The 47424-nt window shown below is 61.3% G+C and carries 45 protein-coding genes and 4 pseudogenes; 10 read left to right on the plus strand and 39 right to left on the minus strand.

The genetic code is table 11. The annotated features are described in order from the left end of the window. Positions 1–359: 359 nt before the first annotated feature. The gene (locus XF30_RS31580) at positions 360–1145 is read right to left on the minus strand and encodes a Hachiman antiphage defense system protein HamA (protein ID WP_109144843.1); all 786 of its coding nucleotides are present in this window, start codon (positions 1143–1145) and stop codon (positions 360–362) included. 812 nt (positions 1146–1957) lie between these two features. Here XF30_RS31580 and XF30_RS31585 point away from each other — a divergent pair. The 3 genes from XF30_RS31585 (at position 1958) to XF30_RS31595 (ending at position 4850) form a co-directional block, all read left to right on the plus strand. Then, positions 1958–2344: a hypothetical protein gene (locus tag XF30_RS31585; RefSeq protein ID WP_081493711.1), complete on the plus strand. Its 387-nt coding sequence runs from the start codon at positions 1958–1960 to the stop codon at positions 2342–2344. A 509-nt stretch (positions 2345–2853) separates the two neighbouring features. Continuing rightward, positions 2854–3132: an FMN-binding negative transcriptional regulator gene (locus XF30_RS31590; RefSeq protein WP_244609115.1), complete on the plus strand. Its 279-nt coding sequence runs from the start codon at positions 2854–2856 to the stop codon at positions 3130–3132. An 812-nt stretch (positions 3133–3944) separates the two neighbouring features. Then, the gene (locus XF30_RS31595; protein WP_109144845.1) at positions 3945–4850 is read left to right on the plus strand and encodes a TauD/TfdA dioxygenase family protein; all 906 of its coding nucleotides are present in this window, start codon (positions 3945–3947) and stop codon (positions 4848–4850) included. Positions 4851–5037: 187 nt separating this feature from the next. Here the strand turns inward: XF30_RS31595 and XF30_RS31600 are convergent, their stop codons facing one another. From XF30_RS31600 to XF30_RS31760, 31 genes and pseudogenes are all read right to left on the minus strand, one after another. Next, positions 5038–5268 carry a DUF2274 domain-containing protein gene (locus XF30_RS31600; RefSeq protein WP_109144846.1) on the minus strand — a complete coding sequence of 77 codons (231 nt, stop codon included), beginning with the start codon at positions 5266–5268 and terminating at the stop codon, positions 5038–5040. A 4-nt stretch (positions 5269–5272) separates the two neighbouring features. Further along, positions 5273–6484: a TraB/TrbI/VirB10 family type IV secretion system protein gene (locus XF30_RS31605; protein ID WP_109144847.1), complete on the minus strand. Its 1212-nt coding sequence runs from the start codon at positions 6482–6484 to the stop codon at positions 5273–5275. After that, entirely contained in the window at positions 6481–7515 is a 1035-nt protein-coding gene (gene trbG / locus XF30_RS31610; RefSeq protein WP_192893309.1) for a P-type conjugative transfer protein TrbG, read from the minus strand. Before trbG ends, XF30_RS31605 begins: the two co-directional genes overlap by 4 nt. Next, positions 7512–8195, minus strand: coding sequence for a conjugal transfer protein TrbF (gene trbF, locus XF30_RS31615; RefSeq protein ID WP_109144849.1), 684 nt, complete (start codon positions 8193–8195; stop codon positions 7512–7514). The genes trbG and trbF overlap by 4 nt, the downstream gene beginning before the upstream one ends. 93 nt (positions 8196–8288) lie before the next feature. Continuing rightward, positions 8289–9515, minus strand: coding sequence for a P-type conjugative transfer protein TrbL (trbL, locus tag XF30_RS31620; RefSeq protein ID WP_109144850.1), 1227 nt, complete (start codon positions 9513–9515; stop codon positions 8289–8291). After that, entirely contained in the window at positions 9512–9880 is a 369-nt protein-coding gene (gene trbK-alt / locus XF30_RS31625) for a putative entry exclusion protein TrbK-alt (protein WP_109144851.1), read from the minus strand. The genes trbL and trbK-alt overlap by 4 nt, the downstream gene beginning before the upstream one ends. Continuing rightward, on the minus strand, positions 9880–10611 hold the full coding sequence (trbJ, locus tag XF30_RS31630) for a P-type conjugative transfer protein TrbJ (RefSeq protein ID WP_109144852.1): 732 nt from the start codon (positions 10609–10611) through the stop codon (positions 9880–9882). Before trbJ ends, trbK-alt begins: the two co-directional genes overlap by 1 nt. After that, positions 10608–13049 carry a conjugal transfer protein TrbE gene (trbE, locus tag XF30_RS31635; RefSeq protein ID WP_109144853.1) on the minus strand — a complete coding sequence of 814 codons (2442 nt, stop codon included), beginning with the start codon at positions 13047–13049 and terminating at the stop codon, positions 10608–10610. The genes trbJ and trbE overlap by 4 nt, the downstream gene beginning before the upstream one ends. Positions 13050–13059: 10 nt before the next feature. Further along, positions 13060–13323 (minus strand): VirB3 family type IV secretion system protein, encoded by a 264-nt coding sequence (locus tag XF30_RS31640; protein ID WP_109144854.1) that lies wholly within the window; start codon positions 13321–13323, stop codon positions 13060–13062. Then, the gene (locus tag XF30_RS31645; RefSeq protein ID WP_244609116.1) at positions 13323–13592 is read right to left on the minus strand and encodes a TrbC/VirB2 family type IV secretion system protein; all 270 of its coding nucleotides are present in this window, start codon (positions 13590–13592) and stop codon (positions 13323–13325) included. Before XF30_RS31645 ends, XF30_RS31640 begins: the two co-directional genes overlap by 1 nt. 55 nt (positions 13593–13647) lie before the next feature. Then, the gene (gene trbB, locus XF30_RS31650) at positions 13648–14562 is read right to left on the minus strand and encodes a P-type conjugative transfer ATPase TrbB (RefSeq protein ID WP_192893310.1); all 915 of its coding nucleotides are present in this window, start codon (positions 14560–14562) and stop codon (positions 13648–13650) included. A gap of 229 nt (positions 14563–14791) precedes the next feature. Next, positions 14792–16120, minus strand: coding sequence for an MFS transporter (locus XF30_RS31655; RefSeq protein ID WP_109144857.1), 1329 nt, complete (start codon positions 16118–16120; stop codon positions 14792–14794). Positions 16121–16254: 134 nt separating this feature from the next. Next, complete coding sequence (locus tag XF30_RS31660; protein ID WP_109144858.1) at positions 16255–16680, minus strand: ribbon-helix-helix domain-containing protein; 426 nt, start codon at positions 16678–16680, stop codon at positions 16255–16257. A 6-nt stretch (positions 16681–16686) separates the two neighbouring features. After that, the gene (locus XF30_RS31665; protein ID WP_109144859.1) at positions 16687–18675 is read right to left on the minus strand and encodes a conjugal transfer protein TraG; all 1989 of its coding nucleotides are present in this window, start codon (positions 18673–18675) and stop codon (positions 16687–16689) included. Positions 18676–18711: 36 nt separating this feature from the next. Beyond that, on the minus strand, positions 18712–20475 hold the full coding sequence (locus XF30_RS31670) for a relaxase/mobilization nuclease domain-containing protein (protein WP_109144860.1): 1764 nt from the start codon (positions 20473–20475) through the stop codon (positions 18712–18714). A gap of 418 nt (positions 20476–20893) precedes the next feature. After that, positions 20894–21724, minus strand: coding sequence for a lytic transglycosylase domain-containing protein (locus XF30_RS31675; RefSeq protein WP_109145928.1), 831 nt, complete (start codon positions 21722–21724; stop codon positions 20894–20896). Between the two features lie 2 nt (positions 21725–21726). Beyond that, a complete protein-coding gene (locus XF30_RS31680; RefSeq protein ID WP_109144861.1) occupies positions 21727–22239 on the minus strand; it encodes a S26 family signal peptidase in 513 nt (170 codons plus the stop codon). Further along, on the minus strand, positions 22236–22700 hold the full coding sequence (locus tag XF30_RS31685) for a DUF2840 domain-containing protein (RefSeq protein WP_109144862.1): 465 nt from the start codon (positions 22698–22700) through the stop codon (positions 22236–22238). The genes XF30_RS31680 and XF30_RS31685 overlap by 4 nt, the downstream gene beginning before the upstream one ends. 289 nt (positions 22701–22989) lie before the next feature. Beyond that, positions 22990–23871, minus strand: coding sequence for a replication initiator protein A (locus tag XF30_RS31690; protein WP_109144863.1), 882 nt, complete (start codon positions 23869–23871; stop codon positions 22990–22992). Positions 23872–23893: 22 nt separating this feature from the next. Then, positions 23894–24175, minus strand: a complete 282-nt coding sequence (locus XF30_RS31695; protein WP_109144864.1) for a helix-turn-helix transcriptional regulator — start codon at positions 24173–24175, stop codon at positions 23894–23896. 58 nt (positions 24176–24233) lie between these two features. Next, positions 24234–24530, minus strand: coding sequence for a DNA -binding domain-containing protein (locus tag XF30_RS31700; protein ID WP_244609049.1), 297 nt, complete (start codon positions 24528–24530; stop codon positions 24234–24236). A 3-nt stretch (positions 24531–24533) separates the two neighbouring features. After that, on the minus strand, positions 24534–24686 hold the full coding sequence (locus XF30_RS39605) for a hypothetical protein (RefSeq protein ID WP_244609050.1): 153 nt from the start codon (positions 24684–24686) through the stop codon (positions 24534–24536). Between the two features lie 157 nt (positions 24687–24843). After that, positions 24844–24948: a transcriptional regulator domain-containing protein gene (locus XF30_RS39610; protein WP_244609051.1), complete on the minus strand. Its 105-nt coding sequence runs from the start codon at positions 24946–24948 to the stop codon at positions 24844–24846. 699 nt (positions 24949–25647) lie between these two features. Further along, a pseudogene (locus XF30_RS39615) lies at positions 25648–25752 on the minus strand (DUF736 domain-containing protein); the annotation flags it as partial. 71 nt (positions 25753–25823) lie between these two features. Further along, entirely contained in the window at positions 25824–26144 is a 321-nt protein-coding gene (locus XF30_RS31715; RefSeq protein ID WP_036006807.1) for a DUF736 domain-containing protein, read from the minus strand. 191 nt (positions 26145–26335) lie between these two features. Further along, the gene (locus XF30_RS37910) at positions 26336–26629 is read right to left on the minus strand and encodes a hypothetical protein (protein ID WP_146207760.1); all 294 of its coding nucleotides are present in this window, start codon (positions 26627–26629) and stop codon (positions 26336–26338) included. 678 nt (positions 26630–27307) lie between these two features. Continuing rightward, the gene (locus tag XF30_RS31725; RefSeq protein ID WP_109144865.1) at positions 27308–28231 is read right to left on the minus strand and encodes a DUF2493 domain-containing protein; all 924 of its coding nucleotides are present in this window, start codon (positions 28229–28231) and stop codon (positions 27308–27310) included. A 327-nt stretch (positions 28232–28558) separates the two neighbouring features. After that, a complete protein-coding gene (locus tag XF30_RS31730) occupies positions 28559–29620 on the minus strand; it encodes a DUF7146 domain-containing protein (RefSeq protein ID WP_109144866.1) in 1062 nt (353 codons plus the stop codon). After that, complete coding sequence (locus XF30_RS31735) at positions 29620–33945, minus strand: strawberry notch-like NTP hydrolase domain-containing protein (RefSeq protein ID WP_109144867.1); 4326 nt, start codon at positions 33943–33945, stop codon at positions 29620–29622. Before XF30_RS31735 ends, XF30_RS31730 begins: the two co-directional genes overlap by 1 nt. Positions 33946–34128: 183 nt before the next feature. After that, positions 34129–36246, minus strand: coding sequence for a ParB/RepB/Spo0J family partition protein (locus XF30_RS38705; RefSeq protein ID WP_192893311.1), 2118 nt, complete (start codon positions 36244–36246; stop codon positions 34129–34131). A gap of 101 nt (positions 36247–36347) precedes the next feature. Beyond that, positions 36348–37310: an ArdC family protein gene (locus XF30_RS31760; RefSeq protein ID WP_109144869.1), complete on the minus strand. Its 963-nt coding sequence runs from the start codon at positions 37308–37310 to the stop codon at positions 36348–36350. A 1388-nt stretch (positions 37311–38698) separates the two neighbouring features. On the opposite strand from XF30_RS31760, the gene XF30_RS31765 reads away from it, so the two are divergent. Then, complete coding sequence (locus XF30_RS31765; RefSeq protein ID WP_109144870.1) at positions 38699–38977, plus strand: hypothetical protein; 279 nt, start codon at positions 38699–38701, stop codon at positions 38975–38977. A 25-nt stretch (positions 38978–39002) separates the two neighbouring features. Here the strand turns inward: XF30_RS31765 and XF30_RS31770 are convergent, their stop codons facing one another. Beyond that, positions 39003–39191: a DUF3606 domain-containing protein gene (locus XF30_RS31770; protein WP_109145929.1), complete on the minus strand. Its 189-nt coding sequence runs from the start codon at positions 39189–39191 to the stop codon at positions 39003–39005. A 105-nt stretch (positions 39192–39296) separates the two neighbouring features. On the opposite strand from XF30_RS31770, the gene ligD (XF30_RS31775) reads away from it, so the two are divergent. Then, positions 39297–40217: a non-homologous end-joining DNA ligase gene (gene ligD, locus XF30_RS31775; RefSeq protein ID WP_109144871.1), complete on the plus strand. Its 921-nt coding sequence runs from the start codon at positions 39297–39299 to the stop codon at positions 40215–40217. Next, on the plus strand, positions 40217–40384 hold the full coding sequence (locus XF30_RS38710) for a hypothetical protein (RefSeq protein ID WP_192893312.1): 168 nt from the start codon (positions 40217–40219) through the stop codon (positions 40382–40384). The genes ligD (XF30_RS31775) and XF30_RS38710 overlap by 1 nt, the downstream gene beginning before the upstream one ends. A gap of 59 nt (positions 40385–40443) precedes the next feature. Here XF30_RS38710 and XF30_RS31780 read toward each other — a convergent pair whose 3' ends face one another. Beyond that, entirely contained in the window at positions 40444–41061 is a 618-nt protein-coding gene (locus tag XF30_RS31780; RefSeq protein ID WP_109144872.1) for a cell envelope biogenesis protein TolA, read from the minus strand. A gap of 140 nt (positions 41062–41201) precedes the next feature. Between XF30_RS31780 and ligD (XF30_RS31785) the strand changes: the two are divergent. Then, positions 41202–42148 (plus strand): annotated as a pseudogene (gene ligD, locus XF30_RS31785) (non-homologous end-joining DNA ligase). A gap of 29 nt (positions 42149–42177) precedes the next feature. On the opposite strand, the gene rnhB reads toward ligD (XF30_RS31785), so the two are convergent. The 4 genes and pseudogenes from rnhB to ku form a co-directional block, all read right to left on the minus strand. Next, positions 42178–43002, minus strand: coding sequence for a ribonuclease HII (gene rnhB / locus XF30_RS31790; RefSeq protein ID WP_109144873.1), 825 nt, complete (start codon positions 43000–43002; stop codon positions 42178–42180). A 338-nt stretch (positions 43003–43340) separates the two neighbouring features. Continuing rightward, positions 43341–43757 carry a hypothetical protein gene (locus tag XF30_RS31795; protein WP_109145930.1) on the minus strand — a complete coding sequence of 139 codons (417 nt, stop codon included), beginning with the start codon at positions 43755–43757 and terminating at the stop codon, positions 43341–43343. Positions 43758–43771: 14 nt separating this feature from the next. Further along, positions 43772–43972, minus strand: a complete 201-nt coding sequence (locus XF30_RS31800) for a hypothetical protein (RefSeq protein ID WP_109144874.1) — start codon at positions 43970–43972, stop codon at positions 43772–43774. Positions 43973–44416: 444 nt separating this feature from the next. Next, positions 44417–45355, minus strand: a pseudogene (gene ku, locus XF30_RS31810) (non-homologous end joining protein Ku); the annotation flags it as partial. Positions 45356–45502: 147 nt separating this feature from the next. Here ku and XF30_RS39625 point away from each other — a divergent pair. The 3 genes and pseudogenes from XF30_RS39625 (at position 45503) to XF30_RS31825 (ending at position 47123) form a co-directional block, all read left to right on the plus strand. After that, positions 45503–45898 (plus strand): annotated as a pseudogene (locus XF30_RS39625) (hypothetical protein). 46 nt (positions 45899–45944) lie between these two features. Continuing rightward, positions 45945–46394 (plus strand): hypothetical protein, encoded by a 450-nt coding sequence (locus tag XF30_RS31820; RefSeq protein ID WP_109144877.1) that lies wholly within the window; start codon positions 45945–45947, stop codon positions 46392–46394. 3 nt (positions 46395–46397) lie between these two features. After that, positions 46398–47123 (plus strand): SOS response-associated peptidase, encoded by a 726-nt coding sequence (locus tag XF30_RS31825; protein ID WP_109144878.1) that lies wholly within the window; start codon positions 46398–46400, stop codon positions 47121–47123. 66 nt (positions 47124–47189) lie between these two features. Here XF30_RS31825 and XF30_RS39630 read toward each other — a convergent pair. Further along, positions 47190–47424: tetratricopeptide repeat protein (locus XF30_RS39630; protein WP_244609052.1), on the minus strand; the 235-nt coding region annotated here is incomplete at its 5' end.

Below are 47424 nucleotides of genomic sequence, written 5' to 3' on the forward strand. Positions count from 1 at the left end.
TCAAGACGACGACGTGATCGCCCCTCAGGATGAGCCGGGATGCGTGGGGGTATACGACATTTCCGAAATTCGGTAAAGGTGAATATTTTTGTGGGGAGGGGTTGACGAGATGCGGGTGTTTTGCCCGACGGCTCGCATCGGACAGCTGCGGGCCCAGACCGCAAAGTAAGGGGCGATTCGAAACAGCCATTTGCAAGGCGAGCAACTCGTCGGCGGACCGAAGAGGTTCATTGGAAGTCGCAACGTTCAACTCATACGAGCAGCGTCGGCGGCACTGAACGAGGCTAGGGACGGCAATCTAAAAGTCGCCATTCTACAAAAAAGAGATCAATAAGTAACACTATGACGTGATCCCTGGCTCACCTGAGAATGGATCGTCTGGCCCAAGATACGTCCAAGCGATACTTTTGCCCTTCTCTTTCACGGTCGCAAGCAAGAGACCCAACCGATCCGGGGCGAGAGCGGCCGATACTTCTCCAAGCAGCTCGTAGTCTGGCCCAAGAATCTGCCCTTTCGATCCATCGCTCGAACCCACGATGCGAAGTGCCGAATCGACGTCTAATTCCTTTCGATAGTTGAACTTCATCAACCTCATTTCCCAGATCGTGCTTGCCTTGCTCGTGCAGCCGGTCGGCGAGGAACGACAGTGCGTGAGGAGTTGGCCGGCCGTTGTTGTGCTTAAGGGCAGTACGTGCTTTGGTGACCGTAGCGGTCGAAAGCGAGGCGTTACTCTTGGACTCGCCTTTAAGAATTCTCAGCCCAGCGGCGGCATCCCATTGCACGGCGACAATGTCCTCGCCCCGCATGGCCATCTCGCGATGATCTTTCCAACGCAAGCGATTGATGCTGACTCCGAAAGGAGTGAACTCAGCGACATACAAAGTGGCTAGAATTTCCCCGAGGTCGCCAGATCTGCTGGTCGCAGCTGTGGGCAGCTTCTGTTCTATGTACGCGGCTGCCTTATCTTTGCCGAGCCGCTTGAGCAATCGCGCAACTCGCTTCGGCGAGGAATAGTGATTAGGTACCTCCTTCGCGAGGGCCTCGATGGCTACAGTTCGTTTTGCGGGATCGGCGCTGAGAACGGTCAGACGATTTGCCTTGATCTTCTGATCCACCGGATCGCACCAAGCTTTAAGTTGAGACATGGATGTCCGGGGCTCGTTGGTAAGGCGAAATGATTCAAGATAGTGTATTCTAGCAAGATCAACTAAAAATAGCGGCAACTATTCTAGGTGTTTCGCGGCTGGCTCGAAGCGCAATGCAGCCAGCTACGAAAACGTGAGATGCCCCGCACACCGGAACGGCCGTGCGTGCGCTCGGTCCATTTCCAAGGTAAGCGCAATAGCCACCTTTGCTTGTACGGAACTTGTAACAAGCCTTTCTGAGGATGAGGATGCAGAGAACACGGATCGCATCAAAATGGTAGCGGGGGAGCGCTACCGCCTACCCCCACACCGACCAAACCTACGATATCTTATCCAACCTTCCGCGTAAGACTTTTGCGGAGAGCTCCCAGCGCGGGCGTCGACGCCTCAACTGCGTTGTCACTCCGGCTCAGACCGGATGATCCGTGAATGATGGCTGAACGGGCCTGCCGCCGAATACCCCATGTCGCGGTGTCGCCTTCACACGACGCGGACGAGGTTCCGCCAACAGTGCGAAGACACCCCCAAGCCGGCTGTGCGAGGATCTCCGCCCTGGCACGCTGCGTGGCATTCATAAATGACGACGACGCTTGAAAGGCCAGTGATGTACGGCAAAACGATCGAGCAGGGCCGTTTTCCCGCGAGTAAGGCGCGCCCTCGTGAGCGAAACGTCTCGAACTCAAAATGGAGCCGTTGACCTCGCCTGAATGCCAAGGCGATCGAGCAGAAATACCGCAGATCGAGGACCCTCTACGCTGATTATCATCATGACTGCCATGCTAACGTAGCCCTGCTACTTGCTGGGGCCAACATTGTCATCGCAGGAAATTTCCTTCCAGTCGACTGCTGCAGCCGATCGGGATCTAATCTTCGTAATAATCGAGCGTCATCGCGAGCTGTTGGCGCATTACGATGCGGCCCTGTCCGTATCGGCGAAGCTCGATTCGGGACCCGAGTTTGATGCCGCCGAGGAAATCAGCTGTCAAAGGAACCATGCTCTCGCGGAGCATGGGAACGTGCTCATCCGTTCAACCCCAACCACGATCGCGGGCGTGATTGCTCTGACGCGTTACGTCGGCAGCCTACAAGAGTGGGATCTTCCCGACGATGACGCGTGGTATCGGACTTTCTTGGAAGCGCTGGCAGACGCGATCGATGGAATCACCATGGCGCAGCGGCTTGGGCAAGATGGCAATTAAAATGGCGCTCGCTTTCATCTTCCGCGGCATACTTTTCTGGGTGGCAATCGCTGCGCTTCTCTATTTCGTGTGGAAGTTGCCCTTCTGAAGTCTGACGATTGGGGGCTCGCCCGAGCCAGTATCGAGGCAAGGAGGAGGGGCGGCTCTTGAACCACGATACTCGCCGGATCCCTGGAAGGTGGGATGCGAATTCAGTTTCGTGGCCTTGCCCGAAGCTGATCCTTCTTAGAATCGTCGACCACGACGCCTTTGCCAGCGCTGCGCGGCAGGCGCGCCTGCTCCACTGCTGCAGAAGGGGCATCGCTTGAGAAAGATCAAGAGAACTGCGCCCAATTGAGGCAGCAATGTGCCAGGGGGCCGTGCCCATAGCCTCACGAATAGCTGCACGGTCGTTCCGCTAACAGCGCTGAAGTGCCCGAGAAAGCATCCGTTTCCTGGAAATTGGGATACTTCCGGACCTTGCGGAACAAACGACCACAGGAGCCGCTTTGGACCAGCCCCTACCGCCGGTGCTGCGACGTTCTGCACCATGGCGGCGGCTCAGTCTGTTGTCCAGTAGACAAAGACGCTGGGCAGGCCGCCGGCGAAGTGAACTTAGCAATGCGCCATCGCGCATCAATCGGACCGCTCTGCCGATCTTCACTGCCGCAGAGGCTTGCGAGACGTCATCCTGGTCTCCCAGCAAACCACAAGCCGAACATATGCTGCCGACATGGAATTACATCGCGGTCCACGCCCATGGGCGATTGAATTCTTCGAGTATCTCAATCGCCTGCTTCAGATCGTGACGCGATTGACGAATCTCCATGAGACGTGACGTGCGACGCCGTGGGCGGTCAGCGATGCTCCCGCGGATTTCATCCCGATCACCATGATCGGACATGAACCACCGCCCGCGCCTGATCGCATTGGTTTCGCCACCGGCCTAAGCGGCGAGCAAACTGGCACAGGACCAGTATATTGCAGCTTTATCCTACTTCAGGACGAGACGATAATGTGCATGACCGTCGCCAAGAACGCCGCTCGAGAGAATGATCGTACATCTGCAACTCTCACAGCTCTCCAGCGACGTAGGGAGATTAACCCGGGCCGTCAATTAACTCACGAATTTGCCAATGGAACAGTCAGCTTGAGCTTACTACACTATGTGGAGAGCTGTCGGTTTTCCGACAGGGGCCAAATCCCGTGTCAGGTCGAGTACAGCGGGCATAGTACGCGAACTCTCGAAAAGCCCATTCGCGTTGTGGCTTGCCCAGCGCTGCCTGGCATGGTCACTGCCTAAAACGAATCGATCAAGAAGCAGAGCCACAAAGCAGCAATGCTCACGCTTTCCACCGCATCTCACCCTCGAGGACCGGTCAGCTGATTCAGCTCACTTAACCGGACATTACCCGCTATAAGCATCCAAGACATGTAGACCAGCAAATACTCTCGAACCCGTTGATATGGCACGATGACGTTCGATGACTCGCAGCAAATACCACGATTCGTTCAGTGCCTATTGTCGAGGACATGTTGGTTTTTCGATTGGCACGATGCTTGCTGAAGATCATTCGCTCCAAGGGGGTGCGGGAGACCTGCCAGGGCCTGGAAAAGCGAGATCAGCGCAATGACTTTGATAGGTGGCGTCATTCCGAGCGCGGATATTGTGAAACGAGCAGCGCGCATCGGTGCCGAAGTCAAAAATATCAAGCTGTCAGGCGATCTACCGGATCACGCGATAGCTGCGATCAACAGCTTATTGCTAGAGCACAAGGTGATCTTCTTCCGCAATCAAGGACATCTCAATGACGCTGAGCAGGAGCGCTTTTCCGCTCGTCTGGGAAAGGTAGTGCCACATCCGATACTCGGCGCTACCAAGGGGGCGTCGCTCCTCGAACTGGACTCCACTCGCGGTGGCGGTCGCGCCGACGTTTGGCATGCGGATGGGACCTTTGCCGACGCCTATCCAAAGATCTTGGTCCTGCGGGCCGTGGTAATGCCAACGTTCGGAGGCGACACCGTGTGGTCTAACACAGCTGCCGCTTATCTTGGTTTGCCGTCGCCACTACAACGGCTCGCCGAGGGCCTATGGGCCGTTCACAGCAACGTTTTCGATTACGCCGGGATCGCGCGTCTCCGCGAGGTCGACAAGAAGCACTTTGACGAGGTGTTCACCAAAGCGGTTTTTGAGACGGAGCATCCCGTCGTGCGCGTCCACCCCGAAACAGGCGAGCGGACGCTAGTGCTCGGCGCCTTGGTGAAGCAGTTTGTTGATGTCCCCAAATACGACGGACAAAAGCTGTTCGACCTATTTCAATCTCACATCACCGCGCCCGAAAACACTGTGCGCTGGAACTGGTTAGAGGGGGATATTGCGATATGGGATAACCGCGCAACGCAGCATTACGCTGTCAACGATTACGGGGACCAGCATCGCGTCGTACGTCGGGCCACGATCGAGGGTGAGGTGCCTGTCAGCGTCGATGGCCGGAGCAGTGTAACGCGCCTGAAGGTGACCGAATGACTGCACGACGACGCGCAGCGCTCTCGGGCTGAAATCGAGAAAACCTGGCAATCTGACTTCTTTAAGGCAAACGCGAAAACACACTCTCCAACGCGATATCTCAGCTCTTAACGCCAACGCGGCAGCGGCTAGCTTGATGCACGCAAACTATTTAGCGTCGACCGACGGCTTCGAGGAAACTTGAGCATCACTGTCCTTCGCCAGCGGTTTCCCGTTTCAGCTTAGAAAATGCTCGATCAGTGGCCATAAAGCGCTCCAACATAGGGGCGATGAGTTTAGTCGGATCGACCACTTGACCACCCTGGCGCGTAAGGGCTTCTGCATATGCAATGAGATCACGATGCACCGCCGCAGGCAGCTCCACACTTACTTTGACCGGCTTGTCGTCTGGAAGCTCCCCTATTTTTAGTTTTGGCATGTTGTCACCCTCTATACAGTGTAAGTATGAGGTCATGATTGACAAGAACACGTATTGGGAAGCCAGGTCGCACGGTTAGAGTGGGCTGAAGGCTGAGGCTGCGGCGAACCACCTGCTGCCCCGTCTGGTTTAGTGAGTCCGACGCGCCGTGTCGCAATGCCTGGATGATTGCACTGTCGTTGCTATTGGAGTCCGAGCCGGCGCCCAATTCGGTCCCAATCGCCAGAAACGTCGATAGTGCCGCAGCATTGAACAACTCGCCCCAGTGATTGTCGACCTGATCTTCGAGACCTGCGTATCCGGCGGTGTCAGCGCCAGACTGCCGCTCGAGAACGATCGACCGTCCATTCGGCATGATCAGCCGTGTCCAGACGAGCAGGAAGCGGGACTGGCCGAAAGTGACCTGGCTATCGTATACCCCGATCAGGCGCGCGCCCTGCGGTACCAACAAGAACCGACCGGTGGGCGTATCGTATACGTTTTCCGTCACCTGCGCGGTGATTTGGCCTGGAAGATCTGATCTAATCCCTGTGATCAGCGCTCCCGGAATGACCGTCCCGGCCTGCACGATGTATGGTGAGGCAGGCCTGGTGACGCGGTCAGCGCTGACCGTACGGCGATCCACGGAGGCGTTCACGAAGGCAAGCTTTCGGTCCTGACCGCTTTGTGCAGATGCGTCATCCCCGGTCCCCGTTGGATTCGATGGCCCGACGCGATCGCTTCCAACAAGCGCCGCGGTGGGCGGACGTACTTCACGTCCGTTCGTCGAAGCGAATAGATGACTGATGCGGGCTGCCTCGGTCTCTTGATCCCGGCGCTGCTGGTCCGGATGAGCGCCAATCGCCGGCGACTGGCCTTGAGCGGCAAGGATCGGTCGACCGAGGTCCCCGGGGAGCGGCGGACCAAGCTGCGGGATTGGCTGGCGCGGAACGCCAGCATAATCCTTCGGCAGGGTCGTAATACCGTCGGCAACATTGTGGTGGTCTGTGCTATAAAGCTCCTCCGCCGCCTGATTTCGGGAGCGATTATGCTGCAGCGACCACAACACAGCCCCACCGATGACAAGCAGGACGACCGCGCTCCCACCGGCCAAGAGCTTCCGCGACAACCGCGTCACGCGCGGATGCTCTGCTCTCAAGCGGAAGCTTTCTGACCGCTCCACTTGTGTCTCCGGTGGAACTGTTTTCTCGTGATCGTTTCCATTGCGGGTGTTCATGACGACGGCCTCCCGTCGGTCCGGACAATACGGACCTTCTGCTGGTGCTCACCGCCGAGCCGGAGTTCGGCGGCTGCAAACAGCCGATCGACGATCAATACGTTACCGTAGGCGCGATAATTGACGAGCTCGGTCTTGCCCTCCGGGCCGATGACAAAGAGCGGTGGCATCTCGCCCTGCACGATGCCTTGCGGGAATTGGACATAGACCTTGCGGCCATCGTCATATGCGGCGATCGGCCGCCAGGGTGGACTGTCCCCTTCGATGACATAGCGGGAGATGCGCCGCGCCGGCTCCGGAAGAACGGGTTTCAGAGCAACTGAACGCGACTGCTCGCACACTACTTCCGGATAGTACCAGGCAACGGATGGCATATATGGCCGCTCGCGGGAGCGCAGTTCGATCAGGTAGGTCCGCCGATCGGTATTGACGACCAGGTTGGTCTCGATCGAAGCTCGGGTCGGCTTGACCAGGATATGGACGCGCCGTGTGTCGCCGCTCCCACTCTCGGTATCGCCCACGACCCAGCGTACGGTATCTCCGGCCGCGATCGGCCCTGATCCCGTCAACTGTTCTCCCTCCTCTAGCGCGATATCCGTGATCTGCCCCGGTGCGGCGTAAATTTGATAAAGCGCCCCGGGACTGTAGGCGTAGATTTGCGCCGCGTTGAAATACCCTCGCTTGCGCGGCTCGACCCGGGCTGCGCTGTTTGCGGTCTCAACCCGGCTCACGGGTTCAGCGTCTTCCTTCCCTCCCGATTTGCCGCCGAGAGCCGGCTTCCAGAGGGGCGGAACGTGAAGTGGTCGCGGTCTGTCGTCGAGAGCCACGGGCGTTGCCGGCAGCGGAGGAACTTCAGCGTCATAGCTGATCTCTGGCGGAAAGTAGGTCGCGCACCCACCCAGCGCCGACGAGCAAAGCAAGAGAGCGGACAGCAATGCTCGCTTCGAGCTCACGAACTCGGGCCAAGCCGAATCGATCCTGCTTTGCTCGAAGCAACGTTTCGAATGAACGTCTGACGGCGTCTTGGTCACTGATTCAACTCCTTTGACCAGTTGATGGCGCGGACGTAAACGCCAAGCGGATTCTTGCGCAGGCGTTCGGCGTCGCGGGGCGTTTCGATCACGATCGAGAGAATTGCAGTCCAGCGCTCAGTTGAGCTCAACGAACCGTTGTCGTAGGTGCGCTGCGTCCACGCGACGCGAAAGCTCTCCGAAGAGGCGCGAATGACGCTCGATACGTCGACGGAGATCTGGGCCTTGCCCAACTTGGCAAAGGGATCGTTGTTGCGTGCGTAGTCATTGAGCGCAGCGGCGCCGCGATCGGTTGTAAAATCATAAGCCCGGAGCCAGTTTTGGCGCAGAACTATGCCGTCGGCCGGCAGGCCTCTGACGTCCTCAATGAAGCGCGCCAGATGGTACGCGATCTGAGCGTCTGTAGGCTGATAGTCGATGTTGGCGGGCGCAACTCTTTGGGCTTGGCCGAGATGATCGACTTCGACCACCCAGGGCGTGATCGAGCCTTGGCTCGATTGCCAGACAAGGCTGCCGGCGAGACCGGCTGATAGCACCAAGCAGCTGAACGCCATCAGGCGCCAGTTCTTGGCTTGCACGCGGGCAGATCCAATGCGTTCGTCCCAAACTTGGGCTGCCTTTTGATAGGGTGTAATCGGCTCGGGCATGCGCCCGTATTGAACTGATGGTCGTTTGAACATCGATGGTTGCCCCTGATATCGAGTGATCGGTTTCAAGTTGTGCGATAGATGGATTTGAGGCGCTGCTGTGCGGCGGAGTTACAGGAGTGCGTCTCAGCGTTCTCCTTCGGACAAATCAACGGAGGAGCCGCTGCCGCCGTGATCCCCCGAGCGGACGGCATGGCCAGCGGCCGAGGCACCATGCCGAATGGTCTCGGCACGCTTCATGCGGCGAGCCCAATCAGGCTGCCCTTCGGCCGGGGAGCTCGCGCCCTGCTCGCTTGCTTGGCTACGTCCAAAGGCAGCCGCGGCTCGGCGCAAAGGACTCGTCGCAGCCGAGCTGCCCGCCTCCCCCAAGCCGGCAAGGCCGCCGCTTCGATAGGCGGCTGTTGCTCCGGTTATGACAGCGCCGCCACCGCGCGCCGCGCCTGCAATCGCACCGCCTGCGAGACCAGCACCGCCTGCGGCAAGTCCTGCGCCCGCCGCAACAATGCCGCCAGCAGCAAGCCCTGTTCCAATCGCGGCGCCGGCGCCGAGTTGAGGTCCGCCCGAGACTAGGCCGTTTGCGATACCCGGACCGAAGATGCCGAGGCCCAGCAAGGAAAGCGCCGCAAGCACCAGCGTCATCGCGTCTTCGATGGTCGGCTGTGCACCGCCGAAACCGGCGGTGAACTGTGAGAACAAGGTCGAGCCAATGCCGACGATAACGGCTAGGACCAGGACCTTGATTCCAGAGGATATGACGTTGCCAAGGACACGCTCCGCCGCGAAGGCGGTCTTGCCAAACAAGCCAAAGGGAATGAGCACAAAGCCCGCCAGCGTCGTGAGCTTGAACTCGATCAGGGTGACAAAGAGCTGGATCGCCAGAACGAAGAAGGCGAGCAGCACCACGGCCCACGCGAACAGGAGGACAACGATCTGGACAAAATTCTCGAAGAAACTGATGTACCCCATCAGGTTCGAGATCGAATCGAGGAGCGGTCGGCCGGCATCAAGTCCGACTTGGGCGATCTTTCCCGGCCGCAGGAAATCCGACGCAGATAGGCTTGTGCCGGTCGCTTTCAACCCAAGACCCGCAAAGCTTTCGAAGACGACGCGCGCCAAGCTGTTCCAGTTGCCGATCAGGTAGGCAAAGACGCCTACGAAGAGCGTTTTCTTGACGAGGCGTACGATGATGTCCTCGTCCGTTCCCCAACTCCAGAACAACGCGGCGAGCGTAATGTCGATCGCAGCAAGGGTCGTTGCGAGATATCCGACCTCGCTTCCTAGCAATCCGAATCCGTTGTCAATATAACGCGTGAACGTTTCAAGGAACTGGTCAATGATCCCCGTGCCAGTCATGGCTTGCCCGCCTCAGGGGTCACTAGGTTCGGATATCCCTGCGGGATCCGGCTTTGATTCTTTGGAGGGAGCGCCCCGCCGCCGGCGGAATCGTCGCGTCCTGGAACTGCTGCAACGTCTTTCTTGCCCAAGAAGCGACGGCGGTTTTCGGCCCAAACTTGCTTGCAACGCAAATAACCCGCTGCTTGCTCCGCAGTGACACTGCGGCAGCGCGCGAGGTCTGAGTTGGTTGCGTCTATGGTCTGCTCTGCTTTCGGCGGCGGAGGACCGTCTCCGCCGCGAAGCTGAATCGTGCAGGCAGCGACGACCAACACTCCAATTGTTGTAAGCAGCGACAATGCCTTGAGTGCCCGGATGTCGGTCATCAGTGGAACATCTGCACGTTTGAGGATTGATAGCCCTGCCCCGGCGTAAGAAACCGCCGGAGCTGTTCGCGGCCCTGGTCCTTGGCCGCCGCGCGTTGCGCTGCTTCAAGGCTCTGCGCCCTACCATGTGCCGCCACGACAGCCGTCAGGTCCGCCAGCTGCTGCGCATTCAGTGCGAGAATCTGATTGCCGGCCTGTGTCGCCTGCAGGGCGCCGCTAGCGCTCTGACTCGACGTCACGAGTGCAGACATCTGTATTCGATTAGTATCGAGGTTGCCAACGATGCCGGCCTGGACACGAAGGGCGTCCTGCGTCGCGGCATAAGAATCCTGCCAGCGCGATTGAGCATTGGAGATCAGCAACTGATCCGACTGGCTGCTGGCGGCTGGCGCGTAGCGCGTCGAGAAGGCATGATCGATCTGCTGGACGTCATAGGCAATGCGCTGCGCCTGGGCCAGCAATTGCTGAGTCCGCTGGATCGAGGATTGCAGTTGCTGCAGCGACGAATATGGCAGGCTTGCCAGGTTCTTGGCCTGATTGATCAGCATCTGCGCCTCGTTCTGCAACGAGGTGATCTGATTGGTGATCTGCTGGAGCTCTCGCGCGGCGGTCAGGACGTTCTGGACGTAGTTGTTGGGATCGAAGACGATCCATTGGGCTCGCGCCGGCACCGTGGCATCGAATATCAGCGCGATGGCAGCAGCAGCCGCCAATAGGCCAAGACGCCTCATAGCGATTTCTCCAGATTGACGAGATTGGGGATCAGGTCGAGAGCCCACGCGACGCCACGGTGTTGGAGCCAAGCCGGGACAAAGCCGTCAGGGCCATGTTCGGCGAGGAGTTGCGCTATGGCAGCCTGATCTGTCTTGGAAGAAGCTGCCGTAAAGGCGAGCGCGACTTCACCAAGTCCAAGTTCGAACATGCGGTTGCCCCGGCGCGACTGGCAATAGTAGTCGCGCTTTGGCGTTGCCCGGCTCAGAAGTTCGATTTGGCGATCGTTCAGTCCGAAGCGGCGGTAGATGGCGGTGATCTGCGGTTCGATCGCCCGTTCATTCGGCAGTAACAGACGGGTTGGGCAGCTTTCGATGATCGCCGGCGCGATCGCGGAGCCGTCGATATCCGACAACGACTGGGTGGCGAAGATGACGGACGCATTCTTCTTCCGAAGCGTCTTCAGCCATTCGCGGAGCTGGCCGGCAAAGTCCTCGTCGTCGAGGGCAAGCCAGCCTTCGTCGACAATGAGAAGTGTCGGCCGGCCGTCGAGACGGTCTCCGATCCGATGAAAGAGGTAAGCCAGAACGGCTGGGGCGGCGCTCGTTCCGATTAACCCTTCAGTCTCAAACGCCTGAACCGAAGCTTCGCCAAGGCGCTCGAATTCGGCATCGAGCAGGCGCCCGGAAGGTCCGCCCAGGCAGTATGGTTGCAGGGCGCGCTTCAGGGAGTTCAATTGAAGCAGGACCGACAGGCCCGTCAGGGTGCGCTCCTCTCTCGGCGCCGAAGCGAGAGACGTCAGCGCCGACCACAGATGATCCTTGACCTCCGGCGTGATCTCGACCTTTTCCCGCGCCAGGATCGCGCCGATCCATTCCGTAGCCCATCCGCGCTCGGCGGAATCGTCGATCCAGGCCAAAGGCTGCAGCGCGACTGGGTTTTCATCCCCGTCAGACAGCGCACCGCCGAGATCATGCCAGTCGCCGCCCATGGCGAGCGCGGCCGCCCGAATCGAACCACCGAAATCGAACGCAAAGACCTGCGAATTCGGGTAACGACGGAACTGTAGCGCCATCAGAGCTAGCAGGACCGACTTGCCGGCACCTGTCGGCCCTACCACGAGCGTGTGGCCGATGTCGCCGACATGGAGGGAGAATCGGAATGGGGTCAATCCCTCGGTCTTCCCGAACAGGAGCGGCGGACCCTTGAAGTGCAGATCCCTCATCTCGCCGGCCCACACGGCCGACATCGGAACCATGTGGGCGAGGTTGAGGGTCGACGCCGGTGGCTGCCGCACGTTGGCGTAGACGTGCCCGGGCAGACTCCCGAGCCAGGCTTCGACGGCGTTCACCGTCTCGATCATGCAGGTGAAATCGCGCCCCTGAATGACCTTCTCGACCACGCGGAGCTTTTCGTCGGCGGCATTGGGATCACGGTCCCAGACAGTGATGGTCGCAGTGACAAAGGCTTGTCCGATCTGATCGGACCCCAGTTCCTGCAACGCCGCGTCGGCATCAAGCGCCTTGTTGTGCGCGTCGGTATCGAGCAGCGTCGACGCCTCGTTGGTCATGACCTCGTTGAGGATGGCGCCGATGGACTTCCGCTTGGCAAACCACTGACGGCGGATCTTGGTGATCAGTTTGGTTGCATCAGTCTTGTCGAGCATGATCGCCCTGGTCGACCAGCGATACGAGAACGCCAGGCGGTTCAGGTCATCCAGAATTCCCGGGGTCGTAGCGCTCGGAAAGCCAACTATCGTCAGGACTCGAAGATTGGCTGAGCCCAACATCGGCTCTAGCCCGCCGGTCAGCGGCTGGTCGGCCAACAGCGCATCGATGTACATCGGGATTTCAGGAACCCGAACGCGATGACGCTTGGTCGAGATCGTCGAGTGCAGATAGGTCAGCGTGTCCTGATCATCGAGCCAGGCGCATTCCGGCATGAACCCTTCGACGAGTTGCAGCACGCGGTTGGTTTGGTCGATAAATCCGCGAAGAACCTCGCGCGCGTCTGCTCCAACGGTGCGATCCCGGCCCTCATAGAGAAGTCGTTCTGCCTTGGCAGCCCCCTCCTCCGGTGGCAAATAGAGGAAGGTCAGGAAATAACTCGACTCATAGTGGGTGCCCGCCTCTTCAAACTGAGCTCTGCGCTCCGCGTCGACCAGCGCGGATGCGACATCCGGAAAGGTGCTCGGAGGATAGGCTCCTGCAAAATGGCGCTGCGCCTCAACGAACACGGCCCAGCCGGATCCCAGGCGGCGGAGGGCATTGTTCAGACGGCCGGCGACGGCGACAAGCTCAGCCGGCACTGCGCTATCGAGGTCAGGCCCCCGGAACTTCGCCGTCCGCTGGAACGAGCCGTCCTTATTCAGGATGATTCCCTCGTCGACCAGGGCTGCCCAGGGCAGGAAGTCGGCGAGCCGCGCATTGGAATGGCGATATTCGGCAAGGTTCATCATGACCGAGAGCTCAGGTGTTGAGATGACCGGGGATGCGCAGATGTCGGCGCACCACATCGACAAAAGCGGGGTCGCGCTTGGCGGCCCAGACAGCGGCCATGTGGCCGATGAACCAGAGAACAAGACCCGCGATCCAGAGCCGAAGTCCGAGCCCTAAGGCTGCCGCAAGCGTGCCGTTGACGATTGCGACCGAGCGTGGCGCACCGCCCATCAGGATGGGCTCGGTAAGTGCGCGATGAACTGGCACAACAAAGCCTGTGACAAGTTCATCCATCAGATCACCACGCCACCGCCGAAGGAGAAGAACGACAGGAAGAAGCTTGAGGCCGCAAACGCGATCGACAGACCGAACACGATCTGGATCAGTCTGCGGAAACCGCCCGAGGAATCCCCGAATGCGAGCGTTAGGCCCGTCACGACGATGATGATGACCGCGATGATCTTTGCGACCGGCCCCTCCACAGACTGCAAGATTTGATTGAGCGGCTGCTCCCACGGCATGTTCGAGCCAGCCGCCCACGCGGGCCGAACTGCCAAAAGCATGGTGCCGTAGGCGGCCAACGGTGCACCTCGACGAAAGCGAAATTTCTGACGCATGTCAGTCTCCTGCTGTTGTAAGGCTGTAGTCGCCAGTGGCACCGAGCCCTGAGACGGTGGCGAGCTCAGCGAGGCGGCGGTCAGCACCGCGTCCCACCAGCACGGCGACGAGGTCGATGGTCGCGGCGATCAGGGCGCGGGGAACCGTGATGACAGCTTCCTGGATGAGCTGCTCGAGCCGCCGCAGCGCGCCGAGCGCAGTCCCAGCATGGATGGTACCAATGCCGCCGGGATGGCCGGTGCCCCAGGCCTTGAGGAGGTCGAGTGCTTCGGCACCTCGGACTTCGCCGATCGGGATGCGATCAGGACGCAGTCGGAGGGACGAGCGGACAAGATCCGACAGCGTCGCCACACCGTCCTTGGTCCGCAGCGCAACGAGATTGGGCGCCCTGCACTGTAGCTCGCGGGTGTCTTCGATCAACACGACCCGATCGGAGGTCTTCGCCACCTCGGCCAGGAGTGCATTTGTCAATGTTGTCTTGCCGGTCGATGTCCCACCGGCAACGAGGATGTTCTTCCGTGCTCCGACCGCGTTCTTCAGGATCCTGGCCTGCTCTGAGGTCATGATCTTCTTGGCGGCGTAGTCGTCGAGCGTAAACACGGCAACGGCGGGCTTGCGGATAGCAAAGACCGGTGCTGCAACGACCGGAGGCAAGAGACCTTCGAAGCGCTCGCCTGTCCCAGGCAGTTCGGCCGAAACCCGTGGCGCGCCGGCGTGCACTTCGGCCCCCACATGATGCGCAACCAGGCGAACGATCCGTTCGCCATCCACGGCCGACAGAGTTTCGCCAGTGTCGATCAGGCCGATCGACAACCGGTCGATCCACAGCCGCCCATCGGGATTGAGCATCACCTCGATGATCTCTTCGTCTTCGAGGTAGCCGGCAATCGCCGAGCCGAGCGCGCTGCGCAGCATTCGCGCACCGCGCGAACTCGCCTCCGATTGAATGGAATGGATTGCCAACGTTCGCCCCCATCAAACGAGAACGTTCAGCGAGCGTCCTCAGATGGAGATGATTAGAAAAGGCACCAATGGTCTTGGCGCAACAAGCGCTTTCCGTGATCGTAGGCTGGCGTAGAAAAAGAAAGACTGAGAACTGATGTTTGAGGCCTACTCAATTGTATCGTAATCGGCGGGCTACAGCTCACCACTCCGCATCGTCCTCCGCAGGCAGGAGGATGACCGAATCCTCATACAACCCAACTGAGTTGACGGCGCAGGAAACATGGGCCGGCTTGAAGAAGAGGATTGAACTCATCCGCGGAGTGATGGATCGGCGCCCGGGCAGCGCGAACCAGACCAACGCCGCGATCTGCAGCGCTACGTTGAGACCGAAAGCGACTTGATAGGCCTGGACCGGTCGATGACCATCGATCGCGGTCCATTGCTCAAGGATCAGGCCTGTCGCGTATTGCGCCAGGAACGCCCAAGCAAAGTGCAAGACGTTTAGGGCGCCGTTGGCACGACCGGCAAGCTCCGGCGGAAAGTAATCTGCTATTACCGCGAAGCTGACCACCGTTGCCGTTCCGGCAATTGCGACAACGGACCAGGGCAAGATGGACGGCAGAGGCACTCGCAGGATCAAAGCTAGCTCGGCTGCGACAAACAGCACCGCAACCGTCGCTAATACCGTCTCCGCCCCGATGCCCCTTCGTTTGACGTAATGGACGGTCATCCCGAACAACAAGGCGCCGCAGCTCAAAACGATCGACATTATGAACAGCTGTCTTACGAGACTTGCGCGATCAAGCCCCTCCACGTCGGTCAGCCATGGTGATGCCCACAGTCCTTGCAGAGACCAGGATGATCCAATGCAAGTCGCCGAAAATGGGGCCACTCGCCAGAAGCGACGATCGGCAAAAACGGAGCCAAGGGTAGCGCGCGTTGTTGATGGAACAATGCCTCGTTCGGGCACCACGACATAGATGAGAATGGCGGTCGCACCGGTGGCGGCCGCCAGAATCTCAAAGAGCTGCCGCCACCCCATCCAAGCGAGCAGGTGTTCGACGGGAGCCGTAGCAGTCACCGCTCCAAGTGATCCCAGCATGATCATGTAGCCGTTCAGCAAGGCAACTCGCTCCCTGGGGAACCAAAGGACGATGGACTTCAGCCCTGCCGTCAGCGCCGCGGCCACGCCAAGCCCGATCATTGCACGCGCGATCAGAAGCGACAGGAAACCGGTCGATACCGCGAACAGTCCGACGCCCAATGCTGCGAGCAATAGCAGAACACTCTGGACGCGGCGCGGACCAAAGCGGTCCAACAATATGCCGACTGGGATCTGCGCCGCCGCGAAAACGAGGAAATAGACCGAGGTAAGCAACCCGAGGTCGGCAGTCCCAAGCCCGGTGTCGGAGCTGAGATGACTGGCGATCAAAGCATTAATCGTTCGAAATAGATAAGAGAGATAGTAACCAGCAGCAAACGGGAGAAATATGCGCGCGGTGAGGCGCCATGCCCCTGAAATCTGCATGCTGGCCCCTGTTGCTGTCAGCTCGCGCAAGCCGATAGCGTGACCAGCTTTTCGTGAGTTCAGCTAAATCGCTGCGGGCGTAGGCTAGCGAAGAAAAAGAAGGACCGGCGAAATGGTCTGCCTGCGTAGTTCAATCAGGTTTCTTCAACCGGCTCCTGACTGCGGATATCTTCCGGAATCTCGCGCAGAAAGCTTTGGCCCTTTTGCAAGCGACGCCCAAGCGCCTCGACAAATCCCTCGAAGCGCTCCCTGCCCTTTGCCTGCGCGGCCGCCTGTGCATCGTTAGGCAACGGTGGCGTAATAGTCAGCCAGAACCGAATGAACAGAGCCAAGGTCTCCGCCGTCAACCCAAGGTCGCGCTCGAGCCTCTGCATCTGACGCGACAGCCGGTCGAGGCGCCGGGTAAACGCGGCCTCTCGCCGGTCAGCGCCGTCCGGCGATAGAAACGAAGCGACCGCAGCTTCCACGATCGCAGACCGAGAAAGCTTCTTGCGATCGGCAAGCTCCGAGATCTGTTTCAGAAGCTCTGGCGGGAAATAGACGTTCATTCGGTCGCGCATATTGCCTCAGAACTCCATACCGTCATTGGGATCCATGGCGACTTGACGCGCGACGCCACGCATCTGCTGGCGTATGAGCCGGGACTGGCGGACCGCGTCCTCGTCGTCGTCAAGAACGGCGGCAAATTCCTCTGCCGGCGTTGGTTCGGTCGTTTCCTTGGCGATCGCGACGTGGTCGGGAAGTTCGGGCTCACGACGAAGCCCGCTATTCGCTGTGTCTTCCTCGGCCTCCGTGGCTCCGTCAGTTGGACCTGCCGTCGGCTTCAACGGTCCGAGCGCTGACCATCCGTCCGTTCGCGGCGATCGGCCGGCGCTCGCGGGATCGGGCGGTGACAAAACCCGCTCGGTGAACCGGCGATCCTCGTAATAGCGGACCTTCTTCGCCCTGATCGGCGCCGTCCCTGCCACCATGACGATCTCGTCCATCGGCGGAAGCTGCATGACTTCGCCAGGGGTCAGCAGCGGCCTTGCGGTCTCCTGGCGCGAGACCATCAGGTGCCCCAGCCAGGGATTCAACCTATGACCTGCGTAGTTCTTCATTGCCCGCATCTCCGTCGCCGTGCCCAGCGCATCGGACACCCGCTTGGCCGTCCGCTCGTCATTGGTCGCGAAGCTGACGCGGACATGGCAGTTGTCGAGGATCGCGTTGTTCGGCCCGTAGGCCTTCTCGATTTGATTGAGCGACTGCGCGATCAAGAAGCTCTTGATGCCATACCCCGCCATGAAGGCGAGCGCGGACTCGAAGAAATCCAGACGCCCCAGCGCCGGGAACTCGTCAAGCATCATCAGCACTCGATGCCGGCGGTCGCGGGCGTGCAAGTCCTCGGTCAGGCGCCGGCCAATCTGGTTCAGCACCAGCCGGATCAAAGGCTTGGTCCGCGAGATATCGGAGGGCGGCACCACGAGATAAAGCGTCGTGGCACTGTTGTCTGCGGTCAGATCGGCAATCCTCCAGTCGCAGCGGCGGGTCACCTGGGCTACGACGGGATCGCGGTACAACCCGAGGAACGACATCGCGGTGGACAGGACGCCGGAACGTTCATTCTCCGACTTGTTCAGGAGTTCGCGCGCGGTTGAGGCGACCACTGGATGGGCACCCTGCTCGCCAAGATGCGGCGTCGTCATCATTGCCTTCAGCGTCGCCTCGATCGGCCGCTTCGGATCAGACAGGAAGGCGGCGACACCGGCCAGGGTCTTGTCCACCTCGGCATAGAGCACATGGAGGATGGCGCCGACCAGGAGTGAATGACTGGTCTTCTCCCAATGGTTCCGCTTGTCGAGTGAGCCTTCGGGGTCGACCAGGACGTCGGCTACGTTCTGCACATCGCGAACCTCCCATTCCCCGCGTCGGACCTCGAGCAGCGGATTGTAAGCCGAGGATTTAGGGTTGGTCGGGTCGAACAACAGGACACGGCCATGCCGCGAGCGAAAGCCCGCGGTCAGCTGCCAGTTCTCACCCTTGATGTCGTGCACGATGGCCGAGCCGGGCCATGCCAACAACGAGGGAACGACGAGCCCGACGCCCTTGCCGGACCGGGTGGGAGCAAAACACAACACGTGCTCCGGCCCATCATGGCGGAGGTAGTCGCGGCCGAGCTTGCCCAGCACCACACCATCCGGACCGAGAAGTCCGGCCGCTCGAACCTCTTCCGCGTCAGCCCAGCGCGCCGAACCATAGGTCTCGACATTCTTGGCTTCACGCGCCCGCCAGACCGACATGCCGATCGCCGCCGCGATCGAAACGACGGTCCCTGCTGCTGCGATGAAGGCGCCCTCGACAAAGACCTGCGGCGCATAGGCATCGTAGACGAACCACCACCAGAAGAAGATCGGCGGATAATAGATCTTGAAGCCCAACAGTTCGAACCAGGGCCGCCCAAGCTCGGGCTGGTAGGCCAGTCGCCATGCCGTCCACTCGGTTGCTCCCCAGATGGCGAGCAAGACGATCAGGCCGACAACGATCACCTGCCCCCAGAGTATTTTGGTTCCGGACATTCCGAGCGTCCTTCCGCAGCTGAATTGGCGAGATACCTAGAGGCCGAGGTCGCGCTTCCGGCCAAAGCCCCATTCGATGCCACCGCCGTCCTTCACGACGCCGGTGACGTGTTGGCCGAGCTTCTTTTCGAGTTCGCGCGACCAGGGCACGAGTTGGAAGCCGAGCCCATTATCGATCATGGCGAAGCGTCCCGAGGTGAGCGTCAGCCGCTGGCGATACGTGCCCGCCACATGCTCCCCGGAGGCGGCCTTCACGCGAGGCAGACCGGTGTCGGCCGAAAGCTTTGCTGCCACCTCGTCCAGTTCGCGTCTGCGCAACGTGTCCAGGAGATCGCGCTGCAGGATGATGCGCTGGCCCTGCCGCCGCGCCAGGCCCTGCTGGATCAGGTGCTCGGTACGGGCTTCCAAGGCGTCGCGGGTCTCGCGGCCGAATCCGCCCATGGCGAGCGGCATGGAGTCGCGTTCGACTAGCCTGTGGTCGAGCCAGGTTGCTCCTTTAGCAGCGACTTGACCGGTAAGATCGAGATCGGAACGTGTCGCCAGCACCAAGGTCGGCCGCGGATCGCCGGTTTGACCGAAGCGTCGCACTTCGACGATGCCGCCGATCGGTGGTGCGTGCTCGAAGGCCTCGAGCCCTCGGAAGCGCACGTGGTGAGCGCGCCCGTCCGTTCCGTCGATGAGGGCGTAGGCCTCGCCGGTCAGTTCGTCATGCAATCCCCGGTCGACCAGCCGTCCGATAATCTGAGACGTGGGCTGTCCAGCCTCGATGACGAAGTCGGCAACGCCGCGCGATTCCCCACGCTCGGTAAAGGCGCGGTGCATGGTCTTGATGATGTCGCCGCGCATGCCGAGGTCGCGCAAGCTACGCTCCGCCTCAAGTCCGACCATCCATTCCCCTGATGCGGCGGGTGCGGCAACGCCCATTTTCTCCAAGTGCTGAAGGCGGCCAACCATCAGCCGCCTGATCTCGGGATCGGACTTGCCGCGATTCTCCGGCCGAAGATCGATGTAGCCAGTCTCATCTGCCGCCAACCGGATCTCCCGGTCGAGCCGCGTCCAGCGGTCTGCCGTGACTTCCCGCTCCAGCGAATTGCGGATCTCGTGCTCCGGTCTCGGACCCAGTTCGATGGCGACCAGTTCCTCGGCGCGTGAACGCAGACCTTGGCTGATATAGTCGCGGGAGATCACGAGGTCCGCTCCTTCCTGATCTACTCCCCGAACGAGAAGGTGGACGTGAGGGTTGTCGGTGTTCCAATGATCGACAGCCACCCAATCGAGCCGCGTGCCGAGATCGGTCTCCATCTGCCTGGCGAGATCGCGGGTGAAGGCCTTCAGATCGGTCGTGTCGCCGGCATCCTCGGGCGAGATGATGAACCGGAAATGATGCCGGTCGTCCTTGCACCGTTCTGCGAAAGCCGCGCTATCGGCTCGGTCGCTGCCGGCATCGAACATCTCGGCACGCTCGCCGCTCCGGGTCACGCCATCGCGCTTCAGATATGAGAGGTGGGCGGTCAGTGGCGCTGAACGGAAGGCTCGCCCTTTGTGCCGGACCACGCGCGCTTTCACCACCACACGCCGGCTCGGGCTGAACAATCTGGCGCGGCCAAAGGACAGACGGCCGCGGCCAAACGTCGAGCGCCCATACGCCGTCGAACGCCTGCCCGCCACAGCCAGATCCGAGGTGTGTCCCGATTTCTTCGCCGCCCGCAGCACCTGGTTGATGAAGCTCTTTTGTTTCGGCGCGCGGGTGCTGCGAATGCGCCCAGGCCGAACACGCAGATCGCTGTCGCCCACACTCACGGCAGGGCCTCCCAACGATCAAAATCGCACATGGTGCCGAAGACGCGTTTGATGGCATTCGTAAAAATACAAACCGCGGCACGCGCCCCGACCGACCGGCACGCCGGAACCCAAGCCATGTCAATGGCTTGCGGTTCGACCGGCGAGCCTCTTTTATCTCGCCGTCCTGCCGTCGTGATCTCCCGGTAGCCGGTTGCCCAAAGAGCCGCCGCGACTTGCCAGCCAACTCGCGAAACCCCCACTGCTTCCGAGCGCTTGCGATAGCGATCGTTACCCGAAGGGCCGAGACACCCGAAGGGTGGCTCGGTGAGGAGCGAAGCGACGAGTAGAGCGCGGGCCGAAGGCATCGCCCATACGCCATCAGCACGTAGCACTTGCTTGTTGAAGCACACCAAAGCTTGCGAACCCGCACACCTGGTCATTGCGATGCTCCCGAATCCGATCGAGCGACGAACACGCCAATAGGCCGGGGGACCATGAGCGAGACATCGGGCTGTGAGATTGCGGTCGTGACACCGCTCGACGACTTGAGCGCCGGTGACCCATCGCGTGCTTTCACGAGATCGGATCGCCTGACGAATAGCGTCGCAGCTGCTGATGACTGTCCGCTGGATGTCCACCTTGGCGGCAGTTCGATGGCAAGCAGATTTGCGAGCTTTGCGACGTAGGCTCGCGTCTCGTTGGGCAGAGAGTCGCCCGCGAGATGCCCTTCGTAGCGAGATGGTCCCGCGTTGTACGCCGCAAACACGCCTGGCGAGCCATAGCGATCGAGCAATTCGCGCAAGTACGCCGTGCCGGCCAGAATGTTATCGTGCGGGTCATAGGGGTCGTTCCCGAGATTGTAGCGCTCGCGAAGTTCCGCCCAGGTCGCCGGCATGATTTGCATCAGGCCCATTGCGCCTTTTGGCGATCTGGCGTGCACGTCCCCAGCACTCTCGATGCTTTGGACTGAACGGATCCAGTTCGGTGGAATTGCAAAGCGTTGTGAGGCTTCATTGATGAAGCCGGCAATTGAGTGAGCAGTCTGACTGATTGCCGGCTGGGCGACTGATCCGCTCCGGGCAAAAACAGCACTGCCACACGCGGTCAGAAGAAGCATCAGGGGCACGACAGCACAAGCGCGTGCGTCCAACCGACCCAAGCACGCGGTCGGGCGCGCGCCAGCCTTGCAGTCATCAATCGTGACGGAGGAATGATCCCGCAATCGATCGAACAAGGGAATGGCGAGGAGAATACGTCGAATACCCACTGTCACTCCTCCCACGTCCACACCGGCATCGCACGGCCGATCACGCTTGATGCCGGAAGAAATCCAAAATACCGGCCGTCAAGAGAGTCGTCCGACTGCCAGTTCATCAGAAACAGCTCGCCGGCGCCGACGACGCGGCAGCCCTGCCATTTCGGCAGCGGCCTGCCGCGTCCGTCGCGATCCTTCGCCTGGCCCACCGCGAGGTCGTCGACCGCAATCGTGAGGCCGGTTCTGCAAACACGCTGCCCCGGAAGGGCGAGTACGCGCTTCAGCATGGGGACGCCAATGGGCAAATAGCCGTTAAGGTCGAGGAAGGTCGCGAGCGGCTCCGGCGGCTGCACGGCGACCAATTCAGTGACTCGGAATTGGTCCGCCGGCCGAAGGCGGTAGAGACCTATCGGCACGCTCGTGGATGCGTTCCAGATGTAAAGTGGAAGCGGCTCCAGGACGATCGTCGCGGTGAGCGCAGCAGCGACCCCAATCGTCACGGCCAGCATCATGAGGCGGCTCGTCATCGCATCACCTTTTGCCGGTGAAGCCAGGCCTGATGACGCGCTCTCGTATACAAGCGTGGGTTCTCGTTGACTGACAGGCGGTTATGAACGTGATGCCAATGATCAGGAGCGACCTCGGCAGGATCGATGCCGAGCGCCTCAATGGCGTCGACCATCTGCAGCACCCTTTCGACCTTTGACCAGCCGGACACACGCAGCAAAATCTCCCCGCCGGGCTTCACATACGGCACGGTCGAGCAGCGCTGTCCCGGTGCGACCGCGCGCAAGATGTCGATCCGCGAAATGATTGCCCCAAAGTCATTGGAGGTCCATCGGACGAAGGCAAAGATGCTGCCGGGTGCAAATGACAGGACACGCCGGTGGCAATCAAGCTTCCGTTCCTTGACAATACGGCCGAACCGAATGCGGTTTTCAATGCGCTTCTCGAGCCACAGAACTTCTACTTCCGTGAGATCGCTCATGCCGCGGCTCCCTGACGGTGGAGTTGGCAGCCGTGAGCATGGGTTTCGGCGAAAAGCGTATGCGACTTGCAGAGCCAAACAGCATTGGCGGCCTGCGGCTGCCGATCGCCTCCAACGCAGCTTTCGGCCCGGTCCGTTAGAAGAAATCCGAAGGATTTCTGGTTAGTAAAGTTAGAGCAGCCGGAAACCGCGAAGAAACAAGCTCTTAAGCTCGATTCCGGTCCCCGATAGCACGAGGATCGGGTCTCCGATAGCACGAGGGTTGCGGTCCTCGATAGCACGAGCTGATTCACAGGTTGTCCTCCGAATTTGAAATGAGACCGCGCCGGCGCAGGCGTGCCGTTAAGGGATCGACAGGCGTAGGCGCGAAGTTCAGCCGCTCGGCGCCATCAGGATCGCGCGTGAGCACGAGCTGATAGCCGGGCAATGTCTGGCGCTGGACGATCTGACGAACGTCGTAAGCAAAATGCTTGAGCGGCGAGAGGATGCCGGACTTGGCATGGAGGTGCAGAAGATCAAAACTCCAGCCGCCATCCTGGCGTCCACCATGCTTGCGCACGAGGCGGTAAAGCCAGCGCTCAAGCCCGCCCGTCAGATCGAAATAAGCGCGGTCGATCGTCAGCACGAGCGCTTCATCGATGACGCCGGCATAAAACCAATCCGGGAGGATCAGCTCGATCCCAAATGGCCGACCGTTTGAATCGGCCGTCTCCTTCCATTCGTTGATCCAGGAGAAGCGGTGTCGCCGTCGTTCTGTCGGCTGACGGATCGACGTCAGCACGGTCGTTGACTGAAGTCTGTCAAGACCCGCCTTCAGCCGTTCGTAGTCACGCGCGCTGGTGCCGCGGCCGACAAACGTCAAAATCTCGTAAGGCGTTGCAGCCATCAGGCGCGAGGTCTTCAAGCCTGCGTCACGGGCTTCGACGATCTGGGACGCGGCCCAGATCAGAACATCCGCATCCCAGATCGTCGCCATCCCATGTTCCGGCACGGCTTCGACCCGAATTGCGATCGCCCCGGCACGGAAATCGATCGGCACAATCCGCTTCGTTTTTGCGAGCGAGAAGAACGGATAGGCCATCAGATCCTGCGCATCGCGCGGCGCGAGATCGCCGGGCAGCGCCCGAAAGAGCTCAAGCTGGTCACGCTCGGAATGGTGTTTGCGCCGCATGGTCACTGCTCTCGCAAGGCGGTCAGCGGCGTTCCTGGCCCGCATACGGGCGCAGCGCCGGATGCTTCTTGGCGGGCAGCACGGTCCCCTTGCCGGGATCGGATGTCGACGTCTTGGCGCCGAGATCGGCCCACGCTTTCAGGTCATCGACGGCGTAGACGACACGTCCGCCGATCTTCCGATACGTCGGTCCAGTACCGTACGTGCGGTGCTTCTCGAGCGTGCGGCCGGACAGACCAAGATAGCGCGCCGCCTCAGGTGTACGCAGGAATCGCGGGGGAAAACCCGCCATCGGATCGGGCATTTGAGAACTCCAAGATGACAGCGCACTACGCTTGGCTAGGCCGGCGTGTGTGCGGTCATCATGGAGGAGCAAGACTTCGGAGGGGGATGCCGAATGTTGGGGGTACGATTTTCGGCACTCTCGGTGGCTGCGCTAATCGTCCCTGCGCCCGGGAGAGGGCTTCGCCGATGACGCGATAGCTTCCGCCGACGCTGTGAGCATCGAGCGCACGGATTGCAGCGCTCAGGCGTTCGCGGCGGTTTTTAGATAGTTGGTGAGGGGCAGGACCTGGTGCGCGTCCATTTATCGCGCGCCACAGCCGGCTGGCTGCATAAGTGGGCGCTTCTAGATCGCCCTCAAGTGGCAGCTCGGCCACATCTTACGCACCGAGCACCGGCGGCTCTTTGGACCAGACACGATCATCTACCGCGCCAATACGCAGCACGGCATGCCAACCGTCGACAGCGCGACGCATCTGGGCAGCCGTAAGGTCGAGCAGCAGCTGAGACGGCCCCCTGCCGTCGTCGGCCATTGCGCCCTTGACCGGAATGACCGCCGGTAAAACCTCAGCGTCCAAAAGATCGTCGGCTCGAAGGACCGCTGCGGGTCATCGGCGAAGCAGAGCCACCCTCCTGAACTCTGGTGTCACTTCGCCATCCGACTGTTGGCGATTATCGCGTAAAGTCGCGTCAATAGTCCGCATTGCGGTGAAGGTATTCCCAGGCGAAGTCGGTGATTTCGACGTCTTGTAGGCTCTTGTCGGACTCCGGCGACCGCCAGTCGAATTCAGGCATTTCCGGCTTTGGCGACGTCAGGGAGGGATGTTGCTTCTGTTTGTGCCTGGAGGATTGGAGAAGGGAATTCGAGAATTACTCGGCAAGGAAATCGTGCAGGAAATTTGCGCGGATTTGCAACTGGTAACAAGACGTTGGCCGATCTTGAGCCTACCCTGAACGCCCATTTCATCCAGAGTAAACAGCGGGACTGATCGCCAGACTTCTCTTTTGGTTGATCTTCACGATCTTGGAGGTAACTACGCGGCAGGGACTCGACATTTCCGCGTTGCCGGCTTGCTGATTGAGGAACTATATTGCAACTGCCGCGGATCCGCAGCTGAAGCGGATCGCCTACATCATGCTCGAAGAACCGGAAACCGGCGAACGAGGCGATTGAGCAGAGTTCTGATGAGCAAACAGAGTTTGCGTCGCCATGTTGAGCGTGAGATAGGAATGACGTTGGGTAGATGGATCCAACAGTTCCAATTGGCGTGCCGTTGAGGGAACTGCGATCCGGCGTCCTATCAAAGCGTTGGCCGATAAACTCGGATATGAGTCCGTCGCTGCCTTCTCGGCAATGTTCAAGAATATATGGGGCAGCCGCCGGGCCGACATTTGGGTACCTTGAAGTTCTCGTCTAAAATCGAAAGTAAACTCATACCCGCTGGATGCGGGCCTCGCCTCCGGAGAGGCGGCTGATGATCCCCGGAGGGACCGGTCGCCGCTGCGGCGGGACCAAATCAGGGTGAAGCCCTCGTGGACTTCGGTCTTGACGAGCGAGGCGTAGAATAGGTTCGGATCGTTGAGCCTGACCGAGAGGTAAATCGCAAGCTGCCTCAGGCCAGCCGCGAAGACCCCGCCCGGCGGACCGGACGGGGCTTGGTGGGGCGCTCTTACTCGCCGCTCTTGCGCGGCCGCGACCAGAGGAGGGTGTAGCCTTCACCGCTCTCGTCATCGAACAAGTTCGCGTAGATTGGAGCGTTGAAGGAAGGATCGTCGAGCTTGAGCGAGAGATAGTCCCGGCCCTCCTCGGAGCGCTTCGACCAAGCGGCCCCGATCTCGGCCCGGCCCACGTAGATGCGGTGGCTGGGGGCATTATCGTTGGAGCGGTTCGTCTCGGCGACGATGCGGACGCCCTTAGCTTGTAGGCTCAGGGTGACAATCTCGCCCTGGAAATCGTTACCGACCTTCTTGAAGGAACCGATGTTTGCCATGTGACTTCTCCTGTTGTGTTTCGAGCCCGCGACCACCGCGGCCTCGATGGCGATCTGCAGGCCGAAGACGATCGGCGACGCACCCGCTCGCGGGCCGTAGCGGAGCGGAGGACGCCGTTGTGGCGACTTTCTTGTCTCGCGAGGAATGGGCGAAGCCCAGGGGAAGAAAGTCGCATCAACGGCGTTGCGGCTTAGACGATCGAGGCGAAGCCGGTCTTCGGCCAGATCCAGCCATCAACGAGGCCACGTGCGTCCGCGTGCTGAACCGCAATCTCGGAGAAGACATGGCTGGTTTTGCTGAACAAGAGGTTGGAACGATTCAGCGCAGAAAGAGAAACAATCTCCTGCAAAAGGGAGGTATCGTCTCCCAAGAACGGATCGAGGCAACACAGCTCCGCCGCGGCCGCGTGGGCCAGACCCAATGCCGGCGGCTTGATCGAGGAGCTCCGAGGAGGATTGCCTCTCTCGCGCTCAGGATCGATCATCCCCCGTTCAGCGCGCCGATTTATGCGAACCTGTCGACGACGAAGGCGGTAAACGGTCATCCCTCACGCCTTCCGGCCGTAAGAACTGGTTAGGACGGACTCTCCACCACCCCACCCGGCTCGAGCGGCCGGGTCTTCGCCAGAACGATCAAGCGCGTCCATGACGTGACCCCCAATGCAAACCGCGCCAAAGCAAGCGAAGACCTCACGCCATGCCAGCGAGGCCACCCCGATAGGGGACACGGCGAACACCACATGATAGCCGGCGACTGCGGCGGGAGTAGCGAATGCTGTGGCGATCGCGACGCGCAAGGCGGAGGACCGAGTAGCAGCAAAGGCGACCTGGCCGAGGACCAGCGTCAGCGCACCGCCGGCCGTTGCGATAAGCAGCGCGCCAAGGAGGCCGGCGCCGCTCTGAAACGCCGTCATCCCGATGCTCAGTGCGACGAAAACGGCAAGGCATACCCAGCGAGCGCAAAGATTGCCCAGCAGAACAAGCCGATTCCGAGTGTGTTGAGAACAAGCCCAAGGGCGAGCATGGTGGTGGCTCCATGTGCATAAATCCAGCGGTCGCGCCCACCACCACCACCACGGCGCAACGTGGACATAGGGTCGAAACGCGGCGGAGTTGCGGCGCATGCAACTCCGCTTTAGCGTCGGGAGGTGAGAAGACGGCGCTCACGCGCCGCCGAACCTCCAGACGGGAATGCCGAGGCGCTTTGCTTTGTCGGCGAGGTTGTCCTGGATACCCGTGCCCGGGAAGTGCATGACGCCGATCGGCAGAAGTTCGAGCATGGCGTCGTTGCGCTTGAAGGGGGCTGCCTTGGCGTGCTTCGTCCAGTCAGGCTTGAAGGCGATCTGTGGCACCTTGCGATTGGTCGCCCATTTCGAGGCGATAAGCTCCGCACCTTTGGGCGAGCCGCCGTGGAGCAGGACCATGTCGGGATGCTTGGCGTAGACCTTGTCGAGGCGGTCCCAGATGAGGTTGTGGTCATTGAAGTCGAGCCCGCCGGTAAGCGCGATCTTCGGTCCCGGCGGGAACATGACCTCGGTTTCGGCGCGACGCTTGGCTGCGATGAAGTCGCGGGAGTCAATCATCGCCGCGGTCAGCGTGCGGTGGTTTACCAGCGATCCCGATCGAGGGCGCCAGGACGATCCGGTGTGAGTCTCAAAGCGTTCGATGGCCTGGTCGCGGAAGAGCTCCAAGCAGTTGCGGCGCTCGATCAAAGTGATGCCTTCGGCCGTCACGCGCTCGAGTTCGACCGATCGCACTTCGGAGCCGTCTTGCTCGCGCTGGCTCTTGTGCTGCGCCTGTTCGTTGTCGTCGAGTTGGCGTCCGATGCGGTCGACGGCGCGGTGGAACAGGTTGACGGTCGACCAGAGCAGATCGTCGAGGTCCGGTTCAAGCCGGGTGTCGCTCAACGTCGCGACCAGGGCATCAAAGATATCGGCGACGGCACCGGCGATGATCTTTCCCTCGGGAAGCGGCCGTGGGTCAGGCTGGTCGTCGAAGGGACGGTAGCCGAAGAGTTGTAGTTCGGTGAGGACGTGGTCAGTTGGAGAAGAGGCGTGCGGCGGTTCAATGTCGTCGTGGTCGGTCATTGGAGGGATCCTTTGCCGGATCGGCCGCGCCCATCACGGCCTTCGTGGCGATCACTCAGACGGCGGGCGGAGCGGGCCAGAACCCGCAAGGGCCGAAGCGGCAGCGGAGGATGGCGGAGGCCGGCTATTTTGCTTCGCGATGCAAAGCGCGCCGGTTTGATGGGTGTTGTGTCTGCATCGCGGGCGCGCGGCGGAAAATAGCCGGACGCCGCCATTGCCGGCCCGGTCCGCTTGCCGTCCGATCGCCCTCTAGAAGGCCGAGGTCGCGTCCTCTTCCGGCAATGGCCTCGTTATGACCGACCTATTAACGTCGATCGAAGCACCGGCCTATTCTGCGGCTACTGTCGACGAATACAGGAAGCGGACGACGTCCTCTGGTACGAGTTGAAGCCGCAACTCTGCTCGGAGGGTCTCGAGACCGAGGATGTGCAGGTCTTCGTTGAAATCTCCCAGCCGGGGCGACAACGTAATCGCTTCAACCCCGACGGCTTTTGCACGCTGGGTGAGAGTAGCCTGCACCGCATCTCCCGCGGCATCTGCGTCGCGGGCGATATAGAGCCGACGCAGACCAGACGGCAGCATCATGGCCGAGAGGTGATTGGCCGAGAGCGCCGCGGCCATAGGCAGAGTCGGCAGCACGTAACGCAATGACAGCATGGTCTCGATGCCCTCGCCGGCGGCGAGCACGTCGTCCACCACGCCGAAGCGGACGGCGTTGCCGAGCAGATCGCCCATGGCCCGTCGTGGCGTGTCGATCGGAGCCTTGCCGAGACGAATGCGATCAAAGCCGTCTGGATCGAGCCAGGTTCGGTGCACGCCAGTGATCCGCCCCTCGAGGTCCGTGACGCAGGCAATCATCGCCGGCCAGGTTTCGGTCGGCGAATGCTCATCCGGTCGATAGTAGCAACGAGGGTGGAAGCGCAGGCTGCCGCCATGGTGGATGCGGGCTATTCCGCGGCGCTGCAAATACGTTTCGGCTATCGTCCCCTCGATCGAACCGGAGATCGCAAAGAGCCGACGCGCGGCTTGCTGCGATCCGGCGGGCACCACCGAACGAACGGGTTTCGAGGCCGGCTGCGGCTCAGGACGAGGCAGCTTCAGAAACCGCCTCGCCTCCTCGGCGACCTCGCGGAAGTCTCGCGAGGCCAGGCTTTCGCGGATGATGTCGAGGAGATCGCCATGCTCCCCGGTCGCAGCGTCAGTCCACTTGCCGGCTGGGCCCTTCGGCGATTCCTGGAGCCGCACGAACATCGAGCGGCCCGGCGTGTTGTGGACATCACCGACCACCCAGTACCGCCCCGCCCGCTTGCCATTGGAGAGATAGTATCGGCACACGGCCTCGGCCTCGCGCGCGAGACGGCGTGCCAGTTCGCAAAGCGCGGGGGACATCACGGGGCTTCCCGCTCACTGACGCGCGCGACCGGATATGTGTCGAGCACCTTTGTCAGGATTGCTATGCCGCTTTCGTCCGTAGGCACGAACATCCGCAGCTTCCAGGAGATGATCTCGCCAAAGAGGCCATAAGCGCGGAGGCGATCGCGCATCGTATCGTTGAATCCCGACAGCTCGATGCGATATGCACCCATCACCCGGACGCGACGAAGCTGGAGCCCCTCTGCGAGATCGAGGAGGGTGCGTCCTTCCATCAACGCGGCAAAGGCAGCATCCGGCGACAGCGTAGGCGAGTCCGCCAAGAAGGCGTTTGCGACCCACGCCGCAGAAACCTTGCGTCCGATGATGTGTTCGCCCGCGTCGGTCTGAAGGCGGTAGACACGGGTCGATTCGTTCGGCAGTCGCTTCCAGATGGGCAACAGCAAGCCGGCCACGACGTGGATCGTGCTTTCCGTGAACTCAGGCACCTCGGCAAGCTCAGCCACCCAGGCCGCGGCAAAACGTTCGCGATCCGCTTCGACCCAATGGCTCTCCGCCATTATGTTCAAGGGGACCTGGTGCTGCTCCATCGGCCGGATCAGGCGGACGCGGCGCTCGATCTCACCGTCGTCGAGCATGATGCTCGGGGCCGGAACCTGCACGGCGGCCCGTCCCGAGCGCTCGTTGATGAGCATGACGGCATGATTGGAAAGACGAGCAAGGGCGTCATCCAAACCGACCGGATGGTTACGCTTGCGTTGGACGATGGTGAGCAGCCGCGTCTCTGCGCCTGTGCGCGGATGGACATAGATTGTCCGCCGTTCGCTGACGACAAAGCTTTCGGCGCGGAGCGTTTCCAGTCCGAGATCATAGGTGCCGGACGCGACAGCGCCCTCGATCCGAGCGGTCAAGAGCTGCTCGAAGGCAGTAAACAAGACATTCTGCAGGTCGATGGTGAGCGCCAACAACCTGTTCAGGAAGGTCGTGATCGGCGGCAGATCATCCCTGAGCCCATTGGCATCTGTCAGCTTCAGGCCGGTGGCATCCTCGAACCTCTCGAGCGAGCATCCGTTGACCTTGCCTCGGACGAGCAACGTGTAGAGTTGACGCAACGCGTCACGCCCGTACTGACTTTCGAGGTTGTCCTCGGGCCGGAACAGGCCCTGCCCTCCGGTCTGGCGCTGGCCGCGCGTAATTGCTCCCAAGGTGTCGAGCCGACGGGCGATGGTGCTAAGGAAGCGCTTTTCGGCCTTCACGTCGGTCGCGATGGGGCGAAACAGCGGCGGCTGCGCCTGGTTGGTCCGGTTGGTCCGGCCGAGCCCCTGGATCGCGGCATCCGCCTTCCATCCGGGCTCAAGCAGGTAATGAACCCGCAAGCGGCGATTCCGGGCTGAGAGTTCGGCGTGATAGCTCCTCCCCGTGCCGCCCGCGTCGGAGAACACAAGGATACGCTTGAGATCGTCCATGAAAGCCGAAGTCTCAGCGAGATTGGCCGAACCGGCTCGGTTTTCGACCACCAAGCGGTCGCGCTTACGAATGATACGGCGCGAGCGGCCGGTCACTTCGGCGACCATGTCAGTGCCGAAGCGCTGCACGATTCGATCCAGCGCGCCGGGTACCGGAGGCAGCGAGGCGAGTTTCTCGATGAGGCGGCCGCGTCGTGCTACGGCCTCCCGGCTCTCAACCGGCTGGCCATCGCGATAGACAGGCCGAGAGCAGAGGTTGCCCTCAGAGTCGGTGAACGGCTCGTAGAGCTGGACCGGGAAGGAATGGGCGAGATAGTCGAGCACATACTCGCGCGGGGTGATATCGACCTGGACGTCGCCCCAGTCTTCGGTCGGGATCTCGGCGAGCCGGCGCTCCATCAACGCTTCGCCTGTTGAGACAATCTGGATGACGGCGGCATGGCCGGCGTCGAGATCGCGGTCGATCGATCGGATCAGCGACGGTGTCTTCATCGAGGTCAGCAGATGACCGAAGAAGCGCTGTTTGGCGCTCTCGAAGGCGGATCGCGCGGCGGATTTTGCCTGCCCGTTCAGCGTTCCGGTTTCGCCGGTGATGTTGGCGGCCCGCATCGCCGCGTCGAGGTTGTTATGAATGATGCTGAACGCATTGGCATAGGCGTCGTAGATGCGAACCTGCTCCGGCGTAAGCTGGTGTTCGACGAGCTCGTACTCGACGCCCTCATAGGACAATGAGCGGGCGGCGTAGAGACCGAGCGCCTTCAGGTCGCGCGCCAGCACCTCCATCGCCGCGACCCCACCCTCCTCGATTGCCTCGACGAACTCGGCGCGTGTGGCGAATGGGAAGTCGGCGCCGCCCCAAAGGCCGAGGCGTTGGGCATAAGCGAGGTTGTGGACCGTGGTAGCGCCCGTCGCCGACACATAAACCACGCGAGCATTGGGCAAGGCATGCTGGAGCCTCAGGCCTGCGCGCCCTTGCTGAGAGGCCGCCTGGTCGCCGCGCTCGCCTTTGCCCCCGACCGCATTCTGCATGGCATGGCTCTCGTCAAAGACGATCACTCCGTCGAAGTCGGAGCCCAACCATTCAACGATCTGCCCGACACGCGAAAGCTTCTCGCCACGCTCGTCGGTGCGTAGCGTGGCGTAGGTGGCAAAAAGGATGCCTTCCGAAAGCCGGATCGCGGTGCCCTGGCGAAACCGGGACAGGGGCGTGACGAGCAGTCGCTCCATGCTGAGCGCTGACCAGTCGCGCTGGGCATCTTCGATCAGCTTGTCGGATTTGCTAATCCAGATCGCACGGCGGCGGCCCTCGAGCCAATTGTCGAGAAAAATCCCGGCGACCTGCCGTCCCTTGCCCGCGCCGGTGCCATCGCCCAAGAACCAGCCGCGGCGAAAGCGGACGGCATTCTCTGCGTCGTCGCGCGCGGCGGCCACAACATCAAAAGTCGCGTCGACCGTCCAAGAGCCCGCGAGAAATTCAGAATGCGCCTCGCCGGCATAGATGACGCTCTCCAGCTGAGCATCCGACAGAACTCCGTCGTCCATGACATTGGCCGGCAGGTGCGGACGATAGGACGGCTTCGGTGGCGCAACGGACGCCATCGCCGCGGACTGCACGAGTTTGGTCGGATGTGCGCACGATCCGGGAATGCGGATCGACTGCAATCCGTATTCCTCATAGAGCGCGTCGGTGAGCCGAGCACCTTCCGGCGGCGACCATTCGACTGTCTCGTATGTAAGTTCGGTGCCTTCTGGCGCTGCGCTTATCGAAGAGGACGATGCGCGCGGTGCAACAGCGCTGGTCGGTCGCGACATCTCTGGCCGCCGCATAGCGGCGATCTCCGATGGCGTGGGCGTGGCGACAGGCGGCCTTGTAGGCACATGCTTGGTCACCCAATCAAGCAAGGTAGCGACGTCGGCCGCCATGCCCGGCGAGACAGCAAAAGCCGTCGGATCAGCAGCGGGCAGTTTGTCGATCACAAGCAGCCGTGTGTCGATGTGTGTTCCGTGCTTCGCGTAGAGGGCGCCCTCGATCGCCGCAGAAAACACTACCTGCCCGCGTTCCTGGAGCCGCACAAAGGCATCTCGCCATGCTGGGATATCCGGTGCGAAGCTGGCGCCAGTGATGGCGACGAGGCGCCCACCGTCGCGAAGACGCGCGAGCGCCGAACCGATGTGACGGAGAGCCGCATCCGCCATCCGTCGATCGACATTTGCCACCGCGGAGAACGGCGGGTTCATCAGAACGACGCTCGGCGCGACACTCACGTCGAGGTGGTCGTCGATCTGAGCAGCATCGAACCGCGTGACGTTAACGCCCGCGAATAGATGCTCGAGCAACCCCGCCCGGGTCTCCGCCAACTCGTTCAACACCAAGGCGCCGCCGGCGAGCTCGGCAAAGATGGCGAGCAAACCGGTCCCCGCGGAGGGCTCCAGAACGCGATCGGCGGATGTAATGGCCGCTGCGGTGCATGCGACCAGCCCAAGCGGGATCGGCGTCGAGAATTGCTGAAGCGCCTGACTGTCCTCCGAACGCCGCGTGTGGGTCGGCAGACGGTCCGCGACTTTCGCCAGCAGCGGCAGCATAACAGCCATCGAGCCAGCCCTGGCCCGTATGGCCGGTCCGAACTTGCGAAGAAACAGAACGGTTGCCGCCTCGCAGACGTCATAGGCGGTCTTCCAGTTCCAGGCGCCGGCCGCATCGGAGGCGCCGAAGGCAGCCTCCATGGCGCTACGCAGAACAGCGGCATCGATGCGCCTGCCGCGTTCGAGCTCGGTCAGGAGCTGTCGCGCGGCCCTGACAGCGGCGGAGGTGAAAGTTGCAGCGGCGCGCAACGAAAGCGGCGCGGCGGCAGCGCCGCCGGCGAGAGATTCGGTCATGGCAGGAATTCTTTCGGAGAGCAGGAAGGGGTCGAACCGCCAGGCGCTCTCCTCTGACCTGGACGGCTCAAACCCTTCCCGGCCCGCTCTCCCTCTCAGACCTCGGGCATAAAAATAGGGACCGGCGCTGCACGCCGGTCCCCGCGCTACTGCGGGACGGCCGTGCCATCCCGCTCCTTAATGTCATTCAGCCGCGTCGAGCTGTTGCGGATCATCGTCGCTGACTTTTTCCTGATCCTCATCGTCGGCGAGGAATTCGGGCAGCGGGCCTGCTTCGCCCTCCTGCGCCACTGGCACCGCATCGGGATCGACGAGGCGCAGCGGCTCCGGCAACCAAGCCGAGCCATCGAGTAGACGCTCGGCCTCCTTTGCCATCTCAGCCTTCTTCAGATGGTCGATCAGTTGTGCCGACGGCTCGCCCTTGGCTTCCCGCACCGCCTCCAGAATGCGCGGCTTGGTGACCCTACCGAGATAGTTGTCGACGGTCGGTCGCCAGCCAGCCTGCACCATGTCGAGCCCGACCGCGCGGGCCAGCACATCAGCCTGGTCGAGACGCGTGCGGACAGCGTGGGCGGAAACCCGACCTTGATTGTAGCGATTGGCGGGTTCATAGACGGCGTTGACGGCAAATGATGCACAGTGGGCGAACAATGATGCTTGTGCACCACCATCAAGGGCCGTGAGCGCATCCCATAGATCGTTCTCGCTCTTCGGCAACCGTGCCTTCCAGGCCTCATGCCGCGCCTCGACAGCCTTAGCCGACACGCTTTCCCTCAGCCCGGGAGCTTGAGCGGGAAAATTCGGCGTGCGAAGGCCGATCTCAAGACAGCTCCCGGACGATGCGAACCGGTAAAAGGCCGTCAGCACGAAGTTATGCAGCACCGCTTGGAACGCAATCGCAGGATTTTCGGCCAGCGCATCGCGCAAAGCCAGCGTTCGATGCGCCGTCAGCTCGGTAATCAGCCGATCCGGCAGAGGCCTGGCCGCATCCTCATCATCTTCTTCAGCATCGGGAGCACTACCCGCGACCGCGATCACCGTCCGCTGAACGGAAGCGCCCTCTTCTTGACCTTCGGTCGACAACGCACCGGCGTCCTGCCCGACGTCGCAATCAGTTGCCGGCACCTCGTCCTCTGGCCGGACGTAACCCCGATCCACGGAGAGGCGCCCCTCGGAATCGATGCTGATGAAGACACCAGCTCGGGCGATCTCGGTCGGATCGTAGTGCATCGGCCGGTTTTCGAATGCCGCCAGTGCCGCCTCGATTTCGCCGAGACGCTGGTCGATTTCGTCGGGCAGCTCGTCTACATCCTGATAATCGGTTTCAAGCTTGGCTTGCTCGGCGTTCAGGGCATCGATGGTGGCCTGCTCCTCGGGCGAGAGATCGACAGGTTTGCCTTCGATTTCTCGTAGCCCTTGAGGGTGACCGTAGGAGAACTCTACGGCGACCGAGATCCACTTCCAGCCTTCGGCAGCAATCGTCTCCGCTTCGGCTTTGAGCTTTTCGGTCACGAGGCGGTCGAGCAACACGACGTCCTGAAGCCAGCCGCCGTCGTCGTGCTCGAACAAATCCCGCAGAACGCCGCCACCCGCGTGCTGATAGGTATCGAGGCCCACAAACTGCGCCCGGCGATCGGACCCGCGCACGGTCTTTTCAGTGAGCAGCCGGCGGATCTGGTAAGGCTCGTCATAACCGGAACGGCTTACGTTCTGCCAGACTTGCTCCTGGTGGGCGTGATCGGCTGTGACTGAGAACGCCATGAGCTGCTCGAGCGTCATGCCATCTTCGGCATAGACCTCGTGCAGCTTCGGCGACACCGACGCCAGCCGCAGCCGCTGCTTTACGATCGCAGGGTTCACGAAGTGCCGGGCGGCGATGTCTTCCTCGCTCATGCCGAGGTCGCGGAGCGTCTGGAAGGCCCGAAACTGATCGAGTGGATGCAGGCCGACCCGCTCGTCGTTCTCCGCCACCGAATCGTCCGCGGCAATGCCTCCTTCACGCACAACGCACGGCACCGCCTGCGTCTTTGACATGCGTTTCTGTTTCACCAGAAGCTCGAGCGCACGATAGCGCCTGCCGCCCGCCGGCACCTCGAACATGCCGGTCTCGTTGCCATCTGCATCAACGACGGCCCGGACACTTAGACTTTGCAGAAGCGTGCGCTGCGCGATGCTCTCGGCTAGCTGTTCGATCGAGACACCGGCCTTGACGCGGCGAACGTTCGACTGGCTGAGCACGAGCTTGTTGAACGGAATATCCCGGGAAGGCGACAGCGTGATCTTTTGTACGGCTTTCGTCATCTTGGCTCTCCACGACGGGCGGCCGTGAGACTCTCTCTCGGCTTCCAACCCGTCGCGAACAGCCTCCCCTCCTCTCACTCTCGCGCGCCCAAGGTCAAGCATCACGCCGCCTCGTGTTCGGCAATAACCGAACCCAGCGACGCGGGCTCAATGGATCCGGGAACGAAGCCGAGCAAATAATCCGCGGCCTTGCTCGCCTGCGAGGCGGCTCGCACGATGGCCCGATTGTCTTCGCGCAGGACTTCAAGCCAGGAGCCGATATAGTCGGCATGACGCACGGTCGGCACGATCCCGAGCGACGCGCAGCTGAACGCGGAACTCAACTCGGCGACCAGTTCTTCGAAGGCATACTTCTTCGTACCGTAGGATCCGCTCTGGTCGCGGTTGAGGCGCGAGGGATGCCCCGTCGCATGACCGAGTTCATGCAAGGCCGTGCGGTGCCAATTGATGGGTTCGAAATAGGCCTGCGGCGGCGGGACCTGCACGTAGTCTTCGGCGGTTGCATAGAATGCACGATCTCCACCAATCCGAAATGGAATTCCGCTGGCTTTGATCAGGGCGTCGACCGTGGGTTCGATGAGGCCAGCAGGGGGTGGCGGCGCAGCGGTGGCAATATTGTCGGGCAGTTCATCGCACTGATCGGTGTTGAAAACGGAGAATCGTTTGAGGAATGGAATCGCTTGCGCGTCTTCGCCGGTCTCAGCGGCGCGTCGCTTTTCGTCATTCGGTACGAAACGATCTGCGTAAACAACAGTGGTACCGCGCTCTCCTTTACGAACGTGACCACCAAGCGAGAGCGCCTGGCGGAAAGTGAGCCAGCTTTGCCCGGTGAATCCGCGTTCGATCACGGCCCCCCAGAGAATGAGGATGTTCACGCCGCTGTATTGCCGGTTAATCGACGCATTTTTCGGCATGGCCAGCGGCGCTTTCGCCGCGGACGTACCCCAGGGCTGAACCCAGGGGACGCGTCCGGCCTCAAGCTCGGCAATGATCTTGTCGGTAATTTCGTTATAGAGGGTTGCCCGGTCCAGGCCGGCGCGCGCGCGAGTAGTAGTGTTTGACATCGCGGGTCTCCGCGACGGGCGCCGCGAGCCTCTCTCGCAACTTCTAACCCGTCACGGAAAAACCAGCCTGCACTCTTACTCTCAGCTCTTGCGCCATCTACCGAGGGCCTCATTCGCGATCAGGCGTGCGCCCAAGGGCGCATCGCCGCAACGGAAAATGGCACCCGGAGAGCGTGAGCATAGCGACCCGAAGGGGCACGCGGGTCCGAGTGCAGCGACGAGACCGGTTCAACAGCGGCACCCGGGAACGGGGCAGTGATAGCGATCGCCGCAGGCGAGCCCCTTTCCCGAGTGCCCCCGGCGAGGAGCACCAAAGCTCTAGCGCGAGGGATCGAAGCCGCAAGGCCGAGACGCTGCGCGGCTCGGTTTACGAGAGCCCGGTGCGGCCCTGGCCGCACGCGCCAAAACCTGAGCGAACGTGATGCAGGCAATGAATACGAGAACCGCCCGACATTTTCACAGAGTCTCACAATTATGGAAGAGAGGCCTATGGGCGGAGCGACAGCGGAGACCACTCGCGGACGCGGCGAAAGAGGCACCCGCAGGAGGGTCAGCATAGCGCCGACGCGTAGCGGCGGGACCCGGGACCGAGTGCAGTCGCGAGACCGGTTAAGAAGGCACCCGACCCGAAGGGCAGTGATAGCGACGCCGGCATGCGATGACGGCGGGCCCGAGGGCGAGTGCCTCCGGCGAGCGACTCAATGCGGATTCAGGTCTGCTTGGTATCAATTTTGCTTTTGTGATATCGTCTCACTCGTGTGCATATCTATGCTCGGCGTGGGCATGTTCACTGAGAGCCAATTCTTACAGAGGACGACATGGCCAAGAAAGCGAAGAAGGCAAAGAAGACCGCGAAGGCAGCTACCAAGAAGGTGGCAAAGAAGACTTCAAAGAAAAAGAAGTAGTCGTATCGGCTACTGATCTATTGCCGCCTCCGGGTCGCAACCCGAATGAATAGCAAGACCTCCCAAAGGATATGAAGCGTCCTTTGCAGCCGTTCGGTATCGCGGCAAGCTAAGATAAGGCCGGACCTTTGTGTAGGTGGCTGCTGCAAAAGGTCTGGTTTTTCGTTTCTGAGGGGTGATTTGCTCGTGCGCGAGGGATCGAAGCCGCAAGGCCGAGACGCTGCGCGGCTCGGTTCAACGAGAGCCCGGTGCGGCGACAGCCGAACGCGCAAAACGGACAAGGAGCAACCACCTGAGCTCGGACGTAGTCTGAAGTAAAAACGGTTTCTTCAGTTCGTTCTTGCCCACCCTAGCACCTCGCCGGGCGGAAACTTCGCCCTTCGAAAACCACGAGATCCCACGATCCCGAATCCCAGTCGTGTGTTAGCGATAGGGAACGTCTGCGGGACTAAACGATTCGTCTCAGCGTGGGAGAACCTTTCAATGCTGATGACCAAGCAGAGACGGCCGGCGATCGGCACCCTGCGCGGTTGGGCGATCAACGTGCTGAACGAAGCCGGCGCCATCCGCGAGTGCGAGGAGCACGGTTGGATGCAAGACCGCGCCGATCCGCATGCACGAGAGCGCGCCTTCGATATCGCCCGTCAGGACCCGCCAGCAGACGTCTCCCCTCAAGCAGCGGAGGCCGCAATTCGCGACGTGCTGGACTCGATTGGTGATAGCTGCCCAGAATGTCCCCCTGATGAGGAGGACCGACGCTAAACATCGACGCCAGCCCGTCTCCGAGTCAGCGGCCTAGCCGCCTTTCCACCCGCTTTCGCGCATTGCCGACCTTCTTGACAGCCTTTTTCACCGCCGACGCCGATTTTCCCGTCTTCTTCGCCTCGTACTGCACCTCGTAGTCCTGCCCGCCGGCCACTCGTGCCCGGTCCCGCTTGCGTCCGTGGGACGTCTTCGACTTCTTCGCTGCCGCCATGGATACCTCCTGTTCGTGGCGTCGAGGCAACGCAACAAGGATTCGCCGGTTCCGGAACGATTCGAACTGTGCCAATTTGAATCGCCTGTAGCGTGGAGTTCTTCAGTGGCGTTTCAGCGTAAAATGCCGGCGGCTATCGGCGTCAAGGCGCCCTTCCCCGGCTTTATCGAACCGGCCCTGGCCACCTCGATCGAGAAGGTGCCATCCGGAGAGCGCTGGATTCACGAGATCAAGTTCGACGGCTACCGCGTACAGGTCCATCTGGCCAACGAGACGGCGAAGATCTTTACCCGGCGTGGCCATGACTGGACGCATCGCTCCAAGAAGGTCGCTCATGACGCCTGGCGAATCAAGGGGAACTCGGCGGTGGTGGACGGCGAAATCGTGGTGCCTGCCGCCGACGGCACGACCGACTTCTCGGTCCTGCAGAACGAGCTCAAGGGCAAGTCGACGAGCATCGTGCTCGTGGCGTTCGATCTGCTCTATCTGAACGGCCGAGATATCCGAAAGCTACCGCTCTTTCAGCGCAAAGCCGAACTCAAGAAGATCGTAAGCGGTACCGACATCCAGTTCAGCGAAAGCTTCGAGATAGACGGCCGCGAGATGTTCGCGCACGCCTGCAAGCTCGGCCTCGAAGGCGTTGTCTCGAAGGTCCGGGGCAGCGCCTATCCGACGGGACGCACGAATGATTGGGTCAAAAAGACCTGCATACAGCGTGAGACGCTGACCATTGCCGGCTTCGCACTCGATGGGACGAAGTGGGACGGCATCTACGTCGGCCGGCGTAAGGGCGACGATCTCGTTTACGCCGGCAAAGTCGACCACGGCTTCGACAAGGTCTCTGCCGCCGATCTGCAGAAACGGCTTAAACCCCTCATCCGAAAGACCCAGCCTTATACCAAGCATATCGGTCACAAGGGCATCTGGGTCGAACCCAAGCTTCTGGCCGAGATCGAGTATCGCGCGAAGTCGGCCGAAGGAAAGGTTCGACACCCCTTTTTCCGGGGCCTGCGGGAGGACCTGTGATGGATGCATTCGATCGCTTCTGGCAGTGGGCGAACAAGCCCCCGGAAAGTCCGCTGACGATCCCGGCCGAGCTGCATCGAGCGGTCATGGAGCTCACTCCCGAGGACCGAGGCGACCGCACCACGGTGAACCGAGCCGCAGCGCGCGCACCAGACCCCGAACGATGATCTCTTGACGGCAACCCTTTGCTTTCCCTCGATGCCGCCGAGCAAGAACTGCCAAGAAACTAACTCCGCGCGCGCCGCAGCGCAGCTTCCAATCGCTCCTTCTCCTTATTCCAGCGATCGTCTTCGGCTTGCGATCTCTTCGCGAGAGCCTCAACCTCGGCCTGGATGGCGGTGGGCCGCTTCGCGTGTTCCTGCTCCGCCTTGTCCAGCGCAGCCTGCGCTTTGTCGACCGCCTGCTGACGGCGCTCACGCTGTTTCTGCCTGGCGGCCTCTTCCTTCGCCCGCTCACCTTCCCGGCGCCTCTCCTCCCGTTCGTAGGCAAGCGCAGCCTTCCGCTCGGCCGTCTTGTCGACGGGACGTGAGGAAGGCTTCTTCGCAATTTGGCCCTTCGATTTGCGCGGGGCGTTCGTCGATCTTCTGTCCCCGCCAAGATCGGAGGGCAGTTCGGCTTGCTCGCTGAAGGATCGGTTGGATCCGACCGGGCGCCTGAGAACGACGCCCGGCTTCTTCATGGCCGCAGCGATGACGTCCGGATCGTCGCTTTCCTTCGCCGCGCCCTGGTGGAAGAGATTGCTGTTGGAGCCCCAGGCTTCGAGGGCCGCTTTCATGGAAGGAGCGGCGATCGCCAGATCGAAGAGGCCCAGCGAAGTCTGAAAGGTTTTCAGTTTTCTCGCCATCGGTCTGATCCGCCCTCCTTTATCGAGCGTCAACGTCGCATGCCACGGAGCCTGCGGAACACGACGCGGCCCCGAAGCGTTCCCTAATCCTTGAAGGACGTCCATGCATTTCGCAACGTGCTCGTAAGGATTGGCCTCGAATGAGCCGGACGTCGACCCTGCCCAAGCGCCTGCAGCCGATGCTCGCTACGCTCACCGACGCGCCGTTCGACGATCCCGGCTGGGTTTTCGAGGACAAGTATGACGGCTTCCGGATGATCGCGGAAATCCAGCGAGGCAAGGTTGTGCTCTACAGCCGAAATGGCAAGATCATCAGCCGCAGCTATATCGAGGTCGCCAAAGCGCTGGAGGGCGTGAAGGGCGATGCCGTGATCGACGGGGAGCTCGTCGCGATCGGAAAGGACGGCGTCCGCATTTCCAGTTGCTTCAAAACGCTCTGCGCCATGAGGCGAAGCTCCTGTATTGCGCCTTCGACCTCATGTTCGCAGACGGTGAGAACCTGCGTGCGCTGCCGCTCCTCGAGCGCAAGAAGCGGCTCAAGGCCATCCTTCCGCGCCGCAAGCTCGTCGCGTTCAGCAACCACCGCAAAGGCAAGGGAACGAAGTTCTTCGCAGATGCCGAGCGGAGACATCTCGAAGGCATCATGGCCAAGCGCGGCGATAGCCCGTACGCGTCCGGACGCCGGACCGCCGACTGGCTGAAGGTGAAGACCGCGCAGCGGCAGGAGGTGGTGATCGCCGGCTTCACGGCGCCGAGGCGAACCCGGCCTTTCTTCGGCGCTCTCGTCCTCGCGGTACGCGAAGGGGATGCATGGCGGTACATAGGCCACGTTGGCACTGGCTTCAGCCACCAAGTTCTCGAAGAGCTTCACGGCAAGCTCATGAAGCTCAAAACCGCGAAGTCTCCCTTTCCTGCCAAGGTGAAGGATGAGCAGGTCACGACCTGGGTGCGTCCTGCGTTGGTCGCAGAAGTGAAGTTCGCGGAGTGGACCAGCAACGGCGAGCTGCGCCAGCCGGGCTATCTCGGGCTGCGGTCCGACAAAGACGCCAAGGACGTCGTTCGCGAAAAGAACTGGTCGCGAAAATAATGCCGCTTAGACGAGCCGTACGACCTGAGTCAGCCGGCGGCCCGCTCGGATGCCGAAGGCCAGGGCGGCAGGGGCGGTAACCCGAGAGCCTTGCGCACGGGTCCGAACGACCTTCGGTGAGCTGCGCATGCACCAAGCCTGGCGAGCGCTTCATAATGAGCCGGCACCGGGTAACCCTTGTGATCCGCGAATCCGTAGCCGGGGTGACGCATGTCGAGCGTCCGCATGACCGTGTCGCGCTCGACTTTCGCGAGGATGGAAGCGACGGCGATGCTAGCGGATTTGGCGTCGCCTCTGATGATGGCCTGCTGAGGGATGTCGATTTCCTTCAACCGCTTCGCATCGATCAGCAAGTGCTGAGGCGTCAAGCCTAGCCCCCGGACCGCACGCTGCATGGCCTGAATGCCCGCCCAATAGATGTTGATCGCGTCGATCTCCTCGACCTCGACGACCGCCACAGACCAACACTCCGCCTTTTCCTTGATCTCCTTCGCGAGTTCTTCGCGAGCCGCGGCGTCGAGTTTTTTCGAGTGGTCGATCCCGACTATCCGCGTGCCAGGTTTCAGGATCACGGCGCCAGCGGAGACTGGCCCCGCGAGAGGGCTCATTCCGGCCTCGTCCACGCCTGCCACGGCATGATGGCCGCTTTCCCAGAGAGAGGTCTCGAAGCGGAGCATCTTGCGAAGGCGCTGGCCTTCCGACCTATTTTCGAAGCGGCGTTTATCGATTGAAGCCAGGATGGCACGCGCTCCGGCGCGGGTGTCGGCCCGCAAGATCTGCTCGACGCTGGCCTCGAGCGGTCTTTTCTCGACGACATAGCGCTGACGCAATACATCGAGCGAATATTGGGACATAGCGGCCTTCGTGAAGATTGACTCTTGGGGAGCATGTCAGTGAACTTTATGGCGATTGTCTGAAGTAGCTATATCGCCTCGCCGACCGCGCAACGCCCTCTCAGAAGGAACCCGGCCAGCTCTCCCGCGCGGGTTCGGCCTCCATTTCCTCGCTATATTGTCGCTCGCCGGCTCGGTAGAAGGACCCGTGCTCAGTCGCCGTCCCGAGTAGATCGGGGCCGGCATGACCGCAAACAAGGTAGCGGCGGTACGCTTGGGGCTGGGGAGGCAAATCGACAGTCCGGGACTATCAAACCGCTGCTCTCATTTGGCGGATTTTTCTTCCCTCAGTCGCTACCTCAAGACGCGTTTGCTCTTGCCCGTTCGCGCGCCTCGCGCCGACGTTCACGTCTTTCGCGCCGTCGCTTGGCACGATCGGCGGGCTGCCGCAGCGGAGGAACAGGCGCCGGCGAGGTCGCACTCGTCTCCAGAACTGGAGGCGCCTCGGCCCTTTCCAAGGCCGTTGGCCGCGCTTCCATCAATTCGAGCAACGCCCGTCCTTTGGACGTGATCTTCCATCCTCCGCTTATCCGTTCGACCAATCCTTGTGAGAAGATGTCGAGATCGGGCACTTTGGCCGCGAGGCGCCTGGTCCGGTCCGCCCAGTCGCGGCCACTCGTTGCCAGGATGGCCATATCCCTTTTGAGGTCCTCCATCACGGCAAAGCCGTCCGGATAAGCTACCAAAATCTTCAGGACGGTGACCTGGAAGTTCACGCCGCCCCCCGCGATCAGCGCCACATCGTCGGCGCATGCGAGAGGGCGTCGCGACCAACCTGTTTGAGACCCTCGGGTGAGATTTCGTCTCTCGTCGCAGCCTCTAGGATTTTCGACGCGACGTGGGCACGTGCCCCGGTCTCGCGGTCCGAGACGCGTTCACAGACTTCATCGAGAACCGCGCGCAAAAGCGCGGTGGTTGCCATGTCGAACATAAGCTGCCCCCTGAGGGAAAATCTAATCCTAGCGCGGTTTCGCACGCTTGAGGATTCAAGAATGTTAAGCTTGCCGATGGTGCGCTGCACCCATGGTTGCGTACCGCGCCGATGGATTGCCTCTGCAGGTCGAAGCGCGCAAAATCGAACTGATTGGGCTGAAGGCGATGCTACCAAACACTCCCAAGGGAAAATCACGCAAATTGATAAATTTCCCAGCGGCGCGCAAAGCGCACAAGCCGCTATTTCAAATCGCGAGGTCGACGGCTCTATGCGCGGTTGCTTCGGCCTCGCGGTCCGCCGCCGTTCTGGCGTTGCGCACCGACCGGGCCGCCATTAGGCGGCTGACGAGATGACCTCGTATAACGTCGTCGAGATGGGAATCGCCATTCGCCGGGGCTGCCGCGGACGGCGAAGTAGTGGCCTTCGGCATCACCGGATGCTTCACGACTCCTGAGCCGACTTCCGCTGCGGCTTGGCCGCCGGCTTCTTCGCCGCGGTCTCCTTCGCCGGCTTCTTGCCTGCGATCGGCATCAGCATTTCCTTCTGCCCGGCCGCCGCCTTGCGCGGCTTCTTGCCTGGTTTCTTCGGCGGCTCCGTCGCGGCCGCCCCCTCTCTTCCGATGCTCTTGCGCAGCGCGTCCATCAGATCCACGACGTTCTCGCCTCGAGGACGCGCTTTCGCGGTGATGGGTTTTCCGGCGCGCTTCTGATTGATGAGATCGATGAGGGCGGTCTCGTACTGGTCTTCGAACCTGTCCGGCTCGAAATGGCCCGCTTTCTGATTGACGATGTGCTTGGCGAGATCAAGCATGTCCTTGGTAACTTTGACATCCTGGATGTCGTCGAAATATTCATCCGCGGGGCGGACTTCGTAGGGATAGCGCAACAGCGTCCCCATCAGGCCCTTGTCCAGCGGCTCCAGCGCGATGATGTGCTCGCGATTGGTCAGCACCACACGGCCGATCGCGACCTTGTTCATCTCGCGGATAGTTTCCCGAATGACGGCGAAGGCATCGTGCCCGACTTTACCGTCGGGACGCAGGTAGTAGGGCCGAATGAGATATCGCGGGTCGATCTCGCTGCGGTCGACGAACTCGTCGATCTCGATGGTGCGTGTCGATTCTAGCGCGACGTTCTCTAGCTCCTCCTTTGTCACCTCGATGAAGGTGTCGGTATCGACCTTGTAGCCCTTGACGATGTCCTCGTTGTCGACCTCCTCGCCGGTATCGGCGTCGACCTTGGCGTACTTGATCCGATGGCCAGTCTTTCGGTTCAGCTGGTTGAACGAGACCTTTTCGGATTCCGACGTGGCCGGGTAGAGCGCAACCGGACAGGTGACGAGGGAAAGACGCAGGAAGCCTTTCCAGTTGGCGCGGGGGGCATCGCGGGAACTCCATTACTGATGCCGGATTCAAGACGAACCAACCGGCTTGGTTCCGACATCGCGACCCGTCCCATAGGAGGATTTTTCTCAGCAGCTGCCCCTAGTCGGACTCGACATTTGTTCTTGTTATGTTCTAATTTAGGCATGACCGACCGACCCGCGAGCTGGCGCATGCCGACCCCTAAGCAGATGGAAAAGCTGGCCTCTGAAGCCGCCCGTAGGCCGAGCCCTTCCAATGCGGCTCCAGAGGCGCCGCTTCCAGCCGAATATTGGGCCTCCGTCCTCAAAGACCCTCGCGCCGGCACGACCGAGGTCTAAATGCGGCAGCGGCGTCTTTCCGAAATTCAGCGCCACGTGCTCCGCATCTCCTGCCGCCGTTGCCAACGGACCGTGGAAATCCAGACTGCCGATGCTGTCCGATTGTATGGCGCCAACGCGCTCTGGAAGGACGTTGCGCAGCGGCTGCTCGACAACACCTGCCAGGAGCGCACCGGCAGGCATGAAGAAGACGGGTGCTGGCCAGCGTCCGAGGCGCCGTAGTCGCTCTGGATTTGCCGATCCGATCTCTTTGCGCCTGGATGTCCGGATGGCCCCGAAGTATCACCCTACGCCCCTGTCGGGCGGCGATCGTAAGGCTCTGGCAAAAGAGCTCGGCAAGGCACGCGCGATGGCCAACATCCTTGCGACCCAATCGGCGGAGATGCGGGCCAAAGGCGAGGCGATGATCCAGCAAGCCGACAGGCTGCTTTGCGAAAGCTGGAACGAGCGGATGTGGAGTGACGGCGAACCGATCGATCCGTCGCCGACCATCGACCAGGCCGTGAATGGAGGCATCCCCTGGCTGGAGATCAGGTGCGCGCGCTGCAAGACGCCGAGCGACGTGGACCTCGCGGCGATGAAGCACCCGCCGACTACCTTCGTACACGACCTCGCCAGCCGGCTGCGCTGCCGCAAATGCGCCAGGGCGGGCCGGCGTCCATCCGCGACTCTGCTACAGTTGACGTGGCAGCCGCGCCATCCTCGAACCGAATCTTGACCGATGTGCAATCTTTATTCGATCACGACCAACCAAGCTGCCATTAGTGCGCTGTTTCGTGTCGTGAACCGATACGCTGGCAACCTGGCGCCGATGCCGGGGGTTTTTCCGGACTACCAAGCACCGATCGTACGGAACGGAGCCGAGGGCCGCGAACTCGCTACGGCGCGGTGGGGAATGCCGTCGTCGTCAAAGGCGCTGATGGACGCCACGAAGAAGCGAGCCGAGAAGCAGCAGGCCAAGGGCAAGACGGTCGATTTCAAGGAATTGCTCAGAATGGAGCCGGACGGCGGGACGACCAACATCCGCAATGTGAAGAGCAAGCACTGGACGCGATGGCTGGGAACCGAAAATCGCTGTGTGGTGCCGTTCAATTCCTTCAGCGAGTTCAACAAGGCCGAGGGTGGCGATATCTGGTTCGCGTTCGATGATACCCGTCCCCTCGCCTGCTTCGCCGGCATCTGGACCAACTGGACGTCTGTGCGGAAGGTCAAGGAAGGTGAGACGACTAACGACCTCTACGCGTTCCTCACGACGGAGCCGAACGCCGAGGTCGGTGCCATCCATCCCAAGGCCATGCCCGTGATCCTGACGACGCCGGACGAGGTCGAGGCTTGGATGACGGCTCCTGCGGACGAGGCCCTGAAATTGCAAAAGCCCCTTTCGGATGGAAGCCTCCGGATCGTGGCCCGCGGCGTCAAGGAAGACCCGATCGGGCCGCCAACGTAATCACGCCGTGTGGCCAGGCCTGACTGCGAGTGCCAATAATAAACGGGATCCCAGGCGGGTTGTTCGCTAAACGACCTTGCGCAAAGCGTCGGCCCTGCGTTTCACGCCGACCTTGGGATCGAGTGATAGCGCTTCGTCGTAGCAGGCCAGTGCCTCCCTGAGTTCGGCGAGCGCCTCGAGGCAGGTGCCGCGCGACCGCAGTAGTCGCGCCCGCGTGCGATCGTCACGGGAACCAAGTTTGCTGAGTGCGACATCGGTCGCGGGCAAAACTTGGTCGGCAAGTTCGGGGCTCGGCTTGCCA

This window comes from Bradyrhizobium sp. SUTN9-2, from assembly GCF_003122645.1.
GTDB lineage: Bacteria > Pseudomonadota > Alphaproteobacteria > Rhizobiales > Xanthobacteraceae > Bradyrhizobium > Bradyrhizobium yuanmingense.

Excerpts from the sequence above, each read along its gene's own strand:
- XF30_RS31600 (WP_109144846.1), bottom strand. The coding sequence starts at position 5,268 with ATGCCAAAACTAAAAATAGGGGAGCTTCCAGACGACAAGCCGGTCAAA.
- XF30_RS31735 (WP_109144867.1), bottom strand. The coding sequence starts at position 33,945 with ATGACCGAATCTCTCGCCGGCGGCGCTGCCGCCGCGCCGCTTTCGTTG.
- XF30_RS31655 (WP_109144857.1), bottom strand. The coding sequence starts at position 16,120 with ATGCAGATTTCAGGGGCATGGCGCCTCACCGCGCGCATATTTCTCCCG.
- XF30_RS31730 (WP_109144866.1), bottom strand. The coding sequence starts at position 29,620 with ATGTCCCCCGCGCTTTGCGAACTGGCACGCCGTCTCGCGCGCGAGGCC.
- XF30_RS39610 (WP_244609051.1), bottom strand. The coding sequence starts at position 24,948 with ATGCCTGAATTCGACTGGCGGTCGCCGGAGTCCGACAAGAGCCTACAA.
- XF30_RS31580 (WP_109144843.1), bottom strand. The coding sequence starts at position 1,145 with ATGTCTCAACTTAAAGCTTGGTGCGATCCGGTGGATCAGAAGATCAAG.
- XF30_RS31765 (WP_109144870.1), top strand. The coding sequence starts at position 38,699 with ATGCTGATGACCAAGCAGAGACGGCCGGCGATCGGCACCCTGCGCGGT.
- XF30_RS38705 (WP_192893311.1), bottom strand. The coding sequence starts at position 36,246 with ATGACGAAAGCCGTACAAAAGATCACGCTGTCGCCTTCCCGGGATATT.
- trbB (WP_192893310.1), bottom strand. The coding sequence starts at position 14,562 with ATGCTGCGCAGCGCGCTCGGCTCGGCGATTGCCGGCTACCTCGAAGAC.
- XF30_RS31820 (WP_109144877.1), top strand. The coding sequence starts at position 45,945 with ATGGCCCCGAAGTATCACCCTACGCCCCTGTCGGGCGGCGATCGTAAG.
- XF30_RS39605 (WP_244609050.1), bottom strand. The coding sequence starts at position 24,686 with ATGGCCGACGACGGCAGGGGGCCGTCTCAGCTGCTGCTCGACCTTACG.
- XF30_RS37910 (WP_146207760.1), bottom strand. The coding sequence starts at position 26,629 with ATGATCGATCCTGAGCGCGAGAGAGGCAATCCTCCTCGGAGCTCCTCG.
- XF30_RS31825 (WP_109144878.1), top strand. The coding sequence starts at position 46,398 with ATGTGCAATCTTTATTCGATCACGACCAACCAAGCTGCCATTAGTGCG.
- XF30_RS31715 (WP_036006807.1), bottom strand. The coding sequence starts at position 26,144 with ATGGCAAACATCGGTTCCTTCAAGAAGGTCGGTAACGATTTCCAGGGC.
- trbF (WP_109144849.1), bottom strand. The coding sequence starts at position 8,195 with ATGTTCAAACGACCATCAGTTCAATACGGGCGCATGCCCGAGCCGATT.
- XF30_RS31605 (WP_109144847.1), bottom strand. The coding sequence starts at position 6,484 with ATGAACACCCGCAATGGAAACGATCACGAGAAAACAGTTCCACCGGAG.
- XF30_RS38710 (WP_192893312.1), top strand. The coding sequence starts at position 40,217 with ATGGATGCATTCGATCGCTTCTGGCAGTGGGCGAACAAGCCCCCGGAA.
- XF30_RS31640 (WP_109144854.1), bottom strand. The coding sequence starts at position 13,323 with ATGGATGAACTTGTCACAGGCTTTGTTGTGCCAGTTCATCGCGCACTT.
- XF30_RS31725 (WP_109144865.1), bottom strand. The coding sequence starts at position 28,231 with ATGACCGACCACGACGACATTGAACCGCCGCACGCCTCTTCTCCAACT.
- XF30_RS31645 (WP_244609116.1), bottom strand. The coding sequence starts at position 13,592 with ATGCTTTTGGCAGTTCGGCCCGCGTGGGCGGCTGGCTCGAACATGCCG.
- XF30_RS31660 (WP_109144858.1), bottom strand. The coding sequence starts at position 16,680 with ATGCGCGACCGAATGAACGTCTATTTCCCGCCAGAGCTTCTGAAACAG.
- XF30_RS31695 (WP_109144864.1), bottom strand. The coding sequence starts at position 24,175 with ATGCCCGATCCGATGGCGGGTTTTCCCCCGCGATTCCTGCGTACACCT.
- trbK-alt (WP_109144851.1), bottom strand. The coding sequence starts at position 9,880 with ATGACCGACATCCGGGCACTCAAGGCATTGTCGCTGCTTACAACAATT.
- XF30_RS31760 (WP_109144869.1), bottom strand. The coding sequence starts at position 37,310 with ATGTCAAACACTACTACTCGCGCGCGCGCCGGCCTGGACCGGGCAACC.
- XF30_RS31770 (WP_109145929.1), bottom strand. The coding sequence starts at position 39,191 with ATGGCGGCAGCGAAGAAGTCGAAGACGTCCCACGGACGCAAGCGGGAC.
- XF30_RS31665 (WP_109144859.1), bottom strand. The coding sequence starts at position 18,675 with ATGTCCGGAACCAAAATACTCTGGGGGCAGGTGATCGTTGTCGGCCTG.
- rnhB (WP_109144873.1), bottom strand. The coding sequence starts at position 43,002 with ATGTCCCAATATTCGCTCGATGTATTGCGTCAGCGCTATGTCGTCGAG.
- XF30_RS31680 (WP_109144861.1), bottom strand. The coding sequence starts at position 22,239 with ATGACGAGCCGCCTCATGATGCTGGCCGTGACGATTGGGGTCGCTGCT.
- XF30_RS31780 (WP_109144872.1), bottom strand. The coding sequence starts at position 41,061 with ATGGCGAGAAAACTGAAAACCTTTCAGACTTCGCTGGGCCTCTTCGAT.
- XF30_RS31685 (WP_109144862.1), bottom strand. The coding sequence starts at position 22,700 with ATGAGCGATCTCACGGAAGTAGAAGTTCTGTGGCTCGAGAAGCGCATT.
- trbE (WP_109144853.1), bottom strand. The coding sequence starts at position 13,049 with ATGATGAACCTTGCCGAATATCGCCATTCCAATGCGCGGCTCGCCGAC.
- trbL (WP_109144850.1), bottom strand. The coding sequence starts at position 9,515 with ATGACTGGCACGGGGATCATTGACCAGTTCCTTGAAACGTTCACGCGT.
- trbJ (WP_109144852.1), bottom strand. The coding sequence starts at position 10,611 with ATGAGGCGTCTTGGCCTATTGGCGGCTGCTGCTGCCATCGCGCTGATA.
- XF30_RS31800 (WP_109144874.1), bottom strand. The coding sequence starts at position 43,972 with ATGTTCGACATGGCAACCACCGCGCTTTTGCGCGCGGTTCTCGATGAA.
- XF30_RS31690 (WP_109144863.1), bottom strand. The coding sequence starts at position 23,871 with ATGCGGCGCAAACACCATTCCGAGCGTGACCAGCTTGAGCTCTTTCGG.